A 44,546-nucleotide genomic window follows, 5' to 3' on the forward strand; every position below is an offset into this window, starting at 1 on the left:
CGGCGCGCCGTTCGCATCCTTCAGCGCCAGCCCGACGCGCCGCTCCGCATCCAGCGTCACCGCATCCCGCCACCCCAGCCGCTGCTGCGCCCGCGCCTGCGCCAGCCAGCCGTTGAACTTCTGGCTGGCGACATAGCTGTTCTCGACCACCGTGCCGCCGAAGGAGCGCACCGCGACGGTCGCCATCAGCATATTGACCGCGATCACCACGGCGAAGAAGGCGGCCAATATCGCCGTCATGTGCCAGCCGGTGAAACGGCGGATGGGGGCTGGTGCGGGGGTCATGTCTCAGGGCCTTTCAAATCGGGCGGGTTCGCTGGCGCTGCCGCCTTCGCGATCCAAAGCGCGCAGGGTGAAGCGGAAATCCTGCCGCGCCGGGCCGCCGGACGGCAGCGTCAGGAAGATGCGCAGCTTCGCCACACTGTCGGCGGGCACGGTCGTCCGCACCGTCGCGGCGGCACTCTCCCGCGACCCCGCATCAGTCCATATCCGGCCGCCGGACAGTCCATCCAGGCCCACCTCCATCGGCCGGGGCCGCGCCTGCATGTTGCGCAGCTTGACCGTATAGGCGTTGCGGATCGCGCCGTCGGACAAGCGCACGAAGATCGGATTGCGGTCCTGCTGCGCGCTGATCTCCAGCCGCTCCCGCGCCCCCAGCGCGAACAGCATGGCCGCGCCGATCCCGGCCCAGATCGCGAAATAGGCGATGGTGCGCGGCCGCAGCAGCGTCTTCAGCACCGGGCGCGGTTCCGACCCCTTCTGCTCCGCTTCGGCGTCATCCTGCGTGCAATAGTCGATCAGCCCGCGCGGCCGCCCGACCTGCGCCATCACCTTGTCGCAGGCGTCGATGCACAGCGCGCAGGTGATGCAGCCGATCTGCGCCCCTTCGCGAATGTCGATGCCGGTCGGGCAGACCGCGACGCACTGGTTGCAGTCGATGCAGTCGCCGAACGCGCCGGGATTCGCTTCGGCCTTCTTCAGGCTCCCGCGCTTCTCCCCGCGCCAATGCTTGTAGGTGACGACCAGCGACTTCTCGTCCAGCATCGCCGTCTGGATGCGCGGCCAGGGACACATATAGATGCACACCTGCTCCCGCATGAACCCGCCCAGCACGAAGGTGGTCGCGGTCAGCACGAAAGTCGTCGCATAGGCTTGCCACGCGGCGGTCCCGCTCCAGAACGCCCGTTGCAGCGTCGGGGCGTCCGCGAAATAGAATATCCACGCGCCCCCGGTGATAAAGGCGATCCCCAGCCAGACCGACCATTTGACGATCCGCCGGGCAATCTTGGCCGCGCTCCACGGCGCCTTGGCAAGCCGCAACTGCGCATTGCGGTCGCCGTCCACGAAACGCTCCACATGCTGATAAAGATCGGTCCACACCGTCTGCGGACAGGCATAGCCGCACCAGGCCCGCCCCACCGCCGAGGTAACGAGGAACAGCCCGATCCCCGCCATGATCAGCAGGCCCGCGACATAATAGAATTCCTGCGGCCAGATCTCGATGGCGAACATGTAGAAGCGCCGATGGGCGAGATCGACCAGCACAGCCTGATCCGGCGCATAAGGCCCCCGGTCCCACCGCAGCCAGGGCGTGCCCCAGTAGATGGCCAGCGTCACCGCCATGATCGCCCATTTCAGGCGACGGTAGAAGCCATCCACGGCCTTGGGATAGACCCCCTTGCGCTTCTCATAGAGCGAGGCGGACCCAGACATCAGCACCCCCCTGTTCCTCCCTGCGCCGAAGGCGTGGGGAGGGGGACCAGCCGAAGGCTGGTGGAGGGGAAATGCGCAACCTCAGCCCATTTCCCCTCCACCACCGCCTTCGGCGGCGGTCCCCCTCCCCATGCAAGCATGGGGAGGATCAGGAAGGCCTCACCGCCCCGCATCACCCTCACCCCCGCCAAGGCTATGCACATAGGCCGCCAGCATGCGGATGGTCGCCTTGTCCAGCTTGTCGTCCCAGCGCGGCATCACGCCATGGCGGCTGCTCCACACGGTTTCGCGGATGGTCCCGGCATCGCCGCCATAGAGCCAGATCGCATCGGTCAGATCGGGCGCGCCCAGTTCCCGGTTCCCCTTGCCCGCAGGCCCATGGCAAACCGCGCAATTGTCGGCGAAGACCCTGTCCCCCCGCCGCGAAGCCGCGCCTGGCCGGTCCTGCCCGCCGATCGCCCGGACATGCGCCACCACGTCATCCACCTGCGCCGCCGTCAACAACTGATCCTTGCCGAAGGCGGGCATCAGCGACTGGCGCGTCGCGTCATGACCGGGATTGCGGACGCCGTCGGTGATCGTCTTCTCGATGGCAGCCAGATCGCCGCCCCACAGCCAGTCGTCGTCATTGAGGTTGGGATAGCCCTTCGACCCCGCGGCCCCCGACCCATGGCACTGGACGCAATGCACCCGGAACGCCGCGCGCCCGCCCTCGACCGCCTGCCGCATCAGTTCGGGCCGCCCCGGCAGCGCCGTGACCGACGTCTCCGCAATCGCTTTCCGGATCGGCGCGATCTGCCTTTCCCGCGCCGCCAGTTCCTTGTCCAGCGCCCCCCGGCTCGACCAGCCGAGCATGCCGCCGGTCGCCCGGTCGATCATCGGGATGGCCGGATAGGCGATCACATAACCGAGGGAAAACAGGATCGTCGCGTAGAAGGTCCACAGCCACCAGCGCGGCAGCGGCGTGTCCAGTTCCTGGATGCCGTCCCATTCATGATGCTTGATCTCCGTCCCGGTGGCGGGATCGATGCGCTTGTCGTCAGCCATGGTCGGCTTCCTCTTGCTCGAAAATGGCGAGCGCGGCGTCGGCGCTGCGCTGCCGCCCATGGGGCAGGAAATGCCAGCCGATCAGGACCGCATAGAGCAACCCCATGAAGACCAGCCCCCAGCTATCGGCGAAATGCCGCAAGGCGTCGTAGCTCATCGCCCAACCTCCTGCGGCTTGGCGCTGTCCACATCGACCAGCGTGCCCAGCATCTGGAGATAGGCGACCAGCGCATCCATCTCCGTCAGCTTGCCCGGATCGCCGTCGAAATCGCGCGCCTGCGCCTTGGGATAGCGTTTCAGCAGGTCGCCGCTGTCCGCATCCGGATCGGCCTGCGCCTTCAGGTCGTCATTGGCCCTGTCGATATCGTCCTTCGTATAGGGCACGCCGACATCATTGAGCGCGGTCAGATCCCGGCTCATGTCGCCCGCCTTCAACTCCCGCTCCGCCAGGAAGGCATAGCCGGGCATGATCGATTCCGGCACCACCGCGCGCGGGTCTTTCAGATGCTGGACATGCCATTCGTCCGAATAGCGACCGCCCACCCGCGCCAGATCCGGCCCGGTGCGCTTCGATCCCCATTGGAAGGGATGGTCGTACATGCTCTCGGCCGCCAGGCTGTAATGGCCATAGCGTTCCGTCTCGTCCCGGAAGGGCCGGATCATCTGGCTATGACAATTATAGCAGCCTTCGCGGATGTAGATATTCCGCCCCGCCAGCTCCAGCGGCGTATAGGGACGCACGCCCTCCACTTTCTCGATAGTGTTATCGATCCAGAAGAGCGGCGCGATCTCCACGATGCCGCCGATGGCGACTGTGATCAGGGCTGCGATGCCCAGCAGCGAAACATTCCGCTCCAGCCTGCCATGGTCGAAGAACTTGCCCTTGGTCTTGGTTTCCATCTCCGGATACTCCTTCAGGCGGGCTGCGCGACGATCGGCCGGTCGGCCTCGGCATCATAGGCCGCATCGTTCATCGGCTTCTCCACGCGCAGCGGGCTGCCCGCGATGGTCCTGCCGATGTTCCAGGCCATGACGATCGCGCCGCTGAGGTACAGCAGGCCCCCCGCCGCCCGGATCAGGTACATGGGGAACATGGCGCTCACCACTTCGGAAAAGGCATAGACCAGATAGCCGTCGCTGCCATATTCGCGCCACATCAACCCCTGCATGATGCCCGCGACCCACATCGACGCCGCGTAGAGAACGATGCCCACCGTCGCCAGCCAGAAGTGCCAGTTCACCAGCCGAAGACTGTACAGCCGCTCCCGCTTCCACAGTCGTGGCGTCAGATAATAAAGGCAGGCGAAAGTAATCAGCCCGTTCCAGCCCAGCGCCCCGCTATGGACATGGCCGATGGTCCAGTCGGTATAGTGGGAAAGACTGTTGACCGCCTTCACCGACATCATCGGCCCTTCGAAGGTCGACATGCCGTAAAAGGCCAGCGCCATCACCATCATGCGGATGATCGGATCGGTGCGGATGCGGTCCCACGCGCCGTTCAGCGTCATCAGCCCGTTGATCATCCCGCCCCAGCTCGGCATCCACAGCATGACCGAAAAGACCATGCCCAAGGTCTGCGCCCAGTCGGGCAGCGCGGTATAATGAAGATGGTGCGGCCCCGCCCAGATATAGAGGAAGATCAGCGACCAGAAATGGATGATGGAAAGCCTGTAACTATAGACCGGCCGTTCCGCCTGCTTGGGCACGAAATAATACATCATGGCCAGGAAACCGGCGGTCAGGAAGAAACCGACCGCATTATGCCCGTACCACCATTGGGTCAGCGCATCCTGCACGCCCGCGAAAGCGCTGTAGCTCTTGGAACCGAGCCAGCTCACCGGCATGGAAAGATTGTTGACGATATGCAGCATCGCGATCGTCAGGATGAAACTCAGGTAGAACCAGTTCGCGACATAGATATGCGGCTCGCTGCGGCGCAGGATGGTGCCGCCGAACACGACCAGATAGGCGACCCAGACGATGGTCAGCCACAGGTCGACATACCATTCCGGCTCGGCATATTCCTTGCCCTCGGTAATGCCCAGCAGATAGCCGGTCGCCGCCAGCACGATGAAAAGCTGATAGCCCCAGAAGACGAACCGCGCCAAGGCCGGAAAGGCCAGCCGCGCCCGGCACGTCCGCTGCACCACGTAGAAGCTGGTTGCGATCAGCGCATTGCCCCCGAAGGCGAAGATGACGGCGGACGTATGCAACGGCCGCAGCCGCCCGAAACTCGTATATTCCAGCCCCAGATTGAGTGCCGGAAAGGCCAGTTGAAGCGCGATGTAAAGCCCGGCCAGAAAGCCCGCCAGCCCCCAGAAGACCGTCGCGATCACGCCCCAGCGGATCGGATCGTCGTCATATCTGCCCTGCGACGCGGGCATCTTCAGCAGCCCGCGGGTGATCGCCTCATAATCGGCGTGCCGCATCGTCAGCACGGCGACGGCCAGCGCGGCCGCGCAGGCGATCCCCATATGCACGGCAAAGCCGAAGTCCGCCGCCGCCAACGCCGCCAGAAAGGCCAGCGTCGCGAGCGCGAACCAGCCGCCCGTCTTCCACACCAGTTGCTCCATCGGATTTCCCCGTCAAAGGCTATGCGGCGTCCTTCCTCCGGGAGCCGTCCCCATGCATTGACCTCTGTCAAAGCCCGCGGCGCAGGTATGTAGGGGAATGTCCGTATCGGTGAGGAGCGGGCCTATCCTATTCCTCCCCATCGAAAGATGGGGAGGGGGACCGCCGCCGGAGGCGGTGGTGGAGGGGAAATACGCAGGTCGCGCCCCCTTCCCCTCCACCAGCCTGCGGCTGGTCCCCCTCCCCACGCTGCGCGTGGGGAGGATTAATATTCCCCCTCAGCCATCCCCTCCAGCCGCTCGGCATCCACGACACGCACCCCGCGCCGCCCGGCCAGCGCAATCACGCCCATCCGCTTCAACTCGCCGATCTGCCGCGACACCGTCTCTATGGTCAGCCCCAGCACATCCGCGATCTGCTGCCGCGACAGGGGCAATTCGATCACCCCGGCCCGGTCCGCCCGCAACCGCCGCCGCATGTCCAGCAGCAACGTCGCGACCTTCTCCCGCGCATTCTTCCGCCCCAACAGCAGCATCCACGCCCGCGTCCGGTCCAGATCGTCCAGCGTCCGCCGCAACAGCCGATGCTCCAACGCCGGATGCTCCCGCGCAAAGCCGTCGAACGCCCCTCGCGGATAAAGGCACAGCCGCGCATCGGTCAGCGCCGTGACGCTGTGCGGCGTGCGCGCGCCGAAGGGGCGGCCGATGAAATCCGAAGCATAGACGACGCCGACGATCTGCTCGCGCCCGTCGCCGGTGGAGGTGGACAGCTTCAGCGTCCCCTCGATCACATTGGCGACCAGCGTCGAACTGTCGCCTTCCCACATCACGGTCTGCCCGGCCTGCAACGTCACGCGCCGCCCGATCCGGTTCAGCGCCCCGCGCTGCTTTTCGTCGAGATCGGCGCAGATCGCCTGATCGCGCACCTCGCAACGGTCGCAATATTGCCCGCCGCAGCCCTTGGCCGATGGCGTTGCCGCCATGGCGAAGGCCGCATCCTCCTGCGCCTTTTGCGCCAGATCAAATCGCATATCCATGCGCCGATCCATGCCGCCCCGGCACGCCGCGACCTATCCGTAATTGTCCCTAGGGTGTTGGAGAGCGGACCTCTCCAATTCCTCCCCATCGAGAGATGGGGAGGGGGACCATGCGCAGCATGGTGGAGGGGAAATACGCAGGTCGTGCCCCTTTCCCCTCCACCGGCCTGCGGCCGGTCCCCCTCCCCACGCTTCGCGTAGGGAGGATTTCGTCATTCCATCAAAACTTCATCCCCACGCCCACGCCGAAGACGAAGGGATCAAGCTCCATCTTCACCCTCTGCACGCCCGCACCGGCGGTCGACAGCCGCGCCGTCGTATCGATGTCGATATATTTGACGTCGAAATTCAGGAACATCCGCTCGTTGAGGTCGATGTCGACCCCCACCTGCCCCGCCCAGCCGAAGCTGTCGGACATATGCACTTTGGTCGCGCCCACCGCGCCCTCCAGCGCGCCCGAAGCCTTCTCGCTATAGAACAGCGTATAATTCACCCCCGCCCCGACATAGGGCCTGATCTTCCCTTCGGGCAGGAAATGATATTGCGCCGTCAGCGTCGGCGGCAGCACCCAGGTGGAGGCCAGCTTGCCGATGCCGCCGGTCGTGCCGCTCCGCCCGCTCGCGCTATGCTTGGTGGTCGCGGCGATCAGTTCGAAACCGATATGGTCGGTCGCCATATAGGTGACGTCCACTTCCGGCATCACGCTGTCGTCGACCTTCACCTTCTCGCCCGGAAAGGCGGGCAGCACGCTGCCGCTCTTCTCGTTGGGCGCGACCATGATGCCGCGCAGCCGCACCAGCACGTCGCCCTGCGCCGCCTCAGCAGGCCCAGCCAGAACAGCGCAACCGGCGGCCGCGCCCAGCAGGATCGTCTTGACGCTCATGTCCTTGAAACTCCATCCCTGTTGTCGATGAAGCCCCTTGTGCCGGGCCGCGACGCACCCGGCATTGATCCCGCGCAACCGGCAATTTGACCTGGCTCAATGCGGCGGACCGCCAACCCGCTACTTTCGCTTCCGATATGAAAAGCGATTCGAAACAGCCGGGCGCCCGCCTTCCCGCCCCGTTCCGCAAGCGGGCGGGATGACCGTTGCCGTCATGTTGCAGGACCGGCTGCGTCGGGCAGGGATCTGCGGCCTTGCCGCCCGGCCCGAAAAGGCAGCGCCGGCGGCGGGATATGGTCCCGCCGCCGGCGCGCATGGTCCGATCAGGACGTCAGAAACGGTGGGAGAAGCTGAGGCCGGTGAACCCATAGCGCGAACGGATCACCGTCCCCGCGCTGTGGCCCGTCCCGACCACCTTGCCGTTCAATTCATAGTCCGCGCTGAACGTAAGCTCGTCCTTCTCGCCCAGCCGCTTGGTGAAGCCGAAGGTCAGCGATTTGGACGACGTGCCCGGAGTATTGACGTTCGCCAGGACGAATTCGCTGCCGAAATGCCGCTTGGCAAGGCTGGTGCCTGCGCGAACCGTCAGCCCCGGCATCAGGCCATAGGCCACGCCGAGCTTGAAGGTGGTGTGATCGCGCCAGCCGAAGCCCGCCTGCTCGCTGAAGGCCTTGACGCCGCTCCAGTTGGTCCGGATCACGTCGAAGCCCAGCGTCAGGCGATCGTTCGGCTTGACCGAGACGCCGGCGCCGAACTGCTCGGGCGTGTCTATGCTCCCGCCCAGGCCGGCGAGCAGGTCGTCCTCATATCCCTTGAGGTTGGACATGTGCACCTTGGTGAAATAGGTCGCGCCCAGGCCCACGGCGGGAACCGGCTTCCACAGGATGCCGAACCTGCCGCCGACGCCGAAGGCATGGCTCCACCCATGGTTCGGCAATTGCGCCGGTCCCTGGGGCGTCGGCACGATGACGCCCCTGGCCCGGAAGAACTCGTTGACCACGCCTAGGCCCACGCCGATGGAAAGATTGTCGCGCAGTTTAAACGCGATGGTCGGCGCGATGCCCGCCTGGATGAAATTGGCGCGTTCCTTCGAAAAGCCCATGCCCGGCACGAAGGGCTTGTTGTAGCTCTGGCCCAATCCTCCGCCGAAAGAAGTGACGGCGATCGTCACCTTGTCGTTCAGGTGATAGTTGACGCCGAAGTCGGGAATCGGCTGATATTGATGGCCTTTCACGTCATTGCCGGGGAAGAACAGGTCCGTAGTGCGGGTGTTCAGGATGAAAAGCTGGGCGCCGATCTCGAAACCATTGTCGACGAAGGTCGCGCCGGCCGGGTTGATCGTCGCCGCTTCCGGTCCCTGGGGCAGAGCGATGCCGACGCCGCCCATGCCCGTGGCCCGCGCATTGGCGCCGGTGAGATAATATCCGTCCGTGGCGTAGGCGGGAAATGCGATCCCCAGGCCGATGAGGCAAATTCCGGCACTGAAGATATTTAACTTGTTCATCACTCTTGACTCTCTCCAACATTAAAACGTGCCCGGCCTCTAGACGCGAGGCCGGGGTTCTTCCGGATCAGGCGCAGCAAGGGATGGGGCGACCTCCAGGGAGAGCCACCCCGTTCAGCGGTTTCCCGCCGTCATCGGGTCGAAAAACCCGCATGTTCATCAACTTATTGTTCCGCCGAATGACCTTCATTCAAATTCCGTATCACGTCGGCCCGGCGATTCGAGGTCTTTGGCTGAATGGCGGTCATTCGGATAGTGGATTGGAACCGGTCGAACTGATCCAAATCAGGGGCGCGCCGGCCAAAAACCCGCCTTCTCCTGCCATGTTCCGGAAAAATACTATGACATTCGATATATGAATTGCGGTCATTCACCGCAAATCCGCCAATGAAAACGGAAATTCCCCATGCGGATGACGCGAATCCACATCGCGGCAAGCCATGCTTGGACGGAATGCGGGGAAGAAGGTCGTTGTCCTGCCGAAGGGATGGGAAGGACTGTCCGGTCCGAACGATCTTCCGGCCGCCCGCCCCCTTCCGTTAGAACTCACGCCCAGCGGTCGACGAAATTCGAACCCGATTGAGATAAATCAAGATGCGTGCGCGCTCGCTGTCCTACACAGGCTCGGCGATGAGGGCCGGCGACGGCTCCAGCATAGTCAGATTTAGGCCGGAGCAAGCCAGCATGTCCGTCGCGATTTCTTCCGAACCGGCAAGACCGGCCTGAGTCCAGGATCATGTGGACCTATCATCCCGACCTGCTCGACCGGCCCGTCCCGCGCTACACCAGCTATCCCACCGCCGCGCAGTTCGGCGGCGATGTCGGCGCGGCGGAACTGGCCGCCCGGCTGGATGCGGTGGCCGGGGTGAAAAGGGACGACGCCCTCTCCCTCTACGTCCACATCCCCTATTGCCACGACATATGCTGGTATTGCGGCTGCAACACTGGCGCGGCGAACCGGGTCCAGCGTCTCGCCGCCTATGTCGAATCGCTGGAGCGGGAAATCGCGACCCTCGCCGCCCGGCTGAACGGACGCGGCCGGGTGCGGCGCATCGCCTTCGGCGGCGGCAGTCCCAACAGCCTGCCGCTGGTCGATTTCGTCCGCCTGCTCCAGCAATTGCTGCTCTGCTTCGAGGCGCATCATGCCGAATTGTCGGTCGAACTCGATCCCCGCCGCCTCGACGGCCAATGGATTTCGACCATGGCCGCGATGGGCGTCGACCGGGTCAATCTGGGCGTCCAGACCTTCACCCCCCATGTCCAGGCACGGATCGGCCGCATCCAGCCGCTCGACATGGTGGAACGCGCCGTCGGCCAGTTGCGCGCCGCCGGGATCGCGACCGGCTTCGACCTGATGTACGGCCTGCCCGGCCAGACGCAGGACGACCTCGCCGCCACGCTGGAGGCCGCCATCGCCATGCGTCCCGCCCGCATCGCCCTGTTCGGCTATGCCCATATGCCGCGCCTGCTGCCCCGCCAGCGCCGCATCGACGCCGGCGATTTGCCCGATCTCGCCGCCCGCTTCGCCATGGCGGCGCGGGGGCATGAGACGCTGACCGGCGCGGGCTATGAAGCCATCGGCTTCGACCATTTCGCCCTGCCCGAAGACGCCATGGCCCGCGCCGCCCGCGAAGGCCGCCTGCGCCGCAATTTTCAGGGCTTCACCGACGATCCGGCGGACATATTGCTGGGCCTGGGCGCCAGCGCGATCAGCCAGTTCCCCGACCTCATCGTCCAGAATGAGAAACAGGCCGGTCCCTGGCGCGGCATGGCCGACGCCGGACGATTGACCGCCGCCCGCGGCACGCTCCGCACGCCGGAGGACCGCCGCCGCGGCCGCATCATCGAAGCCCTGCTCTGCCAGGGAGAGGCGCATGTCGGCACGGCGCACCCCATGCCCGACCTCCGCCGCTTCGAACGACTGGGCCTCGTCCGCCTGAGCGAAGGCCGCGTCGCCCTGACGCGCGACGCCCTGCCCTATGCCCGCAGCATCGCCGCCTGTTTCGACGCCTATATGGAACCGACGGAAAGGCGCTTCAGCCATGCGGTCTAGCGCGCTGGTATTGCTCGCCATCATCCCGCTGACGGCGGTTCAACCACCGGCAGCCGCCGCCCAAAGCCCCTGGTATTGCGGCTCCGCCCCACCTGGCTGGACGCCCCCCTGGCAACGCAAGCCCGCCACCCCGGACGACAAGAACGCCCCCTGCCATTTCATCCCCTGCGACCGGAAGAAGATCCGCAGCGAAACCTGCCGGTAAAGAACCTACGTGCTCCTGCGAAGGCAGGAGCCCAGTCCCGCCCTTAGTGGATGATCGGACCGTCTGAACTGGGCTCCTGCCTTCGCAGGAGCACATATCGTTCCATGGCCATAGCCAAACCTCATCAAGCCAAAGCCAGCACGCTCGTCAGAATATTCCGCACCAGTTCCGCCTGCCCCCGCGCTCCGGTCTTGGCGTAGATCTTCTTCGAATAATTCCGCGCCGTCTCCACCGTCAGCCCCAGATCGTCCGCCGCCTCCCCGATCGACATGCCCTGCGCGATGGCCCATGCCAGCCGCGCCTCGCTGGGCAGCAGGCCGAACAGGTCGACCAACTGCCCGCACCTGTCCGCCTGCGACCATCGGTCGCCGCTGATATAGGCGATGGCGACGGGCGGCGACTGGACCGAGGGGGATCGGTCCTGGATCGGCCGCACCAGCATGTCGATCATCGGATCGCGGCTGAGGTTGATCGCCTTGGGCCGCGCCTCCGCATCCTGCGCGAAGCGCTTGACCAGCGCGGTCAGTTCCCGGTCCACCGCCGGGGAAGCGGGCATCAGCCGGTCGTACCGTCCCCGCCGCAACACGCTCGACCGCTGGAAGAGCGGCTCCAGATGCGCCGTCATGTCGACGATGCGGCACCGCGCATCCAGCGTCAGCCAGCCCGAATTGAGCCGCCCGAACGCCTCCGAAGTCACCGACGACCGGAATTTCTCCCGCTCGAACGCGACGAAGCTGCGCAGCGCGATGCGCAGATGCGGCACCAGCGCGGTCAGCAGCGCGCCGACCGCCGGTCCCACCTCCCGCCCGCCCGCGCAACTCAGCCAGGCGTCCATGCCGCTCGCCTCCGCGACGCGCACCGACCGGAAGGCGGTGATGCGCAACGGGTCCAGCCATTCCCGGCGATAGGATTGCAGCGCCGCATCCTTAGGCTCGATCAGTTCGTCCAGCGTATAGACCCGCGCCTCCCGCATCCGGCGATAGGGCAGCGGATCATGCGCCTGCTTATCGTTGAACAGCCGGTCCGGATGCAGCGGCCCCGCCGGCCCGGCATGCAGTTCCACGATCCTTTCCTCATCGATGGGCCGGAACGCCAGCCCGGCATAGGCCGCTCCGGTCCGCGCCCGCAGCTTTTCCAGGAACCCGTGCCAAAGGGGTTGCTCGAACATACCCTCATGGAGAGCCGCCAATAATCCGCCGTCGTCCAGTCGCATGACTAATATGTATATCCTCCCATATGGGAGGTCCAGCCCCTCCCCGCTTCTGCCATCAGGCCGCCACGAAACAAGGCGGTGAACGATGATCGATTCGAAAAGGCTGACCCATCTGGAACGTCTGGAGGCGGAGAGCATCCACATCCTGCGCGAAGTGGTGGCGGAGGCCGAAAAGCCCGTGATGCTCTACAGCGTCGGCAAGGATTCGGCGGTGATGCTGCATCTGGCGCGCAAGGCCTTCTACCCCTCGCCCCCGCCCTTTCCGCTGCTGCATGTCGACACCACCTGGAAATTCCGGGCGATGTACGACCTGCGCGACCGCATGGCGCGGGAGTCGGGCATGGAACTGCTGGTCTACCGGAATCCCGAAGCGCAGGAACGCGGCATCAACCCGTTCGACCATGGCCCGCTGCACACCGACATGTGGAAGACGGAGGGGCTGAAGCAGGCGCTCAACCTCTACGGCTTCGACGCGGCCTTCGGCGGCGCCCGCCGCGACGAGGAAAAGAGCCGGGCGAAGGAGCGCATCTTCTCCTTCCGCACCGCCAGCCACGGCTGGGATCCCAAGAACCAGCGCCCGGAATTGTGGAACCTCTACAATGCCCGCAAGAACAAGGGGGAGAGCATCCGCGTCTTCCCGATCAGCAACTGGACCGAACTGGACATCTGGCAATATATCCACCTGAACGACGTCCCCATCGTCCCCCTCTATTTCGCGGAGGAACGCCCGACGGTGGAGCGCGACGGCATGCTGCTGATGGTCGACGACGAACGCTTCCCCCTGAAACCGGGCGAGGAGCCGGTGATGCGCTCCATCCGCTTCCGCACCTTGGGCTGCTACCCGCTGACCGGCGCGGTGGAAAGCACGGCCAAGACCCTGCCGGAGGTCATTCAGGAAACCCTGCTCACCACCACCTCCGAACGCCAGGGCCGCGCCATCGACAAGGATGCAGGGGGCGCGGGGATGGAGAAAAAGAAGCAGGAAGGCTATTTCTGACGCGCCGTCGCCCCATAGCCGTCATCCCAGCGAAGGCTGGGATCTCAGGCCCCATGGCAGACCTTCTCGCAGACCGAACCCTTCGACCCAGATCAACGAGATCCCAGCCTTCGCTGGGATGACGAGGTAGCGACATGACCGATACGCTCACCAAGACCGACGACCCCATCTACAAGACCGACGCCCTGATCGCGGAGGACATCGACCGCTATCTCGAAGTCCACCAGCACAAGACGATGCTGCGCTTCATCACCTGCGGCTCGGTGGACGACGGCAAGTCGACGCTGATCGGCCGCCTGCTCTACGACAGCAAGATGATCTTCGAGGATCAGCTTGCCGCCCTCGAAGCCGACAGCAGGCGCGTCGGCACCCAGGGTCAGGAAATCGACTTCGCCCTCCTCGTCGACGGCCTCGCCGCGGAACGCGAACAGGGCATCACCATCGACGTCGCCTATCGCTTCTTCGCGACGGAAAAGCGCAAGTTCATCGTCGCCGACACGCCCGGCCACGAACAATATACGCGCAACATGGTGACGGGCGCGTCGACCGCCGACCTTGCCGTCATCCTGATCGACGCGCGCAAGGGCGTGCTGACCCAGACCCGCCGCCACTCCTATCTCGCCCACCTGATCGGCATCCGCAACATCGTGCTGGCGGTGAACAAGATGGACCTGGTCGACTATGACCAGGCGGTCTATGACGGCATCGTCAAGGATTATGCCGAATTCGCCAACGGCATCGGCATAAAGGCCTTCACCCCGATCCCGATTTCGGGGTTCAGGGGCGACAATATCACTGGCCTCAGCGCCAACACCCCCTGGTACAAGGGGCCGGCGCTGATGGAGCATCTGGAGACGGTGGAGGTCGACCAGGTCTCCGACCGGGAAAAGCCCTTCCGCATGGCGGTGCAGTGGGTCAACCGCCCCAATCTCGACTTTCGCGGCTTTTCCGGCCAGATCGCGACCGGCACGGTCCGCGTCGGCGACCCGATCCGCGTCCTGCCGTCGGGCAAGACCAGCACGGTCAGCCGCATAGTCACGCTTGACGGCGATCTGGAACAGGCCGTCGCGGGCCAGTCGATCACCCTCTGCTTCGCGGACGAGGTCGACTGCTCGCGCGGCGACGTGATCGCCGCGTCGGACGATCCGCCCCAGTCCGCCGACCAGTTCGAAGCGACCATCGTCTGGATGGCGGATGAGGACATGCTGCCCGGCCGCCCCTATTGGCTGAAGATCGGCACGCAGACCGTCGCCGCCACGGTGCAGCAGCCCAAATATCAGGTCAACGTCAACACGATGGAGCATCTGGCGGCGAAGACGCTGGAACTGAACGCCATCGGCGTCGCCAACCTGTCGACCGACCGCCAGATCGTGTTCGAACCCTATGCGCAGAACCGCGCGCTGGGCGGCTTCATCCTGATCGACAAGATCAGCAACGCCACGGTCGCGGCGGGCATGCTGCATTTCAGCCTGCGCCGGGCGCAGAACGTCCATTGGCAGGCGACCGACGTCAGCCGCGACTTCCACGCCGCCTTGAAGAACCAGAAGCCCGCCGTGCTGTGGTTCACCGGGCTTTCAGGCGCGGGCAAGTCGACCATCGCCAACCTCGTCGAAAAGAAGCTGGCGCGGATGAACCGCCACACTTTCCTGCTGGACGGCGACAATGTACGCCATGGGCTGAACAAGGATCTGGGCTTCACCGACGCCGACCGGGTGGAAAATATCCGCCGCGTGGGCGAGGTGGCGAAGCTGATGACCGACGCGGGCCTGATCGTCATCACCGCCTTCATCTCCCCCTTCCGCGCCGAGCGGGAGATGGTGCGCCAGATGATGCAGCCCGGCGAATTCATCGAAGTGCATATCGACACCCCACTCGCCGATGCGGAGGCGCGGGACGTCAAGGGCCTCTACAAGAAGGCGCGTTCCGGCGAACTCAAGAATTTCACCGGCATCGACAGCCCCTATGAAGCGCCCGAAGACCCGGAAATCCGCATCGACACCACCGCCATGACCGCCGAACAGGCGGCAGAGGCCATCGTCGCGCGGATCATTCCATGACGGGACAGGCCATGACCGAAGCGGCCAAAACCATGACCGACGCCGAACTGGCCGCGCATCTGGCCGAGGTGGCCGGACGCATATTGGTCAATGTGCGGGAAAGCGGCCTGTTCGGCCCCGCCGCGCTGGGCAAGGCGGGCGACCAGACCGCCAACCAGTTCCTCTGCCGTGCCCTGCGGGAAACGCGGCCCGAAGACGGCCTGCTGTCGGAGGAGGAGAAGGACGATGAGGCGCGCCTGGCCAAAAGCCGGGTCTGGATCGTCGACCCGGTGGACGGCACCCGCGAATATGGCGAGGCGCGGGCCGACTGGGCCGTGCATGTCGGCCTCGCCATGGACGGCGTCCCGGCGGCGGGCGCGGTCGCGCTGCCCGGCCTGAATGGAGGCACCTTGCTGCGCTCGGACCGCCCGGTCCCCGTCCCGCCCGCACCGGAAAAGCTGCGCATGGTGATATCCCGCACCCGCCCCGCCAAGGAGGCGGTCGCGGTGGCCGAACGCCTCGACGCCGAACTGGTGCCGATGGGATCGGCGGGGGCCAAGGCGATGGCGGTGATATTGGGCCAGGCCGACATCTACCTGCACAGCGGCGGCCAATATGAATGGGACAGCCTGGCCCCGGTCGCCGTCGCCCAGGCCCACGGCCTCCACTGCTCCCGCATCGACGGCTCCCCGCTGATCTACAACCAGCGCGACGTCTACCTCCCCGACCTGCTCATCTGCCGCAAAGACCACGCCGACAAAGTGCTGCACCTGATAGCGGAACTACCCTGAAATTCCTCCCTACGCGAAGCGTGGGGAGGGGGACCGTCGGCGCAGCCGATGGTGGAGGGGAAATACGCAGGTCACGCCCCATTCCCTCCACCAGCCTTCGACCGCCCAACCCAATCAAATCTCCCACCATGGCTTGTCCCGCGCCGCCCGCCTCGGCTAGAGCAATCCCAATCAAATCGGAGATCGCATGGCCTACGCCCTCTATCAGATCATCGTCATCCTGCTCGATGTGCTGTGGTGGATCATCATCATCCAGGCCATCATGAGCTGGCTGATCGCCTTCAACGTCGTCAATCTTTCCAATGATTTCGTGCGCACGGTGATGGTGGCGCTGGATCGGATGACGGCGCCCATCTACAATCCGATCCGCCGGGTGCTGCCGGACCTGGGGGCGCTGGACCTGTCGCCCATGGTCGTGCTGCTGGGCATTCTGATCATCCGCCAGGCCATATTGCCGCCGCTGTTCGGACTGGTGTGACGGTCTGGAGCCGGGACGGAGACGACCTCATCCTTTCCGTCCGGTTGACGCCGGGCGCGGCGCGGGAAGAGATCGGCGGCGTCTGGACGGACGACAAGGGCGCGACATGGCTGAGCGCCCGCGTCCGCGCCGTGCCGGAAAGGGGCAAGGCCAATGCGGCGCTGATCGCGCTGCTGGCGAAGCGGCTGGATTGGCCACGCGGGGCGATTTCGCTGGAATCGGGCGACGCCAACCGGCTAAAGCGGCTGCGGATCAAGGGGGGCGGTGAAGCGTTGGCCTCTGGCCGGCTCTCCACCATTATCGAATAACAGGGTGAAGCATCATGACCATCGGCAAGATCATCGACGGCAAGGCCTTTGCGGAGACGCTTCGCGGCAAGGTCGCGGACGGGGTCGGCGCCTTCATCGCCAAGACCGGGCGCAAGCCGGGGCTGGCCGTGGTGCTGGTCGGCGAAGATCCGGCCAGTTCCGTCTACGTCCGCAACAAGGGCAAGATGACCGTCGCCGCGGGCATGGAGAGCATGGAGTTCAAGCTGCCCGCCTCCATAGGCGAGGAGGAATTGCTGGACCTGGTCGAGGAACTGAATGCCGACGAGCGGGTGGACGGCATCCTGGTCCAGTTGCCCCTGCCGCCGCACATCAACGAGGCGTCCGTGATCGGCACGATCGATCCCGCCAAGGATGTGGATGGGTTCCATGTCGTCAATTCGGGCCTGCTCGCCACCGGGCAGGAGGCGATGGTGCCCTGCACGCCGCTGGGCTGCATCATGCTGCTGAAGGATGAGCTGGGCGACCTTTCGGGGCTGGAAGCCGTGGTGGTCGGCCGCTCCAACATCGTGGGCAAGCCGATGGCGCAATTGCTGCTGGCGGAAAATTGCACGGTCACCATCGCGCACAGCCGCACGCGGGACATTGCCTCGGTCGTGCATCGCGCCGACATCGTCGTCGCCGCCGTAGGCCGGGCGGAGATGGTGAAGGGCGAATGGATCAAGCCGGGCGCGACCGTGATCGACGTCGGCATCAACCGCGTCACCGATACGGAGGACGGCAAGAGCCGGATCGTCGGCGACGTCGCCACGGCCGAAGCGCTGGCGCATGTCCGCGCCATCACGCCGGTGCCGGGCGGCGTCGGGCCGATGACCATCGCCGTCCTGCTGCGCAATACGCTGGTGGCGGCGCATGCGCGGGCCGGACTGCCCAGGCCGGAGGGGCTGTGAAGGCGCGCGCCGCGCTTCTTGCCCTGACATTGCCGGCGCTGGCTGGCGCCCGCCCGCCCATGCGCTATCAGCCCGACCCCAGTTCCGTGTTCGCCGCCGAACTCGCCTTCAACCGGCTGGCGCAGCAGAAGGGGCAATGGACCGCCTTCCGCGAAACCGCTGCGGACGAGGCCGTCATGTTCGTGCCGCAGCGGGTCTTGGCGAAGCAATGGCTGAAGGGGCGGGCCGACCCCCCTGCCCCGGTAAGCTGGACGCCGTCGGCCATCTACGTGTCCTGCGACGGCGATCTGGCGGCCAGCACCGGCGGCTGGAAGCGGCCGGACGGATCGGTCGGCTATTTCACCACCATCTGGCAGCGGGACAGGAAGGGCGAGTGGAAGTGGATCATGGACCATGGCGACACGCTCGCCAGCGCCCGTGAAGCGCCCGAATTCCTCATCGGCAAGGTCGCGACCTGCAAGCGCGCCCGCGCAGGAGGGGCCCCGCGCCCCGCCAGCCCTCCGCCGGGCCGCAAAGCGGCAAAGGGCGAGATGCCGACGGCTCCCCGCGACGAAAGCCTGAGCTGGAACGCAGAGGCCGCAGCCGACGGCAGCCGCCGCGTGACAGTGCGCATGTGGAATGGGACCGACTATGAAACCGTGATCGACGACAGGGTGGCCGCGGCGCCATGACGGAACTGTTCATCTCCGCCTTCGTCACCCTGTTCGTGGTGATCGATCCGCCGGGCTGCGCGCCGATCTATGCCAGCCTCACCACCGGCGCGACGCAGGTCCAGCGGCGCAGCATGGCGATCCGCGCCGTCGCCATCGCGGCCGGAATCCTGCTGCTGTTCGCGCTCTGGGGCAAGCAGTTGCTGGGCACTCTGGGGATCGAACTGGACAGCTTCCGCATCGCGGGCGGAATCATGCTGTTCATCATCGCCATGGACATGGTGTTCGAAAAGCGCACCCAGCGGCGCGAAGACCGGGCGCAGAAGATCGCGGAGACGCCCGAGGTGGAGGATGTGTCGGTCTTCCCCATGGCGATGCCGATGATCGCCGGACCGGGTTCGATCGCCACGGTGATGCTGCTGATGTCGCGGGCGGAAGGGCTGAGCGAACGACTGGTGGTGATCGGCGCCGTGGTCGTGACGCTGGTGCTGATGTTGGCGTCGCTGCTGGCCGCTGGGCCGATCATGGCGCTGCTCGGCGCCAAGATCGAGGCGGTCATCACGCGGCTGCTGGGCGTCCTGCTGGCGGCACTGGCCGCTCAGTTCGTGATCGACGGGCTGAAGGCGAGTTTCTAGAGCGCACCGCGTTAATCGGGCGCGGGCAGGAGCCCGGTTGACACGTCTGAACCGCGCAGACGGAACAAACTTCAGCCGCCCGTCGCCCAATGACGGAATGGACTTAGCGGCTCCACCGGGCCCAGATCGCGGTGGGCAGCATCAATCCGCGTGCCTCTTCGCGCACCGCCAGTTCGCCCGCTTCCACGGTGCCCGGCAGATCGGCAAAGGCTTGGCGCAACAATTCCCCGATGGCCAGCGCCGACATGCGGACGGCATAGACAGTCAGGAACAGGAAGCGGCTGTCCGCGTCCAGCAATTGGCGGCAATGCGCGATCAGTCCCGGCAGATCCTCTTCCAGCCGCCAGACCTCGCCATCGGGACCACGCCCATATTTGGGCGGATCGAGCAATATGCCGTCATAGCGCCGGCCGCGCCGCACCTCCCGCGCCACGAACTTGGCCGCGTCGTCGACGATCCAGCGGACCGGGCGATCCTCCAGCCCCGACAGCGCCGCATTGGCCCGCGCCTGCGCCACCGACTTCTTGGAAGCGTCGACATGCACCATCTGCGCGCCCGCCGCCGCCATCGCCAGCGTGCCGACGCCGGTATAGCCAAACAGGTTCATGACCTGCGCCTGGTCCTTGTCCGCGATCCTGCCGCGCATCCAGTCCCAGACCGGCGCCATGTCGGGAAAGAAGCCCAGATGGCGGAAGGGCGTGCAACTGGCCTGGAACGTCACCTCTTGCCAGTGCAGCGGCCAGCCTTCGGCCGGGACGGGCCGTTCGTAGAACCAGCGCCCGCCGCCTTCCTCGTCGGAACCGGGGATGAATTCGCCGTCGGCCTGCCAGTCGTCCTGCGCGGGCGCCCACATGGCCTGCGGCTCCGGCCGGATGAAGCGGTAGCGGCCATAGCGTTCCAGCTTCCGTCCATGGCCCGAATCGATCAGGCCGTAATCGGACCAGGGTTCGCCGGGAAGGGTCTGGAGGTTCACCTCAGCCCCTCGGCGTCGCCCGCTCCGCGACATAGGCGGTGACCGCTTCGAAGGTGCCGGGCAGCTTGGCATAGGCCTCTTCCCGCGCAAACAGGTCGCCCACCCGCGAAGGCAGAGACGGGCGGATGCCGGTGGCCCGCTCGACCGCCGTGGGGAATTTCGCCGCATGCGCCGTCGCCAGCGTGACCACGGGCACCGCCGGATCGAGGTCGATCGAGCGCGCCGCCGCCAGGCCGATGGCGCTGTGCGGATCGATCACCTGCCCCGCCGCGTCATAGGCCCAGCGCATCGCCATGGTCATGGCGTCGGCATCGACCCGCGCCGAGGTGAACAGCGCGGACGCGCCATCCCGCTGGGCGTTGGTGAGGCGCATCGCCTTGCTGGCTTCAAAGCCCTTCATCTGTTCGGCGAGCGCCTTGCCGTCGCGGCCGCCCGCGTCGAACAGCAGCCGTTCGAAGTTCGAACTGACCTGGATGTCCATGCTGGGGGTCGCGGTCGCCACCACCTGGCCCTGGCTATAGTCGCCCTCCGCCAAGGCGCGGTGGAGGATGTCGTTGACGTTGGTCGCGACCATCAGCTTGGCGACGGGCAGGCCCATCTTCGCCGCGACATAGCCTGCGAACACGTCGCCGAAATTGCCTGTGGGGACGGAGAAGGCGATGGCCCTGTCCGGCGCGCCCAGGCGCACGGCGGCGTAGAAATAATAGACGACCTGCGCCATCAGCCGCGCCCAGTTGATGCTGTTCACCGCCGACAGGTTGAAGCGGCGCGCAAAATCGGCGTCGTTGAACATCGCCTTCACCAGCGCCTGCGCGTCGTCGAAGCTGCCGTCGATGGCGATGTTATGGACGTTGGGAGCGAGCACCGTGGTCATCTGGCGGCGCTGCACGTCCGACACGCGGCCGTCGGGATGCAGCATGAAGATGTCGATCTTCTCTCGCCCCGCCACCGCGTCGATGGCCGCCGATCCAGTGTCGCCGGAGGTCGCGCCAACGATGGTCAGATGAGCGTCCCGCCGCGACAGGAAGCGTTCGAACAACTGGCCGAGCAGTTGCAGCGCCACATCCTTGAACGCCAGGGTCGGCCCGTGGAACAGTTCCAGCAGCCAGTGGCGATGATCGAGCTGCACCAGCGGCGTCACCGCGTCGTGGCTGAACCGGCCATAGGCGGCGGCGCACAGTTCGCGCAGTTCCTCTTCGTTAAGCGATCCGGCGACGAAGGGCGCCATGACCCGCACCGCCGTTTCGACATAGGAAAGGCCCGAAAGCGCGCGAATCTGGTCGGCGGAGAAGCTGGGCCAGCTTTCCGGCACATAGAGTCCGCCATCGGACGCCAGCCCGGCCAGCGTCACATCCTCGAACCCGAGCGCGGGCGCGCTTCCCCTGGTGCTCACATAGTGCATGGGGGTAGCCCGGTAGCGCTCGACGCGCCTTCGGGCAAGCATTTAAGGTCGCGGCGTCCGTCTGCGCAGCGCGAGCAGGTAGATGACCACCGCGACGGCGGCGAAGAAGAACCATTGCCCGGCATAGGCCAGATGGTTGTTGGGCACGTCGGCGGCGGTGGGCGGCGCCAGCGGCTTGAGGCCAGGCACCGGCTCCCCGGCGATCAGCATGGGGCGGAGCGGCATGGCCTGGCCGCCGATGCGCGACAGAAGGGATCGGTGATCGGGTTCCTCCCCTATCCAGCCGCGCATCTGGCCGCCCTGCCATTGGGGCCTTGCGTCAGGCGTCTTCGCGACGCCCGCCGCGACCAGCACGCCGGGGCCTTCCGCGCCGGTCGCGCATTCGGCGATATAGCGGTAGCCGACCGATCCGTCAGCGGCGCGCCCGGCTTCGCTGCGCCAGTGGACCACGCGCAGGCAATGGGCGGAGGAGCGGCGGAACAGAAGTTCGGGCGGCACGGGCGGATGGGCCGGGAAGGCCACGGGGGGCTTGGCCGGATTGGCGGCGACCAGGGCCAGCGTCGATTCCTTTTCGGCGCGGCGCTGGAGTTGCCAGACGCCGAGGCCGATCATGACCAGCACCGCCGCCGCGACGATCAGCGTGGGGATGAGGGGCAGGCGGCGGCTCATGCTTCGCGGTCCCTTGCGATCAGGCGGCCCTCGCGCGCCTTGTTGCGATATTCGAGGATGAGCAGCGCGCCCTTCGCCACGCGCAGGCTGGCCATCACCGCCGCCACGGTCAGCGGCGTCCAGAGCAGGAGGTGCAGCCAGAGCGGCGGATGGACCTTCAGTTCCAATATCAGCGCCATCGCCACCATCAGCGCGCCGATGATCAGCGTCAGGAAGGCCGCGGGGCCGTCGCCGACATTGAACTGGCCGTAATCCAGTCCGCAGGCGCGGCATGAGGGGGCGAAACGGACCGGGCCGGAAAACAGCGTGGGCGCGCCGCATTGCGGGCAGGCGCCTGCCATCGCGCCGATTAGCAAGGGCTGCGGCGCGGGCGGATGAGGATCGGGGGCCGACATGGCGTCAGGCATAGTGCCCGCCGCCGAAAAAGAAAACGGCCGGAACAGGTCCGGCCGTTATTCGTGCACTCATCGGCGGAAGGATCAGCCGCCGTGGACCGGCGCGCCCCAGCCGCCCCAGACATAGATGGCGACGAAGAGGAACAGCCACACCACGTCGACGAAATGCCAGTACCAGGCGGCGGCTTCGAAGCCGAAATGCTGGCGCGGGGTGAAATCGCCCCGATGCGCGCGGATCAGGTTCACGATCAGGAAGATCGTGCCCACCAGCACGTGGAAGCCGTGGAAGCCGGTCGCCATGTAGAAGGCCGAGCTGTAGGGGCTGCCGCCGAAGGGGAAAGGCGCATGGGCATATTCATAGGCCTGGATCGCGGAGAAGAGCGCGCCCAGGATGACCGTCAGCGTCAACCCCTTCTTCAGCCCGTCCCGGTCGCCATGGATCAGGGCGTGGTGCGCCCAGGTCACGGTCGTGCCGGAGCAGAGCAGGATCAGCGTGTTGAGCAACGGCAGTTCAAAGGCGTTCATCACCTCTATGCCCTTCGAGGGGAACATCCCCTCGATCGGCGCCAACTGGCTGGGGAAGAGCGAGAAGTCGAAGAAGGACCAGAACCAGCCCACGAAGAACATGACTTCCGATGCGATGAACAGGATCATGCCGTAGCGCAGGTGGAGCTGCACCACCGGCGTATGGTCGCCGGCATGCGCCTCCGTAATGACATTGGCCCACCAGCTATACATGGTGAACAGCACGCCCGCGAGGCCGATCAGGAAAACCCAGCCGCCGCCAGCCGGCGTGGCGTCCGGATGCATCCACATGATCGCGCCGAAAGCCATGACCAGCACCGACATGGAGCCGAAAAAGGGCCAGATGCTGGGCGGAAGAATATGATAATCGTGGTTCTTGGCGCCTGCCATGACGTTTCTCATCCCCGTTCGCGTTATGATTGTGCCTTAGCTTGGCTTTTTATCCTGCTCAACAGGATAGAAGGTGTAGCTCAGCGTGATTTCCTGCGTGTCCTTATTGTCGGCATCCGTCAATATCTTCGGATCGACATAATAGATCACCGGCATGCGCACCTGCTCCCCCGGCTGTAGCGTTTGCTGGGTGAAACAGAAGCACTGGATCTTGGTGAAATAGGCGCCCGCCTGGGATGGCGTGACGTTGAAGGTGGCGGTGCCCGTGACCGGCCGGTCCGACAGGTTCTTCGCGACGAAGATCGCCATGTTGCGGGCGCCGACCGTCACCGTCTGGGTGTGGCGTTCCGGGTGGAACTGCCACGGCATGCCCGGCGTCACGTTGGAATCGAAGCGGATCGACATGCGATGCCCCGCCGCTTCTGCAACCTGCACATCGGCGTCCGCCCGCTGCGTGGTGCCGCCAAAGCCGGTCCGCTCGCAGAAGATGCGGTAGAGCGGGACCGAGGCGAAACCCAGGCCCAGCATGGCAAGGCCAACGCCGGCCATGCCGATCATCGTCCGCCGGTTGCGGCGATCCCGGTCGAAGGGCGAAGGAGGAAGGCTGGCCATCACTGTCCCCCACCGATCTTGGCGATGGTGATCGCGTAGAAAAGGATGACCAGCGCGCCCAGCAGCACCCCCGTCACGATGGCGCGGGATTTCTGCCGCGTCCGGACCTGCCTGTCTTCGTCGGGAGTCATGCGAACACCCAGCGGTCGACCACGACCGCGCCGAAGAGGAGGAAGAGATAGAGGATCGAATATTTGAACAGCCGCCGTTCGGGCGCCATGCGGGCGGGGTCGCTTTCCCGCCGCCGCAGCACCTGGAAGGCCATGGCGACGAACAGCGCCGTGCCGAGCAGGGCCGTCGTGCCGTAGATCGGGCCGGTAAGGCGCAGCAGCACGGGCGCCATGGCGGCGACAGCCATGATCGCGGTGTAGAACCATATCTGGCGGCGGGTCGCGACCTCGCCGGAGACGACCGGCAGCATGGGGATGCCCGCCGCCGCATAATCGGTCTTCACGAACAGGGCCAGCGCCCAGAAATGGGGCGGCGTCCAGAAGAAGATCAGCATGAACAGCGCGACCGGCAGCGCGCCGATGTCGCCCGTCACCGCCGCCCAGCCGATGACCGGGGGGAAAGCGCCCGCCGCGCCGCCGATGACGATGTTCTGCGCCGTCCGGGGCTTGAGCCAGATGGTGTAGACGAAGACGTAGAAGAGGATCGACACCGCCAGCACGGCCGCCGCCAGCCAGTTGGTCGCGACGCCCATCAGCAGCACGGAGAAGAAGGACAGGCCGACGCCGAAATGCAGCGCGGATTGCCGGTCCATCCGGCCCGCGGGCAGCGGGCGGTTGGCGGTGCGCTTCATCTTCGCGTCGATGTCCGCCTCATACCATTGGTTTAGCGCGGCCGCCGCGCCCGCACCGAGCGCGATGCAGAGAATCGCCGTGAAGGCCAGCACCGGATGGATATGCCCCGGCGCCGCGAGCAGACCGCACAGCCCGGTAAAGACGACCAGCGTCATCACCCTGGGCTTGGTCAGCGCGACAAAGTCCCGCCAATGCGCGGGAATCACGGGAAGCGGACCTTCGGACATGAACGGCGAACTTGCCATAGTCTCCTCATGCGGCATCCCGGCGCGGCGACCGTGCCGGGATTGCCTGATTCCAGGAACTGGCGGCCTTTACGCCAATCCCGGCGTTCCGGCAAACCGGAACGCCCCCGGCTGCGGTCAGTCGATGACCGGCAGCGTTTCGAACTGGTGGAAGGGCGGCGGGCTGGACAGGGTCCATTCCAGCGTGGTGGCGCCTTCGCCCCAGGGATTGCCCTCCGCCTTCTTGCCCGCGGCCAGCGACCAGATGAGGTTGACGAAGAAGATCAGCATGCCGGCGGCCATGATCTCATAGCCGTAGCTGGCAAACTTGTTCCAATAGGCGAACGCCTCCGGATAGTCCGGATAGCGGCGCGGCATGCCCGACAGGCCCAGGAAGTGCATCGGGAAGAACAGCATGTTCACGCCGACGAAGAACACCCAGAAGTGCAGATGGCCGAGGAATTCGTTGTACATCCGGCCCGACATCTTCGGGAACCAGTAGTAGAAGCCCGCGAACAGGCCGAACACCGCGCCCAGCGAGAGCACATAGTGGAAGTGCGCGACGACATAATAAGTGTCGTGCAGCACGTCGTCGACGCCGCCATTCGCCAGCACCACGCCGGTGACGCCGCCCACGGTGAACAGGAAGATGAAGCCCAGCGCCCAGACCATCGGGGTCTTGTAGCTGATCGAGCCGCCCCAGATCGTCGCGATCCAGGAGAAGATCTTGATGCCGGTCGGCACCGCGATCACCATGGTGGCGGCGGTGAAGTACATCTTCACGTTCACCGACATGCCGGTGGTGAACATGTGGTGCGCCCAGACGACGAAGCCGACGACGCCGATCGCGACCATGGCGTAGGCCATGCCGAGATAGCCGAACACCGGCTTGCGGCTGAAGGTCGAGACGATCTGGCTGATGATGCCGAAGCCCGGCAGGATCATGATGTACACTTCGGGGTGGCCGAAAAACCAGAAGAGATGCTGGTAGAGTTCGGGATCGCCGCCGCCAGCGGCATCATAGAAGGTGGTGCCGAAATTGCGGTCGGTCAGCAGCATGGTGATCGCCGCGGCCAGAACCGGCAGCGCGAGCAGCAGCAGGAAGGCGGTGACCAGCACCGACCAGACGAACAGCGGCATCTTGTGCAGGGTCATGCCCGGCGCGCGCATGTTGAGGATGGTGGTGATGAAGTTGATCGCGCCCAGGATCGAGCTGACGCCCGCGACGTGGAGCGACAGGATCGCCATGTCCACCGCCGGACCCGCCGAACCGCTGGTCGAGAGCGGGGCATAGACCGTCCAGCCGGTGCCAGCGCCGTTGCCGGTGCCGCCGGGCACGAAGGTCGAGCCGAGCAGCAGGACGAAGGCGGGGATGAGCAGCCAGAAGCTGATATTGTTCATCCGCGGGAAGGCCATGTCCGGCGCGCCGATCATGATCGGCACGAACCAGTTGCCGAAGCCTCCGATCATCGCGGGCATCACCATGAAGAAGACCATGATGAGGCCGTGGGCGGTGATCAGCACGTTCCAGAGGTGATAGGCCTGGTCCAGCGTCGCTTCGGGACCGTCGCTGAACTGCGCCCAGGTCTGGAGATACTGGATGCCCGGCTGCGCCAGTTCGGCGCGCATCAGGCCCGAAATCGCGCCGCCGATGATGCCGGCGACGATCGCGAAGATCAGGTAGAGCGTGCCGATGTCCTTGTGGTTGGTCGACATGAACCAACGCTGGAAGAAGGCCGGCTTGTGGTCGGCGTCATGATGATCATGAGCATGATCGCCGTGATGATCTGCGGTAATGGTGGTCATGGCGTCTATGCCCTTACATCAAAGCTTGGCGGCAGGAGCGGCGGCGGGCGCGGCAGCTTCGGCCGTGGTCGCGGCGGCGGCGCCCTTCAGCGTGCCGCCCTGCGACAGCAGCCACTGGTCGAACTGCGCGGGTTCCAGAGCCTCGATCGCGATCGGCATGAAGCCGTGGCGCGCGCCGCACAATTCCGAACACTGGCCGTAATAGACGCCCGGCTTCTCGATGGTGAAGCTCTTTTCATTGAGGCGGCCCGGCACCGCGTCCATCTTCACCCAGAGGGAGGGGACCGCGAAGCTGTGGATGACGTCGGCGCCGGTGATGATCAGCTTGATCGGGCGGCCGACCGGCAGGACCAGGCGATTGTCGGGAGCGAGCAGATAAGGCTCGCCGTTCGCCTCCGCCTTGTCCTTGGGCAGCATGTTGGAAACGAATTCCGGGATGCCGTTGTCGGGATATTCATAGCCCCAATACCACTGATAGCCGGTAACCTTGACAGTCAGCGCATCCTTCGGCGCGGGCTTGTACTGGTCGGCGAGCAGGCCGATGGAGGGAACCGCGATGGCCAGCAGGATCACCACCGGCACCACGGTCCAGATCACCTCTATCACCGTGTTGTGCGAGGTCTTGGACGGCGTCGGATTGGCGCTGCGGCGGAAACGGACCATCACGTAGAGCATCAGGATCAGCACGAAGATCGAGATGATGGTGATGATCGGCAGCAGCATCACGTCATGCAGCCAGCGTGCGGTGTGCCCGGTGGGCGAAAACTGCTTCTGGAGGGTGATTTCACCCGGCATGGGCATACCGATGCCCGGCGTCGGCTTCATCCGGGGCGGCGCGGCCACCTTCCCGGCGGGCGCGGCTTCCGCGGCGGGAGCCGCTGCATTGCCGGCCGAATCAGCGGCCGCAGCTTCATTCCCGGCAGCCGGAGCCGCAACCGCGGCATTGTCCTGGGCCAGCGCCGGACCGTTCATGGCGAGCGTCGGCGCAAAGGCCAACAACCCGGCGAGAACGAGCGATTTCACCTTGTTCATAAGCGTCTTCTTACCCCGTAACCCCTTGGCGCCGCGGCAACGAAGACGCACGCATACACGTCCCCCCCGCCCGTATCGGTCTGCCGCGGCTTATAAGCATCTTTTGTAACGCCTCAAGGTTCCACAACCAGATTTTCTTCGCTGTTGCAACGCCTAGTTGGTGAGCCTATCTCGCTCCCCGCGCGCAACCGCGCAAACATGGGGCGAGATCATGGGGCGACCCATGACGGGAAAGGCGCGCCGCATCGCGCATGAAGCGGGCGGCACGGGCGAATGGATCGAAGACAAGAATGACCGACGAGGAAGTATTGGCGGAATTCAGGGCTGCGGGCGCGTTGCTGGAGGGGCATTTCATCCTGTCCTCAGGCCGCCGCAGCGCCAACTACCTGCAATGCGCGCGCGTGCTGATGAACGCGGAGCGCGCCGGACGGCTGGCCCGCGCCACCGTGCAGAAGCTGCCGCGCGAATTGCGGCAGGAAATCGACCTGGTGGTATCCCCGGCGATGGGGGGACTCATCATCGGCCATGAAATCGGCCGCGCGCTGGACAAGGACGCCGTGTTCCTGGAGCGGCCGGAGGGCAGGTTCGAACTGCGCCGCGGCTTTTCCATCGCGCCGGGACAAAAGGTGCTGATGGTGGAGGACGTCGTCACCACCGGCCTGTCCTCCCGCCAGGCGATAGAGGCGGTCGCGGCGGAAGGCGGCATCGTCATAGCGGAAGCCGCGCTGGTGGACCGTTCCGCCGGAGAGGTGGAGCTGGGCGTGCCATTCTACCCGCTCGTCAGCATCAACTTCCCGGTCTATGACGCCGACCAGATCCCGCCCGAACTGGCGGCGATCCCGGCGATCAAGCCCGGCAGCCGGAAGCAGTAGCCCATGTCCCGAACCCCCGCTCATCTGCGCCTGGGCGTCAACATCGATCATGTGGCGACCATCCGCAACGCGCGCGGGGGAACGCATCCCGACCCGGTCAAGGCCGCGCTGCTGGCGGCCAAGGCCGGCGCCGACGGCATCACCGCCCATCTGCGCGAGGACCGGCGGCATATCCGGGACGAGGACATCGCCACGCTGATGGCGGCGCTGACGGTGCCGCTGAACCTGGAGATGGCGGCGACGCAGGAAATGCTGGGCATCGCGCTGCGGCATCGGCCGCATGCCGCCTGCATCGTGCCGGAAAAGCGGGAGGAGCGGACCACCGAAGGCGGGCTGGACGCCGCCGGGCAGATCGACGCTCTCCACCCGATCGTCGACGCGCTGGGCAAGGCGGGCGTGCGCGTCAGCCTGTTCATCGAGCCCGACGCCGCGCAGATCGAGGCGGCCATGCGCCTGGGCGCGCCGGTGGTAGAACTGCACACCGGCCGCTACGCCCATCTGGAAGGGTCCGAACGGGCGGAGGAACTGCGGCGGCTGGCCGACGCCGCCGCGCTGGCGGCGAAGAACGGCATCGAACCCCATGCCGGCCATGGCCTGACCTTCGACAATGTCGGGCCGGTCGCGGCGATCCCGCAGATCGCCGAACTCAATATCGGGCATTTCCTGATCGGGGAGGCGATCTTCGGCGGGCTGGAGAGCAGCATCCGCGAAATGCGCCGCCAGATGGACCTGGCGCGTTGATCGTCGGCCTGGGTTCCGACCTCTGCAATATCGAGCGAATCGAGAATTCGCTCGACCGTTTCGGCGAGCGGTTCGAGAATCGCGTGTTCACCGATGTGGAACGGGCCAAGGCCAACCGCCGTCCCTTCACCAAGGCGGGCACGCTCGCCAAGCGCTTCGCCGCCAAGGAGGCGTTTTCGAAGGCCGTCGGCACCGGGTTCAAGCAGGGCGTGTTCATGAAGGACATCGGCGTCGTCAATGGTCCCAGCGGCGCGCCGACGCTGCATTTGACGGGCGGAGCGCTGGCCCGGCTGGAATCGCTGGTTCCCGCAGGGCACCGGCCGGTCGTTCACTTGACGCTCACCGACGATCATCCATGGGCGCAGGCCTTTGTGATTATCGAAGCCCTGCCGTTATAAGCGTCGCACCTCTCCAGCCGGAAATCCTCCCATGACGGCAGCCGACATGACCGAAAACGATTCCGCCTCATCCGAACAGCCCGGCAGCCCGGCTTCCGAACCGGAAAAGACGCCGGTGAACTGGTGGCAGGAGGTTAAAAGCATCACCCTGCTGATCCTGGCGGTGCTGGCCTTCCACAGCTTCGTCGCCAAGCCCTTCTACATCCCCAGCGAATCGATGATGCCGGTGCTGCTGAAGGGCGACCGGCTGGTGGTGAGCAAATATCCCTATGGCTGGTCCTACGTGTCCCCCAGCTTCCATCCGCTGCCCTTTCTGAAAGGGCGGATTTTCGGGCGCCTGCCGGAACGCGGCGACATCGTCATCGTCTCGCCCCAGAACAAGCGGGAGGATTATATCAAGCGGGTCATCGGCCTGCCCGGCGACATAGTGGAGGTGCGCGGCGGCCAGGTCGTGCTGAACGGCGTGCCGGTGCGGCAAAGGGTGCTGAAGCCCATCCGCATCCCCGTCGACGGCAACGCGCCCTGCCCGCCCATGCAGTTCCCCGGCGCGCTGGTGACGGACGCGAGCGGGAGAAGCTGGTGCGAACTGCCGGTGCGGCAGGAGGTGCTGCCCAACGGCAAAAGCTATGTCACCATCGACATGGGGCCGAGCACGCTGGACTGGTACGGGCCGGTGCGGGTTCCGGCGGACCATGTCTTCCTGATGGGCGACAATCGGGACAACAGCGCGGACAGCCGCGCGCCGCTGGAGGAAAACGGGTTGGGCGGGCCGGTGCCGTGGGAAGCGATCGGCGGCCGGGCTGAGTTCATCACCTTCTCGCTGGACGGCGATTCGTCCTGGAACCCGCTGAGCTGGCTCCATGCCTTCCGCGCTGACCGCGCCGGGAACAGCCTGCGCCCGGCGAGCGTTACCCCGCCGAAATAAGCGTTTCGGATAGGGGCTTTGGGTTGAGCGGGACGAAAATCCACATAGAGGAACCCGGTCCCAGCGAATTGCGCAGCCCGCTGGTCCAGCATGAGGTCAAGCGGGCGGGCGTGTGGTTCGCCATGGGCATCGCCATCGCGCTGCTGGTGCTGCTGGCCCAGCCGATCATGCTGATCATGGGCGCGCTGGTGCTGGCGACGATGATGGACGGCGGCACGCGGCTGTTGGGCAGGCTGATGCCCATCGGGCGGGGCTGGCGGCTGGCCATCATATTGGTCGCCGCGCTGACCTTCCTGGTCTATACCTTCTACCTTACCGGATCGAGCCTGGCCGCGCAGGCGCAGGCGATGCGGGTGATCGTCGAGACGCAGGTCAACCGCATCGGCCAGTGGTTGCAGCAACTGGGCGTCACCACCATGCCGGGGGATTTGGGGCCGGAGGATTTCAAGAGCCTGGCGCAACAGGCGATGAGCTCGCTCGGCCGGGTGACGGCGGCGGTCGGGACCATGGTCGGCGCGGTCACCAGCGGGGTGATGATGCTGGTGCTGGCCATATTCATCGCGATAGAACCCAAAATCTATGAGCGAGGCGTCGCCTGGATGCTGCCGATGGACAGGCGCGGCCGCTTCTACGCCATTGCCGACAGGATGGGCTGGACGCTGCGGCGGCTGATGTTCGGGCGGCTGATCGGCATGGCGGTGGAGGGGGTCGGCACCTGGCTGCTGCTGTGGGCGGGCGGCGTGCCGATGGCGGGGCTGCTGGGCATATTGACCGGGCTGTTCGCCTTCCTGCCGAATATCGGATCGATCATTTCGGGCGTGCTGATCGTGCTCGTGGGCTTTTCCGCCGGCGTGGATGCGGGGCTTTACGCTTTCGGGGTCTATCTGGCGGTGCAGATCGTCGACGGCTATCTGATCGTGCCGATGGTGGCCAAGCGGGCGACCGACCTGGCGCCCGCGCTGGTGCTGGCCGCGCAGATCCTCTTCGGCGCGCTGTTCGGGATCATGGGGCTGTTCCTGGCCGATCCCATCGTCGCGATGATCAAGGTCTATCTGGAGGAGCGGTCGAAGGCGCTGGAGGCGGAGAACGGCAGAAGCGCGGCGGTGCCGGTGGCCGGGTAGTGTATGCAACCTGCTCCTGCGCAGGCAGGAGCAGGTTGCGCCGGAGGGAGCGTTGGCTCAACAAAAAGGCCGGGAAATCCCGGCCCTAATTGCTTTTCCGCCATGTCCGGACTCAGCGCCCCGGCGCGCCCTGCGGCATTCCGCCCTGCTGCATCATCTGCTGCATGCGCATGATGTCCGCCTTGGACTTGAAGTCGTGCAACTGGACGTCGAACACCAGCACCGAATTGGCCGGGATCGGACCCGCCGCCTGCTCGCCATAGCCAAGCTGCGGCGGAATCCACAGGCGGTACTTGCCGCCCTTCTTCATCTTCTGCAGGCCTTCGGAGAAGCCCGGAACCACGCCGTCCACCGGCATGGCGGTCTGCGGATTCTCGTCGAACACGGTGCCGTCGAGCAGCGCCCCCTTATAGCCCACCAGCGCCACGTCGGCGGCCGTCGGGCTGGGACCGGCGCCTTCCTCCAGCACCTTGAACTGGAGACCCGATTCGGTCGTCACCACGCCCTCTTCGCCGCCATTATGCACCAGGAAGCTGGCGGGCGAAGGCTCCACGCCCCGCTGCCCGGCCCAGGCCAGGCCGCCGGCCGCCAGCGCTACCGCGGCGACACCCACCCAGAGGCGCGTCAAAGACCCCTTGGCGATAGGATGAAGGGGAACGGCCGTGGTCGACATGGCTTAAGCCTCGCAAATTGGTGCGGGTGGTGTTTTCAGCGGAAGGAAGGACGGCCGGGCGGCCGCCCCGAAACGGCGGTCCTTAACGGACGCCGTCGCGCTCGGCGCGCTTGCGCTCCAGCTTGCGGGCGCGGCGAACGGCGGCGGCCTTTTCGCGGGCGCGCTTTTCCGAGGGCTTCTCATAGTGACGGCGCAGCTTCATCTCGCGATACACGCCCTCGCGCTGCAGCTTCTTCTTGAGCGCGCGCAGGGCCTGGTCGACATTGTTGTCGCGAACGATGATTTGCATAAGCCAGTCAAACTCCAGTCGAAAACGGACGGATCGCCAGGAAATTTCAACCCTTCCCGACGGGCCGCCCGAATGAAATAGCGGTGAGTCGCCGCAGGTCACCCTGCGCCGTGTGGGGCGCGCCCTACCAGCAGAGTCGCGCAAATTCAACCCAAAAGCCGTTTTTCTCGACAGAGGCGCGGGACAGGCAGATAGTCGCCCCATCAACGATAAGGAGGATCGCCATGGCAACAGCCGCCAGGACCAAGGGCAAGCGCCCCGACATGTCGCCCGCGGAATGGGCCGCGCGCCAGCAACTCGCCGCCTGTTACCGCATTTTCGACCATCTGGGCTGGTCGGAACTGATCTACAATCACATCACCCTGCGCGTGCCGGACGAGGAAAACGCCTTCCTGATCAATCCCTTCGGCCTGCTCTACGGCGAAGTGACCGCGTCGAACCTGGTCAAGATCGACATTGACGGCCATGTGCTGGACGGCAGCCCCTATCCGGTCAACCGCGCCGGTTTCACCCAGCACAGCGTTTTCCACCGCCACCTGCCCGACGCGCACTGCATCATCCACACGCACACCACCGCCGGCATGGCCGTCAGCGCCACGCGGGAGGGGCTGACGCCCACCAATTTCTATGCCGCCGCCTTCATCGGCCGAATCGCCTATCATGATTTCGAAGGCGTCACGATCCGGCCGGAGGAGGGGGAACGACTGGTCGCCAATCTGGGCGACCGGCGCATCATGATGCTGCGCAACCATGGCACGCTGGTCATGGCGAAGTCCCTGCCCCAAGCCTTCCTGACCCAATGGCTGCTCCAGCGCGCCTGCGAGATACAGGTCGCGACCGGCGCGGCCGGGACGCCGGTGGACATCCCGCCGGAGGTCATCGCCGTGCATCAGCGCGACCTGAGCGGCGTGCAATTGCCGACCGGCCCCGGCGTGCCGGATTTCGAGGCGCTGGTGCGGAAGATCGACCGGATCGATCCAGGCTGGCGGGATTAGGCCGGGGGAATGAGGGCGGGCGTTCCAACCCCGACTCCCCCGCCCCCACATCGCGCTCTATGGCAGCCAATGCCCGACGCGCCCGTCAGGCCTCATCCGATTGCAACCGCCTGTCCCCGCTTGCTACCCGCACCATATTTCCGCATCTTCCGCCCCATGCCCGCCATCCGCCCCGAACGGTCGATCTTCCTGCTGCTTCTGGCCTTGCTGATCGTCGGGCTGGCGGTGGGCAGCACCTATTGGCTCTACGCGGTGCAGCAGCGGGTCAACATCTGGGTCCAGCACACCCTGCGCGTCGAGAACCAGCTTTCGACGCTGCTGCTGCATGTGCAGGAGGCGGAAAGCGCCCAGCGCGGGTTCATGCTGACGCGCAAGGACTCCTTCCTTGGTCCCTATGAGGCATTTCGCGGCCGATGGCGGCAGGAACTCGCCGCGCTGCGCGTGGAGGTGCGCGACAATCCCCCGCAGGCCCGATCGGTGGAGGAACTGGAGGAACTGCTGGACGACCGGCTGTTCCTGATGCGCACGGGCATAGAGCGGCGGCGGCGGGGGGAGATCATCCCGGCGGGCGATTTCGATGCGGGCATGGTCACGATGGCCCGCATCCGTGCCCTGGTGGCGGCGATGCGGGCGCGGGAGGCGCAGTTGCTGAAGGGCCGGACGGCCAATGACAATCGCCTCAGCACCATGGTTTCGATCGGACTTGCCGTGTCCGCCGTGCTGATCACCCTGTTGGGCGCTGTGGCGCTGCGCACCGCCTATCGCCGCGTGGCCGAGGCGACGGAAAGCCAGCAGGCGCTGGCCGACATCAACCGCCGCCTGATGAGCGAGGCGCGGGAGCGCGAAGCCGCCGAGGGGCAATTGCGCCAGATGCAGAAGATGGAATCGATCGGCCAACTGACCGGCGGCATCGCCCATGACTTCAACAATATGCTCGCCATCGTCATCGGCTCGCTCGACATCGTCCGGCGGCGGCTGGCGCCGGGCACCGACGTCCGGATCGTCAGGGGCGTCGACAACGCGACCGAAGGGGCGCAACGCGCGGCCCAGCTCACCGCCCGGCTGCTCGCCTTTTCCCGCCAGCAGCCGCTGGACCCGCAGCCGACCGACGTCAACAAGCTGGTCGGCGGGATGTCTGAACTGCTGCGCCGCACGATCGGCGAGAGCATCCGGGTCGAGGCCGTGCTGGCGGGCGGGCTGTGGCGGGCGAGCATCGACCCCAGCCAGCTCGAATCGGCCATCATCAACCTCTGCGTCAATTCGCGCGATGCGATGCCCATGGGCGGCAAGCTGACGATCGAGACGGCCAACGCCCATCTCGACGATGCCTATGCCGCCGCCCACAACGACGTCTTGGCCGGGCAATATGTGATGGTGTCGGTCACCGACAGCGGCACCGGCATGCCGCCCGAGGTGGTGGAGCGCGCCTTCGACCCCTTCTTCACCACCAAGGGCGTGGGCAAGGGCACCGGCCTCGGCCTCAGCCAGGTGTTCGGGTTCATCAAGCAGTCGCGCGGCCATGTGAAGATCTATTCCGAACCCGGCGAGGGCACGATCATCAAGATCTACCTGCCGCGCCATTACGGGCCGGAGCCGGTCGCCGGCGCCATCCAGGCGGCGCCCGCCGAACTGCCCCGCGCCAAGGGGGAAGAGATCATCCTGGTGGTGGAGGACGAGGAGCGCGTCCGGCACATGTCGGTCGATTCGCTGCGGGAGCTGGGCTACACCATCGTCCAGGCATCCGACGGCGAACAGGCGCTGGAAATGCTGACAATCCAGCCGCGCATCGACATGCTGTTCACCGACGTGGTCATGCCCGGCATCAACGGGCGCGACCTGGCCGACCGGGCGCGGGCGAGCCGACCGGGCCTCAAGATCCTCTACACCACGGGCTATACCCGCAACGCCATCGTCCATAACGGCATGCTCGACCCCGGCGTCTCCTTCCTCGCCAAGCCCTTCACGCTCGATCAACTGGCGGCAAAGGTGCGCCAGGTCCTGGATGCCGATCCCGGCGAGCCCGACTGATCGAGATTATGGACAGGGGCGGGTGAGGAACATATGATGAACAATCATGACCGCCCTCACCACCCGACAGAAGCTGGAAATCCTGGCCGACGCCGCCAAATATGACGCGTCCTGCGCCTCGTCGGGCACGGCGAAGCGCGACAGCGCCTCGGGCCGGAAGGGCGGCATCGGCTCGACCGAGGGCATGGGCATATGCCATGCCTATGCGCCCGACGGCCGCTGCATTTCGCTGCTCAAGATCCTGCTGACCAACAGCTGCATCTTCGACTGCCATTATTGCGTCAACCGCCGGTCGAGCGATGTGCGGCGCGCCCGCTTCACCGTGCGGGAAGTGGTCGACCTGACGCTCAGCTTCTATCGCCGCAACTATATTGAGGGGCTGTTCCTCTCCTCCGGCATCATCCGGTCGTCCGACTACACGATGGAACAGTTGGTGGCCGTCGCCCGCAGCCTGCGCGAGGAGCATGATTTTCGCGGCTATATCCACCTCAAGACCATTCCCGACGCCGATCCGGAACTGGCGCGCCATGCGGGCCTTTATGCCGACCGGCTGTCGATCAACGTCGAACTGCCGACCGAGCAGGGCCTGCGCAGGCTGGCGCCGGAAAAGGACGGGCAGCGGATCGAAAGCGCCATGGCGGGCATGCGCGACGCCATAGAGGATGGGTCGGACGCCAGTCGCCGCTACGCCCATGCGCCGCGCTTCGCCCCGGCCGGCCAGTCCACCCAGATGATCGTCGGCGCGGACCAGGCGGACGACCGCGCCATCATCCGGCGGGCCAGTGCGCTCTACAGCCGGCACAGGCTGCGGCGGGTCTATTACAGCGCCTTCTCGCCCATCCCCTCGCCCAGCAGCGTGCTGCCCTTGAAGCGTCCGCCGCTGATGCGCGAACACCGGCTCTATCAATCGGACTGGATGATGCGCTTCTACGGCTATTCGGCGCAGGAGCTGGAAAGCGCCGCCGATCCCGCCACCGGCTGCCTGCCGCTCGACATCGATCCCAAGCTCGCCTGGGCGCTGCGGCACCGGGATTGCTTTCCGGTCGACGTCAACCGCGCCCCGCGCGAGGCGTTGCTGCGGGTGCCGGGACTGGGGGTGAAGGCGGTGGACCGGATCGTCGCCAGCCGCCGCCACCGGCGGCTGCGGCTGGACGATGTCGCCCGGCTGACGCGGAGCGTCGCCAAGCTGCGCCCCTTCCTGGTCGCGGCCGACTGGCGCCCGGTGCATCTGGCCGACCGGCTGACCCTGCACATCACGCACCCGCCCGCCTCGCAATATGAGCTTTTTCCGTGAGTCGCGCGCATTTTGCCGTTGATCGGACGGGCGGTTCATGTTTTCCTTGTCCGACGCAAGGAAAGGGCCGGATTTTTGGCGACGAAGTGGAACGATGGCGCGACCCGCCGCACGGGCCATGCCCAGCGGATGAGCACCCATCTGGCCGTCGCCCTGGTCGTCTTCTGCCTGCTTCAGATCTTCATCGTCGCCAAGATGGGCGGGTCGCTGCTGCTGCATCTGGGCATCATCGTGGCGATCGGCGGCTTTGCCGTCGCGGCGCGGGGGCTGGAGCGCCGCTGGGAGTTGCTCGACAGCAGCGGGCTGCCCGCGCACAGCCTCGACCTTCGCTTCCGCCGCGATCTGGTGCAGCTCTGGGGCGCCAGCATTGGCGGCGGGCTGCTCTGGATTCCCGTCGCGATCATTTTTCACGCCCTGTTCGGCTGAACCCAAAGGCCCGGTCCATCGTTGTTCCTTCCGCAAGAGAAGGAGCATGCCCCATGGCCGACGCCAGCATTTTCGACCGATTGAAGCAGGATCATGACGCCCATCGGCAATTGTTCGACAAGATGGCCGATGCGCAGGCGGAGCCGGATCGGCTGGAAAAGCTGTTCGAACAGTTCCGGGTGGAGGTGACGGCCCATGCGGCGGCGGAGGAGGAAACGCTCTACGCCACCATGCTGGCGCGGCCCGACCTGCGCGAAGACGCCCAGCACAGCGTGTCGGAGCATAAGGAGATCGACGATTATCTTGAGGAACTGGAAGGCCTGCCCTTCAATGGCGATGAATGGAACCGCGTCTTCGCCCAGATGAAGAAGCGCTACCTCCACCATATCGAGGAGGAAGAGGAGGAGATGTTCCCCGACGCGGCGAAGGAACTGACTGCGGAGGAGGAGCAGAAGCTGGCCGCCCGGTTCGCCCAGCGCAAACCGGCCGAATTGCAGCGCGCCGAGGCGAATGATTAGGGTCCATGCATCGCGCGCGGCTGAACGGACCGGATGATTTCGACGGTTGGCGCGTGGCCGCGCGCGCCTTCGCCCTCGCCGGCACGAAGCCAGCCGACATCCTCTGGCAGACAGGGGATGAAGGCGATCTCTTCGCGGCGGACGAAGCGCCTCCGCCCGTAGGCGAGGTCGCCTTTTCCGTCCCGCGCGCCTTTGTCGAACTGGCGGAAAAGGCAATCCTGCACCGCGATGCGGAGCGTTTCGCCCTGCTCTACGCCCTGCTCGTTCAAGTGCGCGACCGCCCCGCCAGCCTGGAGGATCGCGCCGACCCGCTGGTCCGCCGGGTGGAGGCCCTGGCCAAGGCGGTGCGGCGCGACATGCACAAGATGCGCGCCTTCGTCCGGTTCCGCGAACTGGCCGATGCGGAGGGGCCTCGCTTCGTCGCCTGGTTCGAGCCGGACCATCATATCGTCCGCGCCAATGCCGGATTCTTCGCGCGCCGCTTTGCCTCGATGCGCTGGTCGATCCTGACGCCGGAACTCAGCATCCATTGGGACGGCGATGCGTTGACCGAAGGACCGGGCGCCACCCGCCGGGATGCGCCCGCGCAAGACCCGGTCGAGGACATCTGGAAGGGCTATTATGCGGCGATCTTCAATCCGGCGCGGCTCAAGGTCGGCGCGATGCTGTCCGAAATGCCCCGGAAATATTGGCGCAACCTGCCCGAAGCCGCGCTCATCCCGGAGCTTGTGGCAGGCGCCCAGTCACGGGAGGCGGCCATGATCGCGACGCCGCCCAGGCCTTCCGCCCGGCAGGGGAACGCCGCGGCGGCCTGGAGCGCGCTGCGGGAGGAGGCGATGGGTTGCACCCGCTGCCCGCTCTACCGCGACACGACCCAGACGGTGTTCGGAGAAGGGCCGGTCGACGCCCCGCTGATGTTCATCGGGGAACAGCCCGGCGATCAGGAGGATCTGGCCGGGCGCCCCTTTGTCGGGCCGGCCGGGCAATTGTTCGACTATGCGCTGGAGGAGGCGGGGATCGACCGCAGGCGCGCCTACATCACCAACGCCGTCAAGCATTTCAAGCATGAGCGGCGCGGCAAGAGGCGCATCCACCAGACGCCCGAAACGCCGGAAATCCAGGCCTGCCGCTGGTGGCTGACGCAGGAGCTGGAGCTGGTCCGGCCCCGGATTATCGTCGCGCTCGGCGCCACGGCGGGGCGGGCGCTGCTGGGGAAGGCGCTGACGATCAGCCGCGTCCGCGGCGCGCCCATCGCGCTGGAGAGCGGCGCGCAGGGCTGGATCACGGTGCATCCCAGCTATTTGCTGAGGGTGCCGGATGAGGCTCGCAAGATGGAGGAGAGAAAGCGCTTCGTCGCGGAACTGCGGGAGATTGGAGAGCAGGTGAAGGGGCTCGCCTGAAAGTCACCGAGATATCCTACAATAACCCCAGCTTCGACAATTCCCCCAGCAACCGCGTCGGCATGGCGTCCAGATCGTTCGCTTCGCTCGACCCCAGATCAGGCGGCGCGTCCTTGCCTTCCAGATAGCGCCAGCCCTGATGCGCCCGCTTGGGCAATGCGCGCACCGGGATCAGCCGGGGTTCCAGCCTGATCCAGTAACGGCCCTGCCCGGTTTCCTGAAAGCCCAGCAATGGACTGCGCCCGACAAGCTGGTGCCCGTGAATCCAGAACAGCGAACCACCCGCCAGTTCCTCGACCCGCTTGGGCAGGTAGCGCGTGGTCAGCCGCGCCTCCTCCGCATGGCTTTCCAGCCAGGCGCGGAGCGTCGCGGGACTTTCGCTCCGAAAGGCGATCTTGGTGAGGTGCAGCGGCATGGCAGGAAGATGGGCGCTGGCTGGCCGATTACAAACCCCAGACCGTGGCAAGGCCGAGGAAGGAGAAGAAGCCCATCACGTCCGTCATCGCCGTCACGAACACAGCCGAGGATACGGCCGGATCGACATTCATCCGGTCCAGCGTCACCGGCACCAATATGCCCGCCAGCCCCGCCACCAGATTGTTGATCAGCATGGCGAGCGCGATGACGATGCCCAGGTCGTGATTGCCGTAGATCAGCCCCACCGCGACGCCGATCAATATGCCGAGCGCTGTGCCGTTGGCGCTGGCGATGCGGAATTCGCGCGCGATCTGGCGGATGGTGTTGGAACTGGTGAGCTGGTTGGTGGCGAGGGCGCGCACCGCGACCGCCATGGTCTGCGTCCCCGCATTGCCGCCCATGCCCGACACAATGGGCATCAGCACCGCCAGCACGACATATTGGGAGATGGTCGACTGGAACAGCCCGACCACCGACGCCGCCAGGATCGCGGTGCCGAGGTTGACCACCAGCCATTGGAGGCGGGTGCGCACCGTTTCCAGGATCGGCTGGTTGATGTCGCCCTCGCCCGCGCCGGACAGGCGGAGGATATCCTCGCCCGCTTCCTCGGAGATGATGTGGACGATGTCGTCGACCGTGATCATGCCGACCAGCCGCCCGCTGCCGTCCACCACCGCAGCGGAGATCAGCGCATATTTCTGGAAGCGCAGCGCCACTTCTTCCTGGTCCATGTCGACCGGGATCAGCGTCTGTTCGCGCTTCATCAGGTCGGCCATGGCGACGCTGCGCGGGCAGGTCAGCACCCAGCTCAACTGGCAGGTGCCGATCGGCTTATGCGCCTCGTCGACGACGAAGATTTCCCAGAAATCGGTCGTCAGGTCGCGATTGTCGCGCAGATAGTCGATCACCTGACCGACCGTCATATGTTCCGGCACCGCGACCAGGTCGCGCTGCATCAGGCGACCGGCGGATTCCTCCGGATAGGAGAGCGCGCTTTCGATGGCGGCGCGGTCCTCCGGCTCCATCGCGTCGAGGACGGCCTGCTGGTCGGCCTCCTCCATATCCTCGATGATGGCGACGGCGTCGTCAGTGTCCAGTTCGGCGGCGAACTCAGCCACCTGTTCGGGCAGCAGCGCGTCGAGCAGGTCGTCACGGACATAATCGTTGAGTTCGGACAGAACCTCCGCGCCGACCAGGTCGCCCAGCGCCGCCGCCACCTGCCCGCGCCGTTCGGAGGGGGTGAGTTCCAGAAGGTCGGCTATGTCGGCGGGGTGCAGCGGCGAGACCAGTTCGCGCGCGCGGTCGCGGTCGTCCGCCTCCACCGCGTCCAGCACGGCGGAGACGAATTCGCCCTTCAGCCGGTCATCCTCGTCATGGCGGGATTCGGCCTGTTCAGCGGCGATATCGCCCAGTTCGTCCGGCCGGGGTTCGGCCGTATCGGCTCGTTCGCTCATCGCGTCCCCTACTGTCCGGTTCCTGTAGCATTTCGCTGCTTTTGCCCATGCCCGTCACAATTGCAATGGCTTCCATCCCCGTCTCAACGCTCTATATGGTCCATCACCCCAATTTTCCCCGAAGAGAGGATTTTTCATGGCCGACGACACCCTGACCCTTTCCCTCGACAGCGGCGGCGACGTCGTCATCAAGCTGCGTCCCGACCTGGCCCCCGGCCATGTCGAGCGCATCACCCAGCTTGCCAAGGACGGCTTCTACGACGGCGTCGTGTTCCACCGCGTCATCCCCGGCTTCATGGCGCAGGGCGGCGACCCGACCGGCACCGGCATGGGCGGGTCGAAGCTGCCCGACCTGAAGGCCGAATTCAGCCGCGAGCCGCATGTCCGGGGCGTCTGTTCCATGGCCCGCGCCATGAACCCGAACAGCGCCAACAGCCAGTTCTTCATCTGCTTCGACGACGCCACCTTCCTGGATGGCCAGTACACCGTCTGGGGCGAAGTCACCTCCGGCATGGAACATGTCGACGCCCTGCCCAAGGGCGAGCCGCCCAAGACCCCCGGCAAGATCGTGAAGGCGACTATTTCTTAAGAAGACTATCCGTGGCGGAGATGGCGTTGCCCGCCGTCTCCGCCGCTTCCTCAGTCGGCGGCGCATAGGGGCCGATGCTCTCTATATGCCAGCGGCGGTCCGCCTCGCTGGAGCCGGGCACATCATTGGCCCGGCGCAACGTCACCTGCCGCAGCCGATACCAGGGCTTGCCGTTCGCGGCCAGGCGACCATAGACCTGCACCGGCACCGTCACGAACAGCGATCCCGCGGCCCCCTCGATCGCGCCGGGCGCGCCCAACTGGGCATGAATCTCGCTGAATCCGCGAAAACGGGCGGCGAAGCGCGCATCGTCTTCCGCCCCCATGGCGCTGTTGTCGTTCCACAGATCCTGCGCGTCATTATAGCGCTTTTCCTCCAGCAGGCCGTAATAGCCCTGCACCACCTGGGCGGCGCCCTGCGCGCCCTTGGGATCGATGGAGCCTTCCTCCACCACTGGCTGCGGGTCGACCGGCAGGCCGCCGGGCATGCCGGGCGCCGGCGGGTTCAGCGGCTCCAGCACCGCCTGCGCCTCCGCCCGGAAATTATTTTCGACCTGCGCCGCATTGGCGCCATTGGCCAGATTGTCGATCGCGCTCTCCTCCCGGCCGTCGCAGGCCGCAAGCAGGAGCAGGGCGAGAACCGCGCTGGACCCAAGCCGCATCAGTCGCGCCGACCCCGCCAGCCCTCACGGCCGGAGCGGCCGCCGCCGCCGGAACGCGCGGCGCCGTCGGATCGGGTGCGCGGCGTCCCCCAATTGCGTTCCGCCCGTGGCGTCGTCATATCCCCTTGTCCCCTTCCTGGCCGGGGCGCCTGCGCGCCCGCAGCGGGATTGCCCTGTCGGGCATTCCGCCAATTGCCGCTCCACCGATTGCCGTCGCCGCCGGAACGCTCCCGCCAGCCCTGACGCGGTGCGCCATTGTTCCAGTTGCCGCGCCGGCCGTCATCGCGGCGGGCCTCCCGGCGTCCTTCCCAATAGCGGCGCTGGCCTTCGCTCCAACGTTGGCGATGGCCGCTGCGATTGTACACATAATAGCCGCTGCCGGGATAGTAGTAGCCGTCATACCAGCCGCCATAATAGCCGGGACGATAATAGCCCGGACCCCAATAATCGTCATAATAGCCGCCGCCATAATAGCCGCTGCCCACGCTCACGCCGCCATAATAGCCATCGTCATAAGCACAGCCGCCCAGGGCCAGCGCACCGGCAAGGCCGATCGCCGCGAGGAACCTCCGTCCGGTCCAGGCCATCGCCTTTCTCCTTCATCCTGCATCCATGCCATGCATAACGCGGGCTGCTTGAATTGGTTGTGAATGGCCTGGGTGGGGAGAGCGGTCAGGCTTGGCTCGGCGCCCCTTCGCCGGGCGCGGACCTTCCCCGATTCCGCCACCAGCGCAATATCGCTTCCCCGGCGGGCCGCTCGACCAGCCGGTTGATCAGCGTGCCCAAAACCAGCGCCACGGCGAATGCCGCCGCGAACCCCGTCCAGGGACTGTACCCCGCCTCCGCCATCTTCAGCATGACGACGAAGCCGACATGCTGGTGGATGAGGTAGAAGGAATAGCTGATCCCGCCCATCCAGACGAGCGGACGAAAGCTGAGGAAACGCAGCCGCCCGGCGACCAGCGCCACGAACGTCGCCAGCAGCAGGACGCCGGCCAGCAGCATGTCCGGGCTGTCGATCGTCGCGACCGACAGCAGCGCGAGCGCGGCATGGGACGCCTGCTGGCGCCAGCTTCGCTGCCCTGCCCAGACGCGATAGGACAATATGCCGATGATGAAGAAAGGCACATAGCGCAGCACCAGCAGCATCACGATCCTTTCCGGCATGCCCGGCCACAGCGCATAGAGCCAGCGCGCGGCCAGCCAGCCCAGCAGCAAGAGTTCCAGCCGCCTTAGCCCCGTGCACTTCCAGATCGACAGCATGCAGGCGTAAAAGGCGATCTCCACCGTCAGCGTCCAATAGGCGCCGTCCACCTCCGGCAGGAAGGCGAAGCCCTGCAGCATGGTGACGTTGGCCAGAATCGCCGCCGGCCCGATCAGCAGTTGGGAAACCCGCGCCAGGGATTCGATGCCCAGCGTCAGGAGCATCGCGACGAGATAGGCGGGATAGAGCCGCGCGAAACGGTTGACCAGGAAATCGGCCGTCGTGCGGATGCGGTCGAGCGTGAAGAAGATCGCGAAGCCGGAAATGGCGAAGAACAGCAGCACCCGGTAATTGCCGCCCAGAAAGCGGAAGGGCACATGGGCCGCCTGCGGAAACAGTTCATGGAAGCGCGTGGAATAATGGAAGACCAGCACGCACAGCGCGCCCAACCCCCGCAAGGCGTCCAGTTCCGTCAATCGGCGGGAAGAAGGGCGCGGCCCCGGCATGACCGCGCCATAGCAAAGAAACAGCAATCATTCCGTTAATATCGTGGTTAAGCAGCGATATAAGCCATGCTTCCGTCGATGACTGGATTTGGGTGGATTCCCGTCATTCCCCCTCCCGCAAGCGGGAGGGGGTTAGGGGGTGGGCTGGCGCGACATCAGCGTTGTTTTGCAACGGC

The 44,546-nt window shown here is 65.8% G+C and carries 49 protein-coding genes; 22 read left to right on the forward strand and 27 right to left on the reverse strand.

Annotation, left to right across the window (positions count from 1 at the left end):
• The 9 genes from L286_RS26185 to L286_RS26225 all read right to left on the reverse strand — a co-directional run.
• Positions 1-285, reverse strand: a 285-nt coding sequence (locus L286_RS26185; protein ID WP_037492794.1) for a FixH family protein, incomplete at its 3' end; no start/stop codon positions are given.
• A gap of 3 nt (positions 286-288) precedes the next feature.
• Positions 289-1,719, reverse strand: a complete 1,431-nt coding sequence (gene ccoG, locus L286_RS26190) for a cytochrome c oxidase accessory protein CcoG (RefSeq protein WP_020818360.1) — start codon at positions 1,717-1,719, stop codon at positions 289-291.
• 153 nt (positions 1,720-1,872) lie between these two features.
• Entirely contained in the window at positions 1,873-2,760 is an 888-nt protein-coding gene (gene ccoP, locus L286_RS26195; protein WP_020818361.1) for a cytochrome-c oxidase, cbb3-type subunit III, read from the reverse strand.
• Positions 2,753-2,917 (reverse strand): cbb3-type cytochrome c oxidase subunit 3, encoded by a 165-nt coding sequence (locus L286_RS26200; RefSeq protein WP_020818362.1) that lies wholly within the window; start codon positions 2,915-2,917, stop codon positions 2,753-2,755. The genes ccoP and L286_RS26200 overlap by 8 nt, the downstream gene beginning before the upstream one ends.
• Complete coding sequence (gene ccoO, locus L286_RS26205; protein WP_020818363.1) at positions 2,914-3,660, reverse strand: cytochrome-c oxidase, cbb3-type subunit II; 747 nt, start codon at positions 3,658-3,660, stop codon at positions 2,914-2,916. Before ccoO ends, L286_RS26200 begins: the two co-directional genes overlap by 4 nt.
• 14 nt (positions 3,661-3,674) lie before the next feature.
• Positions 3,675-5,333, reverse strand: coding sequence for a cytochrome-c oxidase, cbb3-type subunit I (ccoN, locus tag L286_RS26210; protein ID WP_020818364.1), 1,659 nt, complete (start codon positions 5,331-5,333; stop codon positions 3,675-3,677).
• Positions 5,334-5,596: 263 nt separating this feature from the next.
• On the reverse strand, positions 5,597-6,367 hold the full coding sequence (locus tag L286_RS26215) for a Crp/Fnr family transcriptional regulator (protein ID WP_020818365.1): 771 nt from the start codon (positions 6,365-6,367) through the stop codon (positions 5,597-5,599).
• Between the two features lie 220 nt (positions 6,368-6,587).
• Complete coding sequence (locus L286_RS26220; RefSeq protein ID WP_020818366.1) at positions 6,588-7,250, reverse strand: OmpW/AlkL family protein; 663 nt, start codon at positions 7,248-7,250, stop codon at positions 6,588-6,590.
• A 331-nt stretch (positions 7,251-7,581) separates the two neighbouring features.
• Positions 7,582-8,754: an OmpP1/FadL family transporter gene (locus L286_RS26225; protein ID WP_007682473.1), complete on the reverse strand. Its 1,173-nt coding sequence runs from the start codon at positions 8,752-8,754 to the stop codon at positions 7,582-7,584.
• A 736-nt stretch (positions 8,755-9,490) separates the two neighbouring features.
• On the opposite strand from L286_RS26225, the gene L286_RS26230 reads away from it, so the two are divergent.
• Positions 9,491-10,807, forward strand: a complete 1,317-nt coding sequence (locus tag L286_RS26230; RefSeq protein ID WP_020818367.1) for a radical SAM protein — start codon at positions 9,491-9,493, stop codon at positions 10,805-10,807.
• Positions 10,797-11,012 carry a hypothetical protein gene (locus tag L286_RS47580; protein ID WP_084498486.1) on the forward strand — a complete coding sequence of 72 codons (216 nt, stop codon included), beginning with the start codon at positions 10,797-10,799 and terminating at the stop codon, positions 11,010-11,012. Before L286_RS26230 ends, L286_RS47580 begins: the two co-directional genes overlap by 11 nt.
• 124 nt (positions 11,013-11,136) lie before the next feature.
• Here the strand turns inward: L286_RS47580 and L286_RS26235 are convergent, their stop codons facing one another.
• Entirely contained in the window at positions 11,137-12,180 is a 1,044-nt protein-coding gene (locus L286_RS26235; RefSeq protein WP_020818368.1) for a helix-turn-helix transcriptional regulator, read from the reverse strand.
• Positions 12,181-12,310: 130 nt separating this feature from the next.
• On the opposite strand from L286_RS26235, the gene cysD reads away from it, so the two are divergent.
• From cysD to L286_RS26275, 8 genes are all read left to right on the forward strand, one after another.
• A complete protein-coding gene (cysD, locus tag L286_RS26240; RefSeq protein WP_013053652.1) occupies positions 12,311-13,222 on the forward strand; it encodes a sulfate adenylyltransferase subunit CysD in 912 nt (303 codons plus the stop codon).
• A 134-nt stretch (positions 13,223-13,356) separates the two neighbouring features.
• Positions 13,357-15,279, forward strand: a complete 1,923-nt coding sequence (gene cysN, locus L286_RS26245; RefSeq protein WP_020819596.1) for a sulfate adenylyltransferase subunit CysN — start codon at positions 13,357-13,359, stop codon at positions 15,277-15,279.
• Between the two features lie 32 nt (positions 15,280-15,311).
• A complete protein-coding gene (locus tag L286_RS26250) occupies positions 15,312-16,049 on the forward strand; it encodes an inositol monophosphatase family protein (protein WP_051146806.1) in 738 nt (245 codons plus the stop codon).
• Positions 16,050-16,236: 187 nt separating this feature from the next.
• The gene (locus L286_RS26255; protein WP_007688568.1) at positions 16,237-16,527 is read left to right on the forward strand and encodes a YggT family protein; all 291 of its coding nucleotides are present in this window, start codon (positions 16,237-16,239) and stop codon (positions 16,525-16,527) included.
• The gene (locus tag L286_RS26260; protein ID WP_020819358.1) at positions 16,524-16,835 is read left to right on the forward strand and encodes a DUF167 family protein; all 312 of its coding nucleotides are present in this window, start codon (positions 16,524-16,526) and stop codon (positions 16,833-16,835) included. The genes L286_RS26255 and L286_RS26260 overlap by 4 nt, the downstream gene beginning before the upstream one ends.
• Before the next feature lie 14 nt (positions 16,836-16,849).
• Positions 16,850-17,743, forward strand: a complete 894-nt coding sequence (gene folD, locus L286_RS26265) for a bifunctional methylenetetrahydrofolate dehydrogenase/methenyltetrahydrofolate cyclohydrolase FolD (protein WP_007688566.1) — start codon at positions 16,850-16,852, stop codon at positions 17,741-17,743.
• Complete coding sequence (locus L286_RS26270; protein ID WP_020819359.1) at positions 17,740-18,414, forward strand: YybH family protein; 675 nt, start codon at positions 17,740-17,742, stop codon at positions 18,412-18,414. The genes folD and L286_RS26270 overlap by 4 nt, the downstream gene beginning before the upstream one ends.
• Entirely contained in the window at positions 18,411-19,028 is a 618-nt protein-coding gene (locus tag L286_RS26275) for a MarC family protein (RefSeq protein WP_007688564.1), read from the forward strand. The genes L286_RS26270 and L286_RS26275 overlap by 4 nt, the downstream gene beginning before the upstream one ends.
• A gap of 103 nt (positions 19,029-19,131) precedes the next feature.
• Here L286_RS26275 and L286_RS26280 read toward each other — a convergent pair whose 3' ends face one another.
• The 10 genes from L286_RS26280 to coxB form a co-directional block, all read right to left on the reverse strand.
• Entirely contained in the window at positions 19,132-20,001 is an 870-nt protein-coding gene (locus tag L286_RS26280) for a class I SAM-dependent methyltransferase (RefSeq protein WP_007688563.1), read from the reverse strand.
• A gap of 1 nt (position 20,002) precedes the next feature.
• Complete coding sequence (gene thrC / locus L286_RS26285) at positions 20,003-21,403, reverse strand: threonine synthase (protein ID WP_020819360.1); 1,401 nt, start codon at positions 21,401-21,403, stop codon at positions 20,003-20,005.
• 42 nt (positions 21,404-21,445) lie between these two features.
• Positions 21,446-22,072, reverse strand: a complete 627-nt coding sequence (locus L286_RS26290; protein WP_020819361.1) for an SURF1 family protein — start codon at positions 22,070-22,072, stop codon at positions 21,446-21,448.
• Complete coding sequence (locus L286_RS26295) at positions 22,069-22,479, reverse strand: DUF983 domain-containing protein (RefSeq protein ID WP_021222952.1); 411 nt, start codon at positions 22,477-22,479, stop codon at positions 22,069-22,071. The genes L286_RS26290 and L286_RS26295 overlap by 4 nt, the downstream gene beginning before the upstream one ends.
• A 72-nt stretch (positions 22,480-22,551) precedes the next feature.
• Entirely contained in the window at positions 22,552-23,382 is an 831-nt protein-coding gene (locus L286_RS26300) for a cytochrome c oxidase subunit 3 (RefSeq protein ID WP_007688559.1), read from the reverse strand.
• A gap of 36 nt (positions 23,383-23,418) precedes the next feature.
• Positions 23,419-23,994 carry a cytochrome c oxidase assembly protein gene (locus tag L286_RS26305; protein ID WP_013039199.1) on the reverse strand — a complete coding sequence of 192 codons (576 nt, stop codon included), beginning with the start codon at positions 23,992-23,994 and terminating at the stop codon, positions 23,419-23,421.
• Entirely contained in the window at positions 23,994-24,125 is a 132-nt protein-coding gene (locus L286_RS49500; protein WP_007688554.1) for a hypothetical protein, read from the reverse strand. The genes L286_RS26305 and L286_RS49500 overlap by 1 nt, the downstream gene beginning before the upstream one ends.
• Positions 24,122-25,042, reverse strand: a complete 921-nt coding sequence (locus L286_RS26310; RefSeq protein ID WP_007688552.1) for a heme o synthase — start codon at positions 25,040-25,042, stop codon at positions 24,122-24,124. The genes L286_RS49500 and L286_RS26310 overlap by 4 nt, the downstream gene beginning before the upstream one ends.
• A gap of 117 nt (positions 25,043-25,159) precedes the next feature.
• Entirely contained in the window at positions 25,160-26,827 is a 1,668-nt protein-coding gene (gene ctaD, locus L286_RS26315) for a cytochrome c oxidase subunit I (RefSeq protein WP_020819363.1), read from the reverse strand.
• Between the two features lie 18 nt (positions 26,828-26,845).
• The gene (gene coxB / locus L286_RS26320; RefSeq protein WP_020819364.1) at positions 26,846-27,859 is read right to left on the reverse strand and encodes a cytochrome c oxidase subunit II; all 1,014 of its coding nucleotides are present in this window, start codon (positions 27,857-27,859) and stop codon (positions 26,846-26,848) included.
• 290 nt (positions 27,860-28,149) lie between these two features.
• Between coxB and pyrE the strand changes: the two genes are divergently transcribed.
• The 5 genes from pyrE to L286_RS26345 are packed head-to-tail and all read left to right on the forward strand — an operon-like array spanning position 28,150 to position 31,916.
• Positions 28,150-28,731, forward strand: coding sequence for an orotate phosphoribosyltransferase (gene pyrE, locus L286_RS26325; protein WP_020819365.1), 582 nt, complete (start codon positions 28,150-28,152; stop codon positions 28,729-28,731).
• Between the two features lie 3 nt (positions 28,732-28,734).
• Positions 28,735-29,472 (forward strand): pyridoxine 5'-phosphate synthase, encoded by a 738-nt coding sequence (locus tag L286_RS26330; RefSeq protein WP_007686507.1) that lies wholly within the window; start codon positions 28,735-28,737, stop codon positions 29,470-29,472.
• Positions 29,469-29,870: a holo-ACP synthase gene (gene acpS / locus L286_RS26335; protein WP_007686508.1), complete on the forward strand. Its 402-nt coding sequence runs from the start codon at positions 29,469-29,471 to the stop codon at positions 29,868-29,870. Before L286_RS26330 ends, acpS begins: the two co-directional genes overlap by 4 nt.
• A gap of 31 nt (positions 29,871-29,901) precedes the next feature.
• Positions 29,902-30,795: a signal peptidase I gene (lepB, locus tag L286_RS26340; protein ID WP_021222953.1), complete on the forward strand. Its 894-nt coding sequence runs from the start codon at positions 29,902-29,904 to the stop codon at positions 30,793-30,795.
• Positions 30,796-30,818: 23 nt separating this feature from the next.
• Positions 30,819-31,916: an AI-2E family transporter gene (locus tag L286_RS26345; protein WP_021222954.1), complete on the forward strand. Its 1,098-nt coding sequence runs from the start codon at positions 30,819-30,821 to the stop codon at positions 31,914-31,916.
• A gap of 112 nt (positions 31,917-32,028) precedes the next feature.
• Here the strand turns inward: L286_RS26345 and L286_RS26350 are convergent, their stop codons facing one another.
• Together L286_RS26350 and rpsU are read right to left on the reverse strand one after the other, a co-directional pair.
• Complete coding sequence (locus tag L286_RS26350; RefSeq protein ID WP_007686512.1) at positions 32,029-32,589, reverse strand: FKBP-type peptidyl-prolyl cis-trans isomerase; 561 nt, start codon at positions 32,587-32,589, stop codon at positions 32,029-32,031.
• A gap of 82 nt (positions 32,590-32,671) precedes the next feature.
• Positions 32,672-32,878, reverse strand: a complete 207-nt coding sequence (gene rpsU, locus L286_RS26355; protein ID WP_004208618.1) for a 30S ribosomal protein S21 — start codon at positions 32,876-32,878, stop codon at positions 32,672-32,674.
• Positions 32,879-33,102: 224 nt separating this feature from the next.
• On the opposite strand from rpsU, the gene L286_RS26360 reads away from it, so the two are divergent.
• The 6 genes from L286_RS26360 (at position 33,103) to L286_RS26385 (ending at position 39,539) form a co-directional block, all read left to right on the forward strand.
• Positions 33,103-33,873 (forward strand): class II aldolase/adducin family protein, encoded by a 771-nt coding sequence (locus tag L286_RS26360; RefSeq protein WP_020819368.1) that lies wholly within the window; start codon positions 33,103-33,105, stop codon positions 33,871-33,873.
• Positions 33,874-34,029: 156 nt separating this feature from the next.
• Positions 34,030-35,901 (forward strand): CHASE3 domain-containing protein, encoded by a 1,872-nt coding sequence (locus tag L286_RS26365; RefSeq protein WP_020819369.1) that lies wholly within the window; start codon positions 34,030-34,032, stop codon positions 35,899-35,901.
• 46 nt (positions 35,902-35,947) lie between these two features.
• A complete protein-coding gene (locus L286_RS26370) occupies positions 35,948-37,195 on the forward strand; it encodes a putative DNA modification/repair radical SAM protein (protein WP_020819370.1) in 1,248 nt (415 codons plus the stop codon).
• Positions 37,196-37,270: 75 nt separating this feature from the next.
• The gene (locus tag L286_RS26375; RefSeq protein ID WP_007686535.1) at positions 37,271-37,621 is read left to right on the forward strand and encodes a hypothetical protein; all 351 of its coding nucleotides are present in this window, start codon (positions 37,271-37,273) and stop codon (positions 37,619-37,621) included.
• A gap of 53 nt (positions 37,622-37,674) precedes the next feature.
• Positions 37,675-38,139, forward strand: a complete 465-nt coding sequence (locus tag L286_RS26380; RefSeq protein WP_007686537.1) for a hemerythrin domain-containing protein — start codon at positions 37,675-37,677, stop codon at positions 38,137-38,139.
• A 5-nt stretch (positions 38,140-38,144) separates the two neighbouring features.
• Positions 38,145-39,539, forward strand: coding sequence for a UdgX family uracil-DNA binding protein (locus tag L286_RS26385; RefSeq protein WP_020819371.1), 1,395 nt, complete (start codon positions 38,145-38,147; stop codon positions 39,537-39,539).
• 16 nt (positions 39,540-39,555) lie between these two features.
• On the opposite strand, the gene L286_RS26390 is transcribed toward L286_RS26385, so the two are convergent.
• Complete coding sequence (locus L286_RS26390; RefSeq protein WP_020819372.1) at positions 39,556-39,954, reverse strand: DUF1489 family protein; 399 nt, start codon at positions 39,952-39,954, stop codon at positions 39,556-39,558.
• A gap of 28 nt (positions 39,955-39,982) precedes the next feature.
• Entirely contained in the window at positions 39,983-41,410 is a 1,428-nt protein-coding gene (mgtE, locus tag L286_RS26395; RefSeq protein ID WP_020819373.1) for a magnesium transporter, read from the reverse strand.
• Positions 41,411-41,546: 136 nt separating this feature from the next.
• On the opposite strand from mgtE, the gene L286_RS26400 reads away from it, so the two are divergent.
• Complete coding sequence (locus L286_RS26400) at positions 41,547-41,999, forward strand: peptidylprolyl isomerase (protein WP_013039184.1); 453 nt, start codon at positions 41,547-41,549, stop codon at positions 41,997-41,999.
• Here the strand turns inward: L286_RS26400 and L286_RS26405 are convergent.
• The 3 genes from L286_RS26405 to L286_RS26415 all read right to left on the reverse strand — a co-directional run bounded on the left by L286_RS26405 (position 41,989) and on the right by L286_RS26415 (position 44,370).
• Positions 41,989-42,660 carry a hypothetical protein gene (locus L286_RS26405; RefSeq protein WP_020819374.1) on the reverse strand — a complete coding sequence of 224 codons (672 nt, stop codon included), beginning with the start codon at positions 42,658-42,660 and terminating at the stop codon, positions 41,989-41,991. The two genes, L286_RS26400 and L286_RS26405, sit on opposite strands and share 11 nt — an antisense overlap.
• Positions 42,660-43,247 carry a hypothetical protein gene (locus L286_RS26410; RefSeq protein ID WP_020819375.1) on the reverse strand — a complete coding sequence of 196 codons (588 nt, stop codon included), beginning with the start codon at positions 43,245-43,247 and terminating at the stop codon, positions 42,660-42,662. The genes L286_RS26405 and L286_RS26410 overlap by 1 nt, the downstream gene beginning before the upstream one ends.
• A gap of 85 nt (positions 43,248-43,332) precedes the next feature.
• Positions 43,333-44,370, reverse strand: a complete 1,038-nt coding sequence (locus tag L286_RS26415; RefSeq protein ID WP_020819376.1) for an acyltransferase family protein — start codon at positions 44,368-44,370, stop codon at positions 43,333-43,335.
• Positions 44,371-44,546: the final 176 nt, after the last annotated feature.

It is taken from the genome of Sphingobium sp. HDIP04, from assembly GCF_000445085.1.
Classification (GTDB): domain Bacteria; phylum Pseudomonadota; class Alphaproteobacteria; order Sphingomonadales; family Sphingomonadaceae; genus Sphingobium; species Sphingobium indicum.

Bases quoted from the DNA above. Each gene is read 5' to 3' on its own strand.
- ccoP (WP_020818361.1), bottom strand. From the start codon at position 2,760: ATGGCTGACGACAAGCGCATCGATCCCGCCACCGGGACGGAGATCAAG.
- L286_RS26200 (WP_020818362.1), bottom strand. From the start codon at position 2,917: ATGAGCTACGACGCCTTGCGGCATTTCGCCGATAGCTGGGGGCTGGTC.
- ccoO (WP_020818363.1), bottom strand. From the start codon at position 3,660: ATGGAAACCAAGACCAAGGGCAAGTTCTTCGACCATGGCAGGCTGGAG.
- ccoN (WP_020818364.1), bottom strand. From the start codon at position 5,333: ATGGAGCAACTGGTGTGGAAGACGGGCGGCTGGTTCGCGCTCGCGACG.
- L286_RS26215 (WP_020818365.1), bottom strand. From the start codon at position 6,367: ATGGATATGCGATTTGATCTGGCGCAAAAGGCGCAGGAGGATGCGGCC.
- L286_RS26220 (WP_020818366.1), bottom strand. From the start codon at position 7,250: ATGAGCGTCAAGACGATCCTGCTGGGCGCGGCCGCCGGTTGCGCTGTT.
- L286_RS26225 (WP_007682473.1), bottom strand. From the start codon at position 8,754: ATGAACAAGTTAAATATCTTCAGTGCCGGAATTTGCCTCATCGGCCTG.
- L286_RS26230 (WP_020818367.1), top strand. From the start codon at position 9,491: ATGTGGACCTATCATCCCGACCTGCTCGACCGGCCCGTCCCGCGCTAC.
- L286_RS47580 (WP_084498486.1), top strand. From the start codon at position 10,797: ATGCGGTCTAGCGCGCTGGTATTGCTCGCCATCATCCCGCTGACGGCG.
- L286_RS26235 (WP_020818368.1), bottom strand. From the start codon at position 12,180: ATGTTCGAGCAACCCCTTTGGCACGGGTTCCTGGAAAAGCTGCGGGCG.
- cysD (WP_013053652.1), top strand. From the start codon at position 12,311: ATGATCGATTCGAAAAGGCTGACCCATCTGGAACGTCTGGAGGCGGAG.
- cysN (WP_020819596.1), top strand. From the start codon at position 13,357: ATGACCGATACGCTCACCAAGACCGACGACCCCATCTACAAGACCGAC.
- L286_RS26250 (WP_051146806.1), top strand. From the start codon at position 15,312: ATGACCGACGCCGAACTGGCCGCGCATCTGGCCGAGGTGGCCGGACGC.
- L286_RS26255 (WP_007688568.1), top strand. From the start codon at position 16,237: ATGGCCTACGCCCTCTATCAGATCATCGTCATCCTGCTCGATGTGCTG.
- folD (WP_007688566.1), top strand. From the start codon at position 16,850: ATGACCATCGGCAAGATCATCGACGGCAAGGCCTTTGCGGAGACGCTT.
- L286_RS26275 (WP_007688564.1), top strand. From the start codon at position 18,411: ATGACGGAACTGTTCATCTCCGCCTTCGTCACCCTGTTCGTGGTGATC.
- thrC (WP_020819360.1), bottom strand. From the start codon at position 21,403: ATGCACTATGTGAGCACCAGGGGAAGCGCGCCCGCGCTCGGGTTCGAG.
- L286_RS26290 (WP_020819361.1), bottom strand. From the start codon at position 22,072: ATGAGCCGCCGCCTGCCCCTCATCCCCACGCTGATCGTCGCGGCGGCG.
- L286_RS26295 (WP_021222952.1), bottom strand. From the start codon at position 22,479: ATGCCTGACGCCATGTCGGCCCCCGATCCTCATCCGCCCGCGCCGCAG.
- L286_RS26300 (WP_007688559.1), bottom strand. From the start codon at position 23,382: ATGGCAGGCGCCAAGAACCACGATTATCATATTCTTCCGCCCAGCATC.
- L286_RS26305 (WP_013039199.1), bottom strand. From the start codon at position 23,994: ATGGCCAGCCTTCCTCCTTCGCCCTTCGACCGGGATCGCCGCAACCGG.
- L286_RS49500 (WP_007688554.1), bottom strand. From the start codon at position 24,125: ATGACTCCCGACGAAGACAGGCAGGTCCGGACGCGGCAGAAATCCCGC.
- L286_RS26310 (WP_007688552.1), bottom strand. From the start codon at position 25,042: ATGGCAAGTTCGCCGTTCATGTCCGAAGGTCCGCTTCCCGTGATTCCC.
- ctaD (WP_020819363.1), bottom strand. From the start codon at position 26,827: ATGACCACCATTACCGCAGATCATCACGGCGATCATGCTCATGATCAT.
- coxB (WP_020819364.1), bottom strand. From the start codon at position 27,859: ATGAACAAGGTGAAATCGCTCGTTCTCGCCGGGTTGTTGGCCTTTGCG.
- pyrE (WP_020819365.1), top strand. From the start codon at position 28,150: ATGACCGACGAGGAAGTATTGGCGGAATTCAGGGCTGCGGGCGCGTTG.
- L286_RS26330 (WP_007686507.1), top strand. From the start codon at position 28,735: ATGTCCCGAACCCCCGCTCATCTGCGCCTGGGCGTCAACATCGATCAT.
- lepB (WP_021222953.1), top strand. From the start codon at position 29,902: ATGACGGCAGCCGACATGACCGAAAACGATTCCGCCTCATCCGAACAG.
- L286_RS26350 (WP_007686512.1), bottom strand. From the start codon at position 32,589: ATGTCGACCACGGCCGTTCCCCTTCATCCTATCGCCAAGGGGTCTTTG.
- rpsU (WP_004208618.1), bottom strand. From the start codon at position 32,878: ATGCAAATCATCGTTCGCGACAACAATGTCGACCAGGCCCTGCGCGCG.
- L286_RS26360 (WP_020819368.1), top strand. From the start codon at position 33,103: ATGGCAACAGCCGCCAGGACCAAGGGCAAGCGCCCCGACATGTCGCCC.
- L286_RS26365 (WP_020819369.1), top strand. From the start codon at position 34,030: ATGCCCGCCATCCGCCCCGAACGGTCGATCTTCCTGCTGCTTCTGGCC.
- L286_RS26370 (WP_020819370.1), top strand. From the start codon at position 35,948: ATGACCGCCCTCACCACCCGACAGAAGCTGGAAATCCTGGCCGACGCC.
- L286_RS26380 (WP_007686537.1), top strand. From the start codon at position 37,675: ATGGCCGACGCCAGCATTTTCGACCGATTGAAGCAGGATCATGACGCC.
- L286_RS26385 (WP_020819371.1), top strand. From the start codon at position 38,145: ATGCATCGCGCGCGGCTGAACGGACCGGATGATTTCGACGGTTGGCGC.
- L286_RS26390 (WP_020819372.1), bottom strand. From the start codon at position 39,954: ATGCCGCTGCACCTCACCAAGATCGCCTTTCGGAGCGAAAGTCCCGCG.
- mgtE (WP_020819373.1), bottom strand. From the start codon at position 41,410: ATGAGCGAACGAGCCGATACGGCCGAACCCCGGCCGGACGAACTGGGC.
- L286_RS26400 (WP_013039184.1), top strand. From the start codon at position 41,547: ATGGCCGACGACACCCTGACCCTTTCCCTCGACAGCGGCGGCGACGTC.
- L286_RS26405 (WP_020819374.1), bottom strand. From the start codon at position 42,660: ATGCGGCTTGGGTCCAGCGCGGTTCTCGCCCTGCTCCTGCTTGCGGCC.
- L286_RS26410 (WP_020819375.1), bottom strand. From the start codon at position 43,247: ATGGCCTGGACCGGACGGAGGTTCCTCGCGGCGATCGGCCTTGCCGGT.
- L286_RS26415 (WP_020819376.1), bottom strand. From the start codon at position 44,370: ATGCCGGGGCCGCGCCCTTCTTCCCGCCGATTGACGGAACTGGACGCC.